Below are 56431 nucleotides of genomic sequence, written 5' to 3' on the forward strand. Positions count from 1 at the left end.
ACGTCGAACCGAACGCACCCGAGGAGCCCCTCATCAGCGCCACCCAGCCCCAGCCCCTCGTCGACGCGGAGCCGGTCGCCGAGCGCAGCCTCGGGAGGGCCCGCGCCATGCTCGCCGCCGGGACGATGGTGTCGCGCGTCCTGGGCTTCGCGAAGACGATCATCCTCGCCTACGCGATCGGCCAGCAGGGATCCGTCGCAGCGGACGCCTTCGCGGTGTCGAACCAGCTGCCGAACAACATCTACGCGCTCATCGCCGGCGGTCTGCTCTCCGCCGTGCTCATCCCGCAGATCGTCCGCTCGATGCAGCAGCACGTCGACGGCGGGACGGCCTACGTCAACAAGATCGTCACCCTCGGTGCCTCGGTCTTCGTCGTGATCACCATCATCGCGACCGCGCTCGCACCGCTGCTCGTCCGGCTGTACAGCATCCAGGCCGGGGACGGATCGAAGGGCTTCACCCCGGCGCAGACCGACCTCGCGGTGGCCTTCGCGTTCTGGTGCCTGCCGCAGATCCTCTTCTACGCGCTGTACTCCCTGCTCGGCGAGGTCCTCAACGCGAAGCAGGTCTTCGGCCCGTTCACCTGGGCGCCGCTGATCAACAACGTCATCGCCGTGGGTGGCCTCATCCTGTTCATGGCGCTGTTCGGGGACCGCTCGGTGAACGCGGGACTCGACGACTGGACGCCCGCCAAGATCGCGGTCCTCGCGGGGAGCGCTTCCTTCGGCGTCGTCGCACAGGCGGCGTTCCTGCCGTTCTTCTGGCGCCGAGCCGGTCTGACCTTCCGGCCCGACTTCCGCTGGCGTGGCGTCGGCCTCAAGGCCACCGGGACCGCAGCCGGGTGGCTCTTCGCGATGATCCTCGTCACGCAGCTCGCCGGACTCGTGCAGTCGCGGGTCTCGTCCCTCGGTACCGGGGCGGCCGGCAACGCGGTCCTGCAGAACGCCTGGCTGCTGTTCATGCTCCCGCACTCGATCATCACGGTCTCGATCGCGACCGCCTACTTCACCCGGATGAGCCACGACGCGGAGCGGGGCGACCTCGCCGCCGTCCGGAGGAACCTGTCGCTCAGCCTCAGGATCGTCGGCCTCTTCACGGTCTTCGCCTCGGTCGCCCTGATGGTCGTCTCGGTGCCGTTCGGACGGATCTTCTCGAACACCTTCGACGGCGCCCTCTCGATCGGCGCCGTCCTCCTCGCGTACATGCCCGGCCTCGTGCTGTTCAGCATGCTGTTCGTGATCCAGCGGGTGTTCTGGGCCCTGCACGACCACCGCACGCCGTTCCTCATGCAGTGCGTGCAGTCGGTGCTGTTCGTGATCGGTGCCCTCGCGGTGTCGACGTTCCCGGGACACGCCGTCGGCTTCTCGATCGCGGCGTGCACGACGCTCGCGGGCTCCGCCCAGACCGTCCTCGCACTCGTGCTCGTGTCCCGCCGCCTGCGGGGCATGGAAGGCGCGAACGTCACGCGGTCCCACGTCCAGTTCATCGTGGCGGCCGTCGTCGCCGGTGCCGTCGGTCTCGTCGTCGTGTGGTTCTTCGGCGCCTTCTCCGCGAGCGGGTTCGCGATGTCGGACGCCACGGGTGCGGTCCTCACGATCCTGCTGACCGGCGTCGTGATGTCCCTCGTGTACTTCGGCGTCCTGGCCCTCGCACGGAACCAGGAGATCCGCGGAGCGGTCGACATCGTCCGTTCCCGGCTCGGACGCTGACGTCGACCGGGCTCCGGCTCCGCGCGCTCCGTCCTCGCCATGCCCGTCGGCCGCTGCCCGCGCTGCACGGGTTCCGCGGAATGCCACGCCGGTAGCATGTGTTCACCCGGTCAGCACTCAACGGAAGGGCAGCGAGGCATGCGCCAGCTCATCATCATCGGTTCCGGTCCGGCCGGGTTCACCGCCGGCATCTACGCCGCGCGCGCGGAGCTCGCACCCCTGATCGTCGCGTCCAGCGTCGAGACGGGCGGCGAACTCACGAAGACGACCGAGGTCGAGAACTTCCCGGGCTTCCCCGAGGGCATCCAGGGCCCGGACCTGATGATCAAGATGCAGGAGCAGGCCGAGAAGTTCGGCGCCGAGGTCCTGTACGACGACGCGGTGTCCGTCGACCTCACCGGCCAGGTGAAGAAGGTCACCGTGGGCTCGGGTGAGACGTACGAGGCCCTCGCGGTCATCTACGCGACCGGCTCGGCCTACCGTCACCTCGGCCTCCCCGACGAGGAGCGGCTCTCCGGTCACGGCGTCTCCTGGTGCGCCACGTGCGACGGCTTCTTCTTCCGCCAGAAGAACATCGCCGTCGTCGGTGGCGGTGACTCCGCGATGGAAGAGGCGACGTTCCTCACCCGCTTCGCCGACAAGGTGACGGTCATCCACCGCAAGGACTCCCTGCGCGCGTCGAAGATCATGCAGGACCGCGCCCACAACGACCCGAAGATCGAGTTCGCGTGGAACAAGGAGGTCATCGGCATCGACGGTGAGTCCTCCGTCACGGGCGTGCAGCTGCGCGACACCGTCACGGGCGAGACCTCGTCGCTCGAGCTCGACGGCCTGTTCATCGCGATCGGCAACGACCCGCGGACGCACCTGATCCACGGGCAGATCGACATCGCCCCGGAGGGCACCATCGCCGTCCAGGGCCGCTCGTCGAAGACCAACCTCCCGGGTGTCTTCGCCGCCGGTGACGTCATCGACCCCACCTACCGGCAGGCGATCACCGCTGCCGGCTCGGGGACGGTCGCCGCACTCGACGCGGAGAAGTACCTCGCCGAGCTCGACGACGCCCTGACCGAGCCCGCCGTGGGCGTGACCCCGGAGTCCCCGGTCACGGTCGACGTCGAGGCCGCTCGGGCCTGATCCCGGGGAATGCCACAGCGGCCACGCCGTTGTACCCACCGACCGAATCCTCGGCTGCGACCGGGATCCACGAAGGAGCACACATGTCCAACGCCAAGGCAGTCACCGACGCCACCTTCTCGGACGAGGTCCTGAAGTCCGACAAGACGATCCTCGTCGACTTCTGGGCCGAGTGGTGCGGTCCGTGTCGCGCGGTCTCGCCGATCCTCGACCAGATCGCCGCGGAGCACGCCGACAAGATCGAGATCGTCAAGCTCAACGTCGACGACAACCCGCAGTCGGCGATGAACTACCAGATCACCTCGATCCCGGCGATGAAGGTGTTCAAGGGCGGCGAGGTCGTCAAGACCGTCATCGGCGCCAAGCCGAAGCCTGCGCTCGAGGCCGACCTCGCCGAGTTCCTCGCGTAGTCGACCCGTTCCGCACGAACGCCCCGTCCCCGCAATCCGGGGGCGGGGCGTTCTGCCGCCCGGAGTCCTACCAGCACACCTGAGCGTGCGGTGGTGCGTTCTCTCACGCTGCAGGCCACGGGAGGCCGATCGGACCCCGGGTTTCCGCAGCACATGTCGTAGTGTGGCGGGAATGCCTCAGTGAACGGAGCACACGATGACGAACGGCACCAGCCTCGACCCCTGGTACGACTCCTACGCCCAGCGCACCGCCGGGTTGAGCGCCTCCGAGGTCCGAGCCCTGTTCGCCGTCGCATCGCGCCCAGAGGTCGTCTCCCTGGCCGGCGGCATGCCGTACGTGTCCGCCCTGCCCCGTGAGCTCGTGACGGGCTCCATCGACCGTGTGATGGCCGAGGACGCCGCGATGGCGCTCCAGTACGGCGGCGGACAGGGCCTGCGTTCCCTCCGCGAGCACATCGTCGACGTCATGAGCCTCGAAGGCATCCGGGCGTCCGCGGACGACGTCGTCGTGACCACGGGCTCGCAGCACGCGCTGGACCTCGTCACGCGGCTCTTCATCGACCCGGGCGACGTCGTCCTCGCCGAGTCACCCTCGTACGTCGGCGCGATCGGTGTCTTCCGCTCGTACCAGGCCGAGACCGTGCACGTGACCACTGACGAGCACGGCCTCGTCCCGGAGGCCCTGCGCGAGGCGATCGCGAACCTCCGGACGCAGGGCAAGCGGATCAAGTTCCTCTACACGATCCCGAACTTCCACAACCCGGCCGGCGTCACGATGAGCCGTGAGCGCCGGATCGAGGTCCTCGACATCTGCCGCTCGAACGGCATCCTCGTGCTGGAGGACAACCCGTACGGGCTCCTGTGGTTCGACGAGCCGGCGCCGCAGGCGATCCGGTCGATCGACGACGAGGGCGTGGTGTACCTCGGCTCGTTCTCGAAGACCCTTGCGCCGGGCTTCCGGGTCGGTTGGGCCCTGGCCCCGCACGCGATCCGCGAGAAGCTCGTCCTCGCCAACGAGTCGGCGGTGCTCGCACCGAACTCCTTCGGGCAGTACGTCGTCAACGCCTACCTCGACGCGGCCGACTGGAAGGGCCAGATCGACACGTTCCGTGGTCTCTACGCCGAGCGCCGCGACGCCATGCTCTCCGCGCTGGGGGAGTTCCTGCCCGACCTCACCTGGACCCGACCGAACGGCGGGTTCTTCGTGTGGCTCACCCTGCCCGAAACCCTCGACTCGAAGGGCATGCTGCCGCGCGCAGTGAAGGAACTCGTGGCCTACACCCCGGGGACCGCGTTCTACGCGGACGGTCGCGGCGGCGGGAACATCCGGCTGTCCTTCTGCTACCCGACCGCCGAGCAGATCCGAGTCGGGGTGAAGCGTCTCGCAACGGTCGTCAACGACGAGCTGGAACTCCTCGAGACCTTCGGCTCCGCCACGCGGCCGAACGCTGTCGTCCGGCAGTCCTCCTCGGTGTCCGCTCCGCCGCCGAACATCTCCTGATCAGCACTTTCGTTCGTACTCAGCACGGAGGACCATCCTCATGGCCGCGCCCGCACACCGTCACGTCGTCGTCGTCGCGGGAGGCATCTCGCACGAGCGTGACGTCTCCCTCCGCTCCGGTCGACGGGTCGCCGACTCCTTGACCGGCTACGGCTGGAACGTGGACCTCCGGGATGCGGACGCCTCGCTGCTGCCGACGCTCGCCGAGTCGCGCCCAGACGTCGTGTGGCCGGCTCTGCACGGCGCTTCCGGAGAAGACGGGGCCCTGCGAGGAATCCTGGAGGCTCTGGACATCCCGTTCGTCGGCTCACGGTCCACCTCGGCCCGGTTGGCATGGGACAAGCCCACCGCATCTGCCCTCGTCGCGCGCGCGGGAGTCCGGACTCCGCGCTCGATCACGCTCTCGCACGACGTCTTCCGTGAGCTCGGGGCAGTCGGTGTGCTCGAGGCGATCGCTGGCGAGCACCCCGTGCCGCTTGCCGTGAAGCCAGCGCGTGGCGGCAGCGCGCAGGGCGTCACCCTCGTGGACGACGTGAACGACCTGCCACGCGCCATGGTCACTGCCTACACGTACTGCGACGACGTGGTGGTGGAGCAACTGATCCGCGGTGTCGAGGTCGCGGTCGGGATCATCGACACCGGTGACGGCCCGGTCGCACTCTCCGCGGTCGAGATCGTCCCCCGCAGCGGAACGTACGGGTTCGAAGCACGGTACAACGCAGGCGAGACGACCTTCTACACGCCCGCTCGACTCTCCGACGAGCAGGCCGCATCGGTCTCGGCAGCAGCGATCGCCGCGCACGAGGCTCTCGCCCTGCGGCACCTGTCCCGTGTCGACCTCATCATCGACGGCGCGGGAACACCCTGGTTCCTGGAAGCGAACGTGCTGCCGGGGCTCACCGAGACCTCCCTCGTCCCGCAGGCACTGTCCGCATCGGGCTTCGACCTGGGATGGACGTACGCCGAGCTGGCTGAGCAGGCCATCCGCGACGACGCCCGCTGACCACGCGATGAAGCTGCCCGTTCCACGTGGAACACCTGCAGCGCTCCTGGTGTGCACCATGGCGATCGCCGCCGTGCTCATCACCGCAGATGGGTTGCATGCTCGAGCCGCCCGTCGCGGGCACGGCGATCGCGAACGCTCGAGCCCGTCGAGTCCGGGGAGCGTCGTCGTACTCGGTTTTGCGAACAAAAGTCCCCGGATCAACATGATCAATCGTTGGCGTGCGCGAATCGCAGTCCGGACCGCGCGAGGTCGCCCGGCTGCTCGGATCATCTGCAGCGGCGGAGCGGTTCACGGGCCGATCCCCGAGGGTGAACTGCTCGCGCAGTACATCCGCGAACACCTCGGATGGTCGGGCGCCATGACCACCGAGACGGCGAGCCGATCCACGTGGGAGAACGTGCGGAACGTCGCACCACTCCTCGCCGACGCGGCTTGGATCGTGTTTGCTTCGAACAGCATCCACGCCGAGAAGGCGCGTGCGTACCTCCGTCGGCAGCATCCAGCGCTCGCGGACCATCTCATCCCGGGCCGAGATCACCGCTGGGGCGAGATGCTCCCGGTGAAGCCGATCTTCGCGGCGGTGGGGCTGTGGAAGCTCGCGCGACCGCGACGTTCCACGTGAAACGCACGGACACTCGTCCATGGTCGCCCAGAGCGATCGCAGGCTCAGAACGAGCACACGTTGTTCCACGTGAAACTCGGTCCCGATCACGTAAGGCGGACCCAAAGCACGCTGTGCTCGTTGTAGTCGAGTCCAAGAGAGGGCGCAGGGCACAGCGCCTCGCTGCGACGCCCCCAACGTGCCTCTGAGGCGCTTTCAGTGGAGGACGGTCCCGAGACCCGGCTACGCCCAGAACACCTCCCAGAGCGGCTCACACGACGCAGACAACAATCAGCGCCCTGCCCCTAAGCCCGAGGGCTTCACTCCAGTGAATGCCCGCCAGGCACCACGCGGTCAGGGCGGCTCGGGGAGGCGAGAGGCGCTCGGGGAAGTCTCCGAGCGTCGTCTACCTGCGGTGACCGGCGTTTCACCATCATCGGAGCTTGGTACCGCCAACGCGGCAGACCGCACACTCGCAATCCGGGCTTCACCGCTCCTGGCAACGGCAGCCGCATCGCTCGGCTCGACCACGCCCGCACCGCTCGGCTCAACCGCACTCACATCGCTCGGCAAACACCCCCACATCGCTGAGTTGATCCGCACTGTGCCGTGAGTCGACGGCAGGACCCGCCCCACACCGCGCCTGGCGTCACGACCAGGACCTCACAGGCCGCGGGCCCGACGGTGCCGCCACCGTCAGAGTGGACAGACACCCAACCGGCAAGCACGGAGACGCCACACCGACCTCAGTCCCCAGCTGCGTGGTTCACTGACGTGCCGCCCACCAGCCCACTACCAAGCAAACGATCGGGTTCAGTCCGACTGCCGGGGTTCGCGCCGCGATGACCGGGTGTCGGTCACCGCCGTGACGCCACGACCAACGGATCACTCGGTGATGTCGCGGATACCGAGCTCGCCCAGGATACGGTTCAGGTCGTCGCCGTTGGCGAAGTCGATCGTCACCGAACTCTTCCGCGCGCCGACCGCGATCTTCACACGGGTGTTCAACCGGTCGCCCAGGCGCTCCGCGAGGTCATCGAAGTGCGCCTGCCGCTTGGTCACCTGCTGCTTCGGCTTGGTCGGCTTCCCGGCAGCGAGTTGCTGAGCGAGCGCCTCGGCCGTGCGGACGGAGAGGTCCTCGTTGACGATCTTCTCGGCAAGGTACTCCATCGCCTCAGCGTCAGGCGCAGCGAGGATGGCACGTGCGTGTCCGGCCGACAGCACGCCTGCTGCAACGCGACGCTGCACGGGGGAGGGGAGACGCAACAGTCGGATCGTGTTGGTGATCTGCGGCCGCGATCGGCCGATCTTCTGGGCGAGCTGCTCCTGGGTGATCCCGAAGTCAGCGAGGAGCTGCTGGTACGCCGAGGCCTCTTCGAGCGGGTTGAGCTGCGCCCGGTGCAGATTCTCGAGCAGAGCATCGCGGAGCATCGCGTCATCGGGGGTTTCCTTGACGATCGCCGGGATCGTGCTGAGGCCCAGCTCCTTCGTCGCGCGCAGACGGCGCTCGCCCATGATGAGCTCGTACTGCGGATCCGTACCCGAAGCACCCGCGATGGGGCGTACGACGATCGGCTGGAGCACGCCGATCTCGCGGATCGAGTGCACGAGCTCCTGGAGCTCCTCTTCGCGGAACTCCTTTCGCGGTTGCTGGGCGTTCGGCACGACGTCCAGCGGGTTCAGGTTCGCCAGGCGCGCGCCGGGGACGGCGACGAGGTCCTCAGCGGTCGGCGCCGATGCCGGCGAGCCACCCGTCGGGAAGAACACGTCGACCGGACGGTTCTGCTGCTCGGTGGCGGTGGGGATGAGTGCGCCGATGCCTCGGCCGAGTCCGGTTCGCTTCGGTGCCATCAGTGCTGCGCTCCTCGTGCTGCGATCTCGGAAGCCGCCTCCAGGTAGGAGAGCGACCCGGGGGAGTTGATGTCGTACGCCACGACGCTCTGCCCGTAGCTGGGTGCCTCACTGACGCGCACCGACCTCGGGATCATCGACTGCAGCACCTGGTCACCGAAGTGCTCCCGGACGTCAGCGGCGACCTGGTTCGCGAGGTTCGTCCGGCCGTCGTACATGGTGAGAAGGATCGTCGAGACACGGAGCTTCGGGTTGAGGTGCCGCTCGATGAGTTCGATGTTCCGCAGGAGCTGGCTGAGGCCCTCCAGCGCGTAGTACTCGCACTGGATCGGGATCAGGACCTCTTCCGCGGCGACGAACGCGTTGATCGTCAGGAGCCCCAGCGACGGAGGGCAGTCGATGAAGACGTAGTGGTACGGCTCGTCCAGTGACTCGAGGTACTGGTCGAGCGCCGTCCGCAGCCGCTGCTCGCGCGCGACGAGCGAGACGAGCTCGATCTCAGCGCCGGCGAGGTGGATGGTCGCCGGGACGCACCAGAGCGATTCTGACTCGGGGGAGCGCTGCACGGTTTCGGCGATCGGTGCCTCGTCGACGATGACGTCGTAGATGCTCGCGACCTCGGCCTGGTGGTCGACACCGAGCGCGGTCGATGCATTGCCTTGCGGGTCGAGATCGATCACAAGTACGCGCGCGCCGCCGTGGGCCAGCGCGGCGGCGAGGTTGACCGTCGTCGTCGTCTTGCCGACGCCACCTTTCTGGTTCGACACCGTCAGGATGCGCGTCTTGTCAGGCAGAGGGAACTGCTGCGTCGCGATCGCACGGCGCCGACGGTTCAGGTCAGCAATCTCACGTGCAAGCGGCGTCGAAGCGTCGTAGTCGGTGGATGAACTCAACGAGTGCCCTCTTCCCCGGTTCGTGTTTCACGTGGAACGCGGAGCGCTGCTGCCGACGTCAATCAACTGTAGCCCGGAACACACGGGTGGTCTCCTCGACCACACCGTCTCCGAGCTCGAGGACCTCGACGTCACTCAGACGCTTCCGGAGGATGACCTTGCGAGCCTTCTCGATCTCATCGTCGACCCGCGCACCCTTCATGAGGATGAGCTGCCCACCCGAGCGCACGAGCGGCACCGTCAGGGGAATGAGCTTCGACAACGCGGAGACCGCGCGCGCGGTCACCTGGTCAACGACGATGTCGTCTGCAACGTCCTCTGCACGGGCCCGGACGACCGTCACGTTGTCGAGACCGAGGCGGTCGACCTCGGCGGTCAGCCAGTCGCACCGCCGCTCCATCGGCTCGATCAGTGTGAACTGGACGTCCGAGCGTGCGATCGCGAGAACCAGCCCGGGCAGCCCCGCGCCGGAACCGACGTCGGCAACGCGGCCCCGCGCCTCCAGGAGGGGTGCCAGCAGAGCGGAATTGAGGATGTGTCGAGTCCACAACCGGGGCAGCTCGAGCGGGCCGATCAGGCCCAACTCCTCGCCGCGCCGCGCCAGTTCGTCGGTGAACGACCGAGCGAGATCCAGACGGTCACCGAAGAGGGTCGCTGCAGCGGCCGGTTCGACCTCGAGTTCCGGACTGGGAGCTTCGGTCATCGGGTGACGACGGTGTGCCGGTCGCGGCCTTCACCCTCGGACTCCGAGCGGAAGCCCTTCTCGGCGACGAGGTCGTGCACCAGCTTGCGCTCGTACGACGACATCGGGGGGAGTGCGGCCGTGGACGACCCGGCCTCGATCCGCTCGATGGCGGTGTCGACGAGGCGCTGCAGCTCAGATGCGCGGGTGTCGCGCGAGCCGGCGACGTCGAGGATCAGACGGCTGAACTCGCCCGTCTCCGCCTGCACCGCGATGCGCGTGAGTTCCTGGAGGGCAGTCACCGTCTCCGGCTTCGACAGCACTCGGAGGGAGTCACCGTCATCCGTGACGGAGAGGTACACCCGACCGCCCCGCTCCTCGATCTCGAGATCGCCGTCGAGGTCGCAGATGTCGAGCAGTTCCTCGATGTAGTCCGCCGCGATGTCCGCTTCGTCGCGGTCGACCTCGGTGGCCTCGGCGGTGGTGGTGTCGTCCGTCACTTACTTCTTCCCGTTCTTCTTCGACCGGTTCTTGCCGACCGGCTGCTGACGCTGCGTCGTGACCCGCACGGGCTCGACCTCGACGGCCGTCGCACCGGCACCCGCCTCGGCGAGCACCGGGGTGCCGCGGCGCTGGGCCTTCTTCGCGAGCCGGGCCTCACGGGCGAGGGCGGCCTCGGAGCCCGGCGTGGGCATGCTCCGGATGACGAAGTACTGCTGCGCCATCGTCCAGACGTTCGAGGCGAGCCAGTAGAACATGACGCCGAGGGGGAACGACAGACCGGAGATGACGAAGACCAGCGGGAGGATGTACAGCATCATCTTCTGCTGGCGGTACATCGGAGACTCCTTGGTCTCCGGGGACATGTTCTTCGCGACGAGCTGCAGCTGCGTGATGAACTGCGAGGCCGTCATCACCACGATCATGAAGCCGGCGATGGCCCGGACTTCCCAGCCCGAGGCGTTCGTGAAGGTCTCGTGCAGCGGGGCGCCGAAGAGCGACGCGTTGCCGAAGCTGGCCGCCAGGTCGTTCGTCAACAGGCCGATGCCGGTCTTGTTGATCTGCGCCTCGTGCAGCACCGAGTAGAGCGAGAAGAAGATCGGCATCTGGATGAGCAGCGGCAGGCAGGAGCTCAACGGGTTCGTCCCGGTCTCCTTGTAGAGCGCCATGGTCTCGCGGCTCATCGCCTCGCGCGAGAACTGGTCCTTCTTGCCCTTGTACTTGTCCTGGATCTTCTTGAGTTGCGGCGCGACCTCGAGCATGCGACGCTGCGACTTGATCTGGCGCACGAAGATCGGGATCAGCGCGGCACGGACCACGAAGGTCAGGAAGATGATCGACAGCACCCACGTGATGCCCGCGCCGGGGTCCATCCCGAGGCTCTCGAACACCCAGTGGAAGCCGACGAGGATGGCGGAGACCACCCACTTGAGCGGCCAGAGGATGGTTCCGATGAATCCGAAGTCCATGGGGGCGGTCACGCCTTTCGCGTTCGCTGGGGAAGCAGCAGCGGGGTGATCGCAGGCTGCTGGGGCTGCGGGCTGGTGGTGGGTCCGTCGGCAGGGCCGGTGACGAAGCCGAAGCGGTTCACGGTGTAGGGACGGCGACGTTCCCTGACGTCGTCGATGCCTCCGGCTGCCCAGGGGTTGCAGCGGGCGATCCGCCACGCTCCCATGGCCGTGCCTCGGACGACCCCGTACTGCTGGATGGCCTCGAGCGCGTACCGGGAGCACGACGGATGGTAGCGGCAGACGTTCCCGTAGAGCGGGGAGATGACCGCTCGGTAGGCGCGGAGCACGACGACGCACGCGTTGCGCGGGAGCAACGCGACGACCCAAGCGACCCGGGTCAGCCGACTGCGGTTCATGCTGCCTTCTCCACTCCGCGCGCGAACGAGCGCGAAACGTCTCCGAGCAGGGTAGGCCATCCGGCCTGCGCGGCGGCTGGCAGTGCGCGGATCACCACGTCGTGCCCCGTCGGCACGTCCGCGAGCAGTTCGTGCGCGATCGCCTTCAGGCGCCGACGGACGAGGTTGCGGGTGACCGCGTTGCCGACCGTCTTCGCGACGATGAACCCGAAGCGCGTCGGTCCGAGCGAGCCGCTCGGGTGACGGACCACGGATACGACGACGTGCGCCGTGGCGCTCTTGCGTCCACGGCGCACGACGGACCGGTAGTCGTCACCACGGACGATGCGGTTGGCGCGGGCCAGCATGCTCGCTACCGCCGACCGATCCGCGAGCGGACCGATCGGCGGCCGATCAGGCGATGCCTGTTCAGGCGCTGAGCTCGGTGCGGCCCTTGGAACGGCGCGCGGCGAGGATGGCGCGGCCGGCACGGGTGCGCATGCGGGCGCGGAAGCCGTGCTTCTTGGCGCGGCGGCGGTTGTTCGGCTGGAAGGTGCGCTTGCTCATGATGATCTCCACGCGGCTGCACCGACCACCACGCGAGAGTGCACCGCGCGAGTGTCCGTGTGAGCCGTCACGTATGTATGTGTGTTGCCGCTCGGAGCACCGAACGACGCGTAACGGGCGCGACCAGCTGGCCGCAGTCAACTGGTTAACGGTACGTGACAGCAGCGGACAGGTCAAACGACGGCCGGATCGCGGCGCGCACGACCATTGTCCACACTGGGGAAAACTTCGGTTCGGTACGACGCGCTGTGGTCCCGTACAGTGGTGTGATCGATCCGCCCTCGGCCCGGTACGACAGGGGAGTACCCCTTCGGAGCTCGGTCGGGCGGTCGTGGACAAGGCTGTGGACAACCCTGTGGACCGTACGGTTCGGCGCAGTGTCCGCCACCGGTGCCGACGAAGCCGCCGACGCCGTCCGCGACCGGGCGGTACGGGGGCCCTGCGGCGTGCAGTCGCCACCGCGACGATGACCCGACACGCACACGAGCACGAACGAACCTGGAGACGAGCGCGACATGACGATGCCGGCCGACCCCGTCGAGGACCTCTGGTCGTCGGTGCTCGGACTCCTCGCCGAGGACGACCGCATCACCCCGCAGCTGCACGGCTTCCTCAACCTGGTCGAGCCGAAGGGCGTGCTCGCCGGCACGCTCTACCTCGAGGTGCCGAACGACCTCACCCGCGGCATGCTCGAGCAGCGCATCCGCATCCCGATCACCGAGGCGATCGCCCGGATCGGCGACGACGCCGTCGCCAACTTCGCGATCACCGTGAACCCGGACATGGCGTCGGAGCCCCGCGTGGACGTCACGACCCCGACGCACGTCCCCGACTACGCCGAGCCGTCCCAGGCGACCGTCGAGCAGAGCGCCGCACCCCGCCAGTACATCGAGGCGCCCTTCGTCCCGAGCCAGATCGACTCCCCGGGCACCGGCGGACGCCCCGAGTCGCGGCTCAACCCGAAGTACAACTTCGACAACTTCGTCATCGGCTCCTCGAACCGCTTCGCGCACGCCGCTGCCGTCGCGGTCGCCGAGGCACCGGCCAAGGCCTACAACCCGCTCTTCATCTACGGCGACTCCGGCCTCGGCAAGACCCACCTCCTGCACGCGATCGGCCACTACGCCGAGAGTCTCTACCCGGGCATCCGGGTCCGGTACGTGTCGAGCGAGGAGTTCACCAACGACTTCATCAACTCGATCGCGAACAACCGCTCGAACCAGTTCCAGCAGCGGTACCGCGACATCGACATCCTGCTGATCGACGACATCCAGTTCCTCCAGGGCAAGGACTCCACGCAGGAGGCCTTCTTCCACACGTTCAACACGCTGCACGACCACAACAAGCAGGTCGTGATCACGTCGGACGTCGCCCCGAAGCACCTCACCGGCTTCGAGGACCGGATGCGCTCGCGCTTCGAGTGGGGCCTCATCACCGACGTGCAGGCTCCCGACCTCGAGACGCGCATCGCGATCCTCCGCAAGAAGGCGCAGTCCGACCACCTGCAGGTGCCAGACGACATCCTCGAGTTCATGGCGTCGAAGGTCTCGAGCAACATCCGGGAGCTCGAAGGGACGCTCATCCGGGTGACCGCGTTCGCGAGCCTCAACCGCACGGCCGTCGACATGGCGCTCGTGCAGACGGTCCTCAAGGACCTCATCACGCTCGACGACGACAACGTGATCGCGCCGACGGACATCATCAACCACACCGCGGAGTACTTCAAGCTCTCCGTCGACGACCTCTACGGGTCCTCGCGCTCCCAGGCGATCGCGACCGCTCGGCAGATCGCCATGTACCTCTGCCGCGAGATGACGAGCCTGTCCCTGCCCAAGATCGGGCAGCTGTTCGGCAACCGCGACCACACGACGGTCATGTACGCGAACAAGAAGATCACGGAGCTCATGAAGGAGCGTCGGTCGATCTACAACCAGGTCACCGAACTGACGAGCCGCATCAAGCAGGACCGCCGCTACCGCTGATCGAGCGAGCCGCGTCGCGACGCGACCGAGGGACGGACGGGAGGCGCGGTGCGGACTGGCACCGCGCCTCCCGTCCGTCTCTTCGTCGCGCCAGCGACATGTCGGATGCACGCGACACGCCCTCCGACCAGTGTGAATGCGTGCATGTCCACCATCTGAGACGGTTCCAGGCGGCGAGATTCCCACAGTGTGGAAAGCCTGTGGATAACTGTGGATGACACGCGGGCCCGTTGTTCACAGATCTACCCCCACCTGTGGAGACTGGGGATGGAAGTGGATAGATGACGTTCCCTCATCCAGACCTCGTCAACACACGACTCACAACTCACACCTGTGTAGTTCCCTGTGGACAAGCGGGATGCACAGAGTTATCCACACTGTGCACAGGCGTTAACACCATTGATCCTGGTTAACGATGAATCTCCGCGGGACAACCTTGTGGACGGCGGGATGACAAGAATCCGGCGCCCGCTCCGCTGTGCCACAATGGGGCGGCCGGACAGTCCAAACGATCGACAGGGGTCCCAGCTGTGAAGTTCGAGGTCAACCGGGACGTCTTCTCCGAAGCCGTCTCCTTCGCGGTGAAACTCCTCCCACAGCGCACGACCCTCCCGATCCTCTCCGGCGTGCTGATCCACGCCGAGGGCGATCGCCTGACGCTCTCCTCGTTCGACTACGAGGTCTCGGCGCAGACGTCGATCACCGCGCAGATCGACGAACCGGGCACGGTCCTCGTCTCAGGCCGTCTGCTCAACGACATCGCGAGCCGACTCCCGAACGCGCCGGTCACGTTCACCACCGAGGACACCAAGATCTCGGTGACCTGCGGTTCGGCGCACTTCACCCTGCTGTCCATGCCGGTCGAGGAGTACCCCACCCTCCCGGAGATCGGACCGCAGACCGGCGTCATCCCGGGCGACGCCTTCTCCGAAGCCGTCTCGCAGGTCGCCGTCGCCGCGAGCCGCGACGACGTCACGCCGGTCATCACGGGCGTGCAGCTCGAGGTGGGCGACAACGACCTGTCGCTCATCGCGACCGACCGGTACCGTGTCGCCGTCCGGACGATCGCGTGGGACTCCGGCCGTGTCGGCTCCGACCCGCTGCACGCGCTCGTCCCGGCGCGCACCCTGCAGGAGGTCGGCCGCACGTTCGGCTCGGCGTCCACCGTGTCGGTGTCGATCAGCGGCACCTCGGACCGCGAGCTCATCGCGTTCCACGCCGACGACAAGACCGTGACCTCGTTGCTCATCAAGGGCAACTACCCGCCGGTCCGCCGGCTCTTCCCCGAGACCGTCGACGACCACGCGGTGATCAACACCGCGGAGCTCGTCGAGGCGGTCCGACGGGTCTCCCTCGTCCTGGAGCGCGAAGCAGCGCTCCGGTTCTCCTTCTCGGTCGACGGGCTCACGCTCGAGGCGATCGGGTCCGAACAAGCGCAGGCGTCAGAGTCGATCAGTGCGTTGCTGACCGGAGAGGAAACGGTGGTCTCGCTGAAGCCCGCCTTCCTCCTGGACGGGTTGAACGCGGTGCACTCCGAGTTCGTCCGCATCTCCTTCACCAAGACGGAGAACCCGAACAAGCCCGGCCCGGTGCTCCTCACCGGCCAGACTTCGCAGGACGCACCTGCCACGGACGGATACCGGTACCTGCTGCAGCCCAATCTCCTGCTGCGGTAAGCGCAACAGCCGAACACTGCGCTGACGCGCCACCCCTGCATCAGCGCGACGACGAACAGAAGAGGAAATCATGCACATCGGTCTTGTCGGCCTCGGTCGCATGGGCAACAACATGCGTGCCCGTCTCCGCAACGCAGGCATCGAGGTCACCGGCTACGACGCGAACCCCGCCGTCTCGGACGTCGCGGACCTCGGCGCCCTCGCCGCCGCGCTCCCCGAGGGCAAGAAGCTCGTGTGGGTCATGGTCCCGCACGGCAAGATCACCGACGACGTGATCACCGACCTCGCCGAGGTCCTGAGCCCGGGTGACCTCGTCATCGACGGCGGCAACTCGAAGTGGCTCGACGACGAGGTGCACGCCAAGCAGCTCGACGCCAAGGGCATCCGCTACATGGACGCCGGCGTCTCCGGCGGCGTCTGGGGCAAGGACAACGGCTACGGCCTGATGGTGGGCGGCGCCCCCGAGGACGTCGAGTTCGCCATGCCCGTCTTCGACGCACTGCGCCCGGAGGGCCCGCGCGAAGAGGGCTTCTCGCACGCCGGCGGCGTCGGCGCTGGCCACTACGCGAAGATGGTCCACAACGGCATCGAGTACGCGATCATGCAGGCGTACGGCGAGGGCTACGAGCTCCTCGAGGCCAAGGACATCATCCACGACGTCCCCGCCGTGTTCGCCGGTTGGCAGCGCGGCACCGTCGTGCGCTCCTGGCTGCTCGACCTGCTCGTGCTCGCGATCAACGAGGACCCGAAGCTCGACGAGCTCGAGGGCTACGTCGACGACTCGGGCGAGGGTCGCTGGACCCTCGAAGAGGCGATCGAGCTGGCGGTGCCGATGCCCGCGCTCTCGGCCGCGATGTTCGCCCGCTTCGTCTCGCGTCAGGGCAGCGAGTCCCCGACGATGAAGGCCGTCGCGGCGCTCCGCAACCAGTTCGGCGGCCACGCCGTCAAGAAGGCGTAGCTCGGGTAACCACCTGAGCTCGTCTCGGCCCGCGTGCACGTCGACCACCTGCAACTCACCGACTTCCGGAACTACCGGGAGGCGGAGGTCGACCTCGCACGCGGGCCGAACCTGTTCGTGGGCCGGAACGGACAGGGCAAGACCAACCTCGTCGAGGCGATCGGGTACCTGTCGACGCTCGGCTCGCACCGGGTCCCGACCGACGCGGCGCTGGTCCGCCAGGGCTGCGACGCGGCGATCGTCCGCGCGCGGCTCGCGCACGAGGACCGCAGCATCCTCGCCGAGGTGCAGATCAACCGCTCGGGGTCGAACCGGGCCCAGGTGAACCGCGCGGCCATCAAGCCCCGTGAGCTGCCGCGCTACTGCACGAGCGTGCTCTTCGCTCCGGAGGACCTCGCGCTCGTCCGCGGGGAACCGGCCGGACGCCGCAGGATGCTCGACGAGCTCCTCGGTCAGATCGCCCCGCGCATGCAGGGTGTCCTCGCCGACTACGACCGGACGCTCCGGCAGCGCAACACCCTGCTCAAGTCGGCGCGTGCCACCGGGTCGAAGGCAGGCGCTCTGTCGACGCTCGACGTCTGGGACGACCGGCTCGTCCAGTTCGGCGCCGAGATCATCGCCGCCCGCGATCACCTCACCCGTCGGCTCGCACCCTTCGTGACCGAGGCCTACGCCACGGTGGCCGGCGAACGCCACGAGGCGACCATCACGGGCGTCCTCAGCGTCCGCGGCGGCGACCCCGAGGACGCGGCAGCCACCGATCCGGTGCTCGGGACGCCGGACGAGCCGGTGAGTGTCCCCGCTGCGGCCGAGGCGTTCCGGAGCGCACTCGAACGCCGTCGTCGCGACGAACTCGACCGTGGGCTGACCCTCGTCGGTCCGCACCGGGACGACGTGCTCTTCCAGCTCAACGGGTTACCGGCGCGCGGGTACGCCAGCCACGGGGAGTCGTGGTCGTTCGCGCTGGCCGTCCAGCTCGCGAGCGCCGCGGTGCTCCGGGCGGAGTCGACCCTCGGCGACCCGATCATCATCCTCGACGACGTGTTCGCCGAACTCGACGAGTCACGGCGTGAACGCCTGGCGAACGCGGTGGCGGACTACGAGCAGGTGCTCATCACGGCGGCCGTGTTCGGGGACGTGCCCGAGCAGCTGGCGGCGCACACGGTGCACATCGAGGCGGGGACGATCGTCGATGCTCCCGACGCCGCCGCCCCCTCCAGCGCGGACGCGGCGTCCTGATGCCGAGGCCGTGGAAGCCGACCGAACCCTCCCGGTTCTACCGGCACCTCAAGGCGGTGTTCGGCGACCCGTCGCTCCGGACCGTCGACGCTCGCCGTCGCCGAGCACGCGAGGTCGACGCCGACTCGGTACCGTACGGCCGCGGCCGTGAGCCGAAGGGTCTCGGCGACGTCGTCGGGTCCCTCGCGGACGAGCTCGGTTGGGTCGAACCGCTCGCGCGCTCCGAACTGTTCGTGGACTGGCCCGGCGTCGTCGGCGAGGAGCTCGCGAAACACTCCCGCCCGGTGACGATCGACGACGGTGCGCTGGTCATCCGGTGCGACTCGACGGCCTGGGCGACACAGCTCCGGCTCATGCGGTCGACCATCACCACGACCATCGCGGAACGGCACCCGCAGGCAGGGGTCGAGTCGATCCGGGTTTCCGGGCCCGACGCCCCCACCTGGAAACGCGGTCCCAGAACGGTCCAGGGGCGCGGTCCTCGCGACACCTACGGTTGAGCCGACAATTTCATCCTGTCGGTCGAAAAAAGGCCCGTCAGCGCCCGGATTCCGCCTCGAACGAACGCCCGACGCGGTAGACTGGGCAGTGCAGTGTGCGGGTGTTCCGCGCGCAGGCAGGAGCTCTCTCGACATGACATCAGGATCTGACGACGCACAGAAGAACGAACCGTCCTACGGTGCAGACCAGATCCAGGTGCTGGAGGGCCTCGAAGCCGTCCGCAAGCGCCCGGGCATGTACATCGGCTCGACGGGTCCGCGCGGTCTCCACCACCTGGTCTACGAGATCGTCGACAACTCCGTCGACGAAGCCCTCGCCGGCTACTGCGACACGATCGGCATCACCATCCGCGAGGACGGGGGCATCCGCGTCGTCGACAACGGCCGCGGCATCCCGGTCAGCACGCACCCGACCGAGGGTGTGTCGACCCTCCAGGTCGTCCTGACCGTCCTCCACGCCGGCGGCAAGTTCGGCGGTGGCGGCTACGCCGTGTCCGGTGGTCTGCACGGCGTCGGTTCGTCCGTCGTGAACGCGCTCAGCACCGAGCTCGACGTCGAGGTCGCCCGCGACGGGCACGTCTACCGCCAGAGCTACACGGACGGCGTCCCCGTCGCTCCCGTGGTCGAGGGCGAGGAGACCGACCGCACCGGCACGACGATCACGTTCTGGCCGAACGACCAGATCTTCGAGACGACCGAGTTCGACTACGAGACGCTGCGCACGCGTTTCCAGCAGACGGCATTCCTCAACAAGGGCCTGCGGATCGAGCTCCGCGACGAGCGCACCCCGGACGAGGGCGAAGAGGCCCGGAAGGACACCTTCCACTACGAGCGCGGGCTCATCGACTACGTCGAGTACCTCAACGCGCAGAAGAAGTCCGACAAGGTCCACGAGGACGTCATCTCGATCGAGGCCGAGGACAAGGAGCGCCAGATCGCGCTCGAGATCGCGATGCAGTGGAACACCTCCTACCAGGAGAGCGTCCACACCTTCGCGAACACGATCAACACGCACGAGGGCGGCACCCACGAAGAGGGCTTCCGTGCCGCGCTGACGTGGCTCGTCAACAAGTACGCGCGCGAGAACAAGATCATCAAGGAGAAGGACGACAACCTCACGGGTGACGACATCCGCGAGGGCCTGACCGCCGTCATCTCCATCAAGCTCGGCGAGCCGCAGTTCGAGGGCCAGACGAAGACCAAGCTCGGCAACACCGAGGCCAAGGGCTTCGTGCAGAAGGTCGTCGGCACCGAGCTCGCCGACTGGTTCGACCGCAACCCGACGCAGGCGCGTGACGTCATCCGCAAGGCGATCCAGGCGTCGCAGGCCCGGCTCGCCGCCCGCAAGGCGCGCGAGACCACCCGCCGCAAGGGGCTCCTCGAGTCCGGCGGGATGCCCGGCAAGCTCAAGGACTGCCAGTCGAAGGACCCGACGATCTCCGAGATCTTCATGGTCGAGGGCGACTCCGCCGGTGGTTCGGCCGTGCAGGGGCGCAACCCGCTCACGCAGGCCATCCTCCCGCTGCGGGGCAAGATCCTGAACGTCGAGAAGGCGCGCCTGGACCGTGCCCTCGCCAACCAGGAGATCCAGTCGATGATCACGGCGTTCGGCGCCGGCATCGGCGAGGACTTCGACCCGGAGAAGGCGCGCTACCACAAGATCGTCCTGATGGCCGACGCCGACGTCGACGGCCAGCACATCACGACGCTGCTCCTGACGTTGCTGTTCCGCTACATGCGGCCGCTCATCGAACGCGGCTACGTCTACCTCGCGCAGCCGCCGCTGTACCGACTGAAGTGGTCGAACTCGGCGCACGAGTACGTGTTCTCGGACCGCGAGCGCGACGCCCTGCTGCAGGCCGGCCTCGCGTCCGGCAAGCGGATCCCGAAGGACAACGGCATCCAGCGCTACAAGGGTCTCGGCGAGATGGACTACAAGGAGCTCTGGGACACCACGATGAACCCGGACACCCGCACGCTCCTGCAGGTCACGCTCGAGGACGCCGCGGCCGTCGACAGCGTCTTCGCGACGCTCATGGGCGAGGACGTCGACGCGCGTCGCCAGTTCATCCAGCAGAACGCCAAGGACGTCCGCTTCCTCGACATCTGAGCCCGTCACCACCCGAGCCGGGAGGCGCGGCGTGAGCAGCGAGCACCAGACCCGACCACCTGTGGTCGCGCCCGGCGCGACCAACGGAACCACAGCCTCCAGGCTGTCCAGAAAGGGAACGAAGCCACATGGCTGACGACAACGAGAACGGCGCCGACGAGCAGCCCGAGATCGTGCACGGCGACAGCGGGGACATCGTCGTCTCCGGCGATCGCATCTCGCAGGTCGACCTGCAGCTCGAGATGCAGCGGTCGTACCTCGACTACGCGATGTCGGTCATCGTCGGTCGCGCTCTCCCGGAGGTCCGTGACGGACTGAAGCCGGTGCACCGCCGCGTGCTCTACGCGATGTACGACGGCGGGTACCGCCCCGACCGCGCGTTCTCGAAGTGCTCCCGTGTCGTCGGCGACGTCATGGGGCAGTTCCACCCCCACGGTGACTCGGCGATCTACGACGCGCTCGTCCGCCTCGTCCAGCCGTGGTCGCTCCGGTACCCGCTCGCGCTCGGGCAGGGCAACTTCGGCTCCGCCGGCAACGACGGCGCCGCGGCCCCGCGGTACACCGAGACCAAGATGGCCCCGCTCGCCCTCGAGATGGTGCGGGACATCGAGGAAGAGACCGTCGACTTCCAGGACAACTACGACGGGCGCACCCAGGAGCCGGCGATCCTGCCGTCGCGCTTCCCGAACCTGCTCGTCAACGGCTCGGTCGGCATCGCGGTCGGCATGGCGACGAACATCCCGCCGCACAACCTCCGCGAGGTCGCGGACGGCGCGAAGTGGGCGCTCGAGAACCCCGAGGCGACGCGCGAAGAACTCCTCGTCGCGCTCATGCAGCGGATCAAGGGCCCGGACTTCCCGACCGGCGCACAGATCCTCGGCACCAAGGGCATCCAGGACGCCTACCGGACCGGCCGCGGCTCGATCACGATGCGTGCGGTCGTGAACGTCGAGGAGATCCAGGGCCGGACCTGCCTCGTCGTGACCGAGCTGCCGTACCAGGTGAACCCGGACAACCTCGCGATCAAGATCGCCGAGGGTGTGAAGGACGGCAAGCTCGCCGGCATCGCGGACATCCGTGACGAGACCTCGGGTCGAACCGGCCAGCGCCTCGTCATCGTGCTCAAGCGCGACGCGGTGGCGAAGGTCGTCCTGAACAACCTCTACAAGCACACGCAGCTGCAGGAGAACTTCGGCGCGAACATGCTCGCGATCGTCGACGGCGTGCCCCGCACGCTGGCGCTCGACGGGTTCATCTCCGCCTGGGTCGACCACCAGATCGACGTCATCGTCCGCCGCACCCAGTACCGGCTCCGCGAGGCCGAGAAGCGCGCCCACATCCTCCGCGGTTACCTCAAGGCGCTCGACGCCCTCGACGAGGTCATCGCACTCATCCGCCGCTCGCCCGACGCCGAAGAGGCCCGCTCCGGCCTGATGGAGCTCCTCGACGTCGACGAGATCCAGGCGCGTGCGATCCTCGAGCTCCAGCTCCGTCGTCTCGCCGCCCTCGAGCGGCAGAAGATCCACGACGAGGCCGAGGAACTCGAGCGGAAGATCGCCGACTTCAACGACATCCTCGCGAAGCCCGAGCGGCAGCGCTCGATCATCATCGAGGAGCTCGACGAGATCGTCGCGCGCTTCGGGGACGACCGTCGCAGCGAGATCATGCTCGGGTTCGACGGCGACATGTCGATGGAAGACCTCATCCCCGAAGAGGAGATGGTCGTCACCATCACCCGCGGCGGGTACGTCAAGCGCACGCGCAGCGACAACTACCGGTCGCAACACCGCGGCGGACGCGGGGTGAAGGGTGCCCAGCTCCGCGCGGACGACGTCGTCGAGCACTTCTTCGTCACCACGACGCACCACTGGCTCCTGTTCCTGACGGACAAGGGTCGTGTGTACCGGGCGAAGACGTACGAGCTGCAGGAGGCCGGACGCGACGCCAAGGGTCAGCACGTCGCGAACCTCCTCGCCATGCAGCCCGACGAGCAGATCCAGCAGGTGCTCGACATCCGTGACTACGAGGCCGCGCAGTACCTCGTGCTCGCCACGCAGCACGGCCTCGTCAAGAAGACCGCGCTCACCGAGTACGACACGAACCGCAGCGGCGGCATCATCGCGATCAACCTCCGCGACGGGGACACCCTCGTGCAGGCGCTGCTCGTCGACGAGACCGACGACCTGCTGCTCGTGTCGAAGCACGGCATGTCGCTTCGGTTCACCGCCTCGAACGACGCGCTCCGCCCGATGGGCCGATCGACCTCCGGCGTGAAGGGCATGTCCTTCCGCGACGACGACTCGCTGCTCGCCGCACGGGTCGTGTCGGACGACGGCTACGTCTGGGTGATGACCGAGGGCGGCTACGCGAAGCGCACCTCCGTCGACCAGTACCGCGTCCAGGGTCGCGGTGGTCTCGGCATCAAGGTGGCCAAGCTGGCCGCCGACCGGGGCGACCTTGTGGGGGCTCTCATCGTGGGTGAGGACGACGAGGTGCTCGTCGTGCTGCAATCGGGCAAGGTGGTAAGGTCTGCCGTGGCCGAGGTGCCCGCCAAGGGCCGCGACACGATGGGCGTCGTCTTCGCGAGGTTCGCGGACAACGACCGCATCATCGCAGTGGCCCGGAACAGTGAGCGGAACCTGGACGACCAGGACGACGCCGAGATCGAGCCCGCGGGCCCGGTGGAGACGGTCAGCCCGACCGAAGCAGCCGACGACCAGCCCGCCGACCGCGAGGCCGGAGAGGACCAGTCAAGCAATGAGTAGTGTCGCCGAGAAGCTCCAGAAGAAGGCGAAGCGGCCCGTCGGCACCCGGCAGGTCCGCCTGCGACTGGTGTACGTCGACTTCTGGTCGATGGTGAAGCTCAGCTTCCTCATCGCCCTCGCCGGATCGATCGTCATCGTCGTCGCCACGGCGCTGGTGTGGGTCATCCTGAACCAGACGGGCGTGTTCACCCAGGTGGACGCCCTGCTGAAGGACGTCACGGGCCAGAACAACTACTCGATCATGGACCAGTTCTCGCTGGGACAGGTGCTCGGGTTCTCGATCGTGGTGGGCATCCTCAACGTCGTCGTCGGCACCGTGCTCGGCGCGATCGTGAGCGTCCTCTACAACCTCAGTGTGCGGATCACCGGCGGCCTGCTCGTCGGGTTCACGAACAACTGACACACCCGGGCCGGGTGGGGCCGACCGCTCGATTTCGTTCTGCGAGATCGGTACGGTAGGCTCTCATCTGGTCTGAGGGGCTATAGCTCAGGCGGTTAGAGCGCTTCGCTGATAACGAAGAGGTCCAAGGTTCAAGTCCTTGTAGCCCCACCATCTCCACCCACACCGGATAGCATGATCGGTGTTCCGGGGCCTTAGCTCAGTTGGTAGAGCGCCTGCTTTGCAAGCAGGATGTCGGGAGTTCGATTCTCCCAGGCTCCACTCGCAGAAGCCCCTGGTCGCGACTTCGTCGCTTCCCAGGGGCTTCGTTCTGTGTTCATGCGCGCCGCACGGCCAGGTCGGTCCCACGCGCGATCGGTCGCGCAAGGTGTCGCTCGGGGTGCCGGGAGGCGACGGGTTCTGCGACCTCCGCGCTGAGCGGACGGCATGTTGAGCGACCGTCTCTCGGGGGCGGACGACGATCGCGACAGCAACCCCGGGACGACGAAGGGCCCCGGCGCGTGCCGGGGCCCTTCGTACGAACCGAGGAGGTCAGGCGGCGGGCTTCTCCGCCGTGTCGGCGTCGTCGGCAACCCAGAGGTCGTCGTCGGCGCGGAGGGTCTGGTACGCGGCGTAGGCAGCACCGGCGACGGCGACGACGCCGACGACGATCAGCGCGACGCCCCCGAAACCGAGGCCCTTCTTCTTCTGGTGCGGCACGTACTTCTCCGCGGTCTTCTTCGCCTTCTTGCCCTTCTTCTGGGCCTCCTTGACGATCTTCTTCACGCGCGGGTCGCTCGCGAGGTCCTTGACGCTCATCACGGAGCCCGCGGTGGCGACGAGACCGGGGACGACCTCGGTCTGGAAGCGGTGCGATGCGGTCTGCGCTGCACTCTTGGTCGCGTGCACGCCCGTGGCGACGGCGGGACGGATCCCGTTGTCGATGGCGTTCTGCACACGGGGTGCGATGTCCTTGCGCGCGGCATCGGCGGCGTTCGAGCGGGCCTCGGCGAGGATCGCGTTGGCGTGCTCGAGGACCTTGCGCTGCTCACCGAGGAGCGAGGCGGTCTTGCCCTTGAGCTTCTTGATCTGCTTCCTGCGCTTGCGCGGGATCTCGATCGTCATCTGGTACCTCCACAGGATCGGCGTGTCCCCATCCTGCCACCGCGGCGGCTGACAGGTCACGGAGGCTTGCCTGTGCGTACCGTCTGTACGTCCGCAGTACATGCGAGAATCGGTACATGTCTCTGCACACCGCTGTCGCAACGATCCACACGAACAAGGGCGACATCCGCGTCAACCTCTTCGGCAACCACGCTCCCAAGACCGTCAAGAACTTCGTCGACCTCGCGACGGGCAAGCAGGAGTGGACCCACCCCGGCACCGGCAAGGTCTCGACCGACAAGCTCTACGACGGCGTCATCTTCCACCGCATCATCAAGGACTTCATGATCCAGGGCGGCGACCCGCTCGGTCAGGGCATCGGCGGCCCCGGTTACCGGTTCGACGACGAGATCCACCCGGAGCTCACGTTCCAGAACCCCTACATCTTCGCGATGGCCAACGCCGGCATCCAGGGCGGCCGTGGCACGAACGGTTCGCAGTTCTTCATCACGACAGTGGCGACGCCGTGGTTGCAGGGCAAGCACACCATCTTCGGTGAGGTCGCGGACGACGAGTCACGTAAGGTGGTCGACGCGATCGAGGGCGTGGCGACCGACGGCCGTGACAAGCCGCTGGAGGACGTCGTCATCGAGAGCATCGACGTCGAGGACGTCTGACCCCGTTGACCGACCCGGCGGCGAACCCGAACACGTGCTACCGGCATCCCGACCGGCAGAGCTTCGTGCTGTGCCAGCGGTGTGGCCGGACGATCTGCCCTGAGTGCCAGACGCCGGCGGCCGTCGGGGTGCACTGCCCGGAGTGCGTCCGCGAACAACGGGCGCAGTTCCAGGCGAACCGCCGCGCGTCGGGCGCTCCGAGCGGGTTGACGGTCGCGCGCCGGCGGTTCGCCATGCTCGATCAGAAGGCGACCCTCGTCATCGTCGTCGTTTCAGCGGCGCTCTGGCTGCTGAACCAGGTCGCTGGCGGGTACGTCAACCTCTACCTGGCCTACGACACCCCGCTCCTCGGCAGCCAGCCGTGGCGGATCGTCACCGGGTTGTTCGTGCACTCCTCCTTCTTCCACATCCTCTTCAACATGTGGGCGGTGTGGATCTTCGGGCGGATGCTCGAGAACATCCTCGGGACCTGGCGCTTCGTGGCGCTGTTCTTCCTCGCCGGACTCGGTGGCGACCTGGCGGTCACGCTGCTCAGCCCCGGGACGCCCGTGGTCGGTGCTTCCGGAGCGATCTTCGGTCTGTTCGCCGCCTTCTTCGTGATCCAGCGGAGCCTCGGGTACAACGCGGTCCAGCTGCTCGTCATCATGGGGCTGAACCTCATCGTGGGGTTCCTCCCGGGGACGAACATCTCGTGGCAGGCGCACGTCGGCGGGATCGTGCTCGGGTTCATCACCGGGTTCGTGTTCTCGAAGACGCGGAACGTCCGGCAACGCGGCCTGCAGATCGCGTTGCTCGTCGGCGAGGCCGTCGTCCTCTTGGCCGGCATCGGCGTCAGCTACGCAGCGCTCTTCGCGTAGGACAGCGCGCGTCAAGCGTCTGAACGCCCCGTCGCTCCGAGCGGCGGGGCGTTCTCGTGTGTTCGGACACTCACATTCCACAGCCCCGCGCGGGAGTTATCCACACTTGTGGACGAATCGGTGAGTTACACCGATGTGATTATCCCCACTGTGGACACACATGTGGATAACTCGGGGAGGGACGTGTGGAGCGCGGTGTGGAAAGTGTGGACAGCTGTGGATCGTGGCTGCACAGCGCGTCTGAGGAGGGCACAACGGCACAACACCTGTGGACAAACGACGACGCCCGCCGCACCAGGAGGCACGGCGGGCGTCGGAAGCGTCGAGTGAGGTCAGCGCCAGCGCGTCGTCATCAGGAAGCCGATGAACATGATCCCGAAGCCGATGAGGATGTTCCACGACTCGAGCGACGGCACGGGCAGCGTGCCCTGCGACACGTAGAACACGATGACCCAGGCCAGCCCGAGCAGCATGAAGCCGAACATGACGGGCTTGAACCAGACGGGGTTCGGGCTGTCCCCCGCGGTGTCGACCGAGTCGGCTCGGGTCTTCCGGGCGGGCTTGGTGCGGTCCTTGTCCTTGGCCATGGCCGGTATCCTACCGTCAACACAGGTGTGCAGAGGCCTCGCTCCGACTGTGCACATCCCTCAGGAGTACGGTGAACCGCTCATGACCAAGATCCTCGTCGTCGACAACTACGACAGCTTCGTCTACACGCTGAACGGGTACGTCCAGCAGCTGGGCGCCGAAACAGACGTCGTCCGCAACGACTCGTTCTCCGAGGACGAGATCGCCGGCCGCATCGCCGACTACGACGGCGTCCTGCTCTCCCCGGGTCCGGGCACTCCCGCAGACGCCGGGGTGTCCGTCCCCACCGTCCGAGCGGCGATCGCCGCCGACAAGCCCCTGCTCGGCGTCTGCCTCGGCCACCAGGCGATCGCCGAGGCGCTCGGCGCCACGGTCACGCACGCCGACGAGCTGATGCACGGCAAGACGTCACAGGTCGACCACGACGACAGCACGCTCTTCGCGGGCGTGCCGCACCCCTTCACGGCGACCCGCTACCACTCGCTCGCGATCGTGGACGGCACCGTGCCCGACGAGCTCACCGTCACGGCGAGGACCGGCGGTGGCGTGATCATGGGCGTCGAACACCGGGACCACCCCGTGTACGGCGTGCAGTTCCACCCCGAGTCGGTGCTCACCGAGGGCGGGTACCTGATGGTGGGCAACTGGCTCCGTGTCACCGGGCTCGAGGGAGCTGCTGAGCGCGCGGCCGGTCTCAACCCGCTCATCGCCGCGCACCGCGACTGACGCGCGCCCTCGCCGGTGCGGCGGCCGCAACGACCCCGTCCCAGGACGGCCTTGTGAGCGGGACGGCACAAGCCAAGTGCGCGGGCGCCACGTCACGCGCCGAGCCCGTGAGCTCCGGGTCGGTCTCAGGCCGAGCTCACGACTTCCGTGTCGCACACTGCGCGCGCGGGCGCCGCGCTCAGGCCGAGCCGTGAGTGCCGTGCGTCATGCCGAGTGCGTCGTGCAGGGTGACGCGCGCAGGGTGGGCGGGCTCGAGCCGCAGCCTCGCCGGCAGGGGCTGCGGACTCGCCCTGACGTGCCCGTTCAGCGCCCCTAGGCAACTGGTCCGGCTGCCGCGTCGCGTTGAGCCGGGTTCCGACGAGCCGGTTACAGGCGCCGGTCGCCACGCGCCGAACCGCCACGAGCCGGTTGCCACGCGCCGGGCCGCCACGAGCCCGGGGTGCCTCGCGCCTGGGACGTGCGGTGACCGATCGCACACGTCGGCCGGTCTCGACAGGCGAACCGGGCCACCCGATCGGACGTCAGCCGTTGCTTCCCTGGCCGTCCGAGCCCTTCTTGTCGTTCTTGCCGGAGTCGCTCGAGCTGCTCGGCGACGGCTGCTGCGTCTGCGTCGAACCCGCGCAGTACGTCAGCGTCACCGTGCTGCCCTGCGCGATGTCGCCCGCTGGCTGGTCCTGCTGCGTCACGAGGCCGCCCGTGCACGAGTACGAGGGGTTCTGCCCGACGGTCAGACCGAGGTTCAGCAGGGTCTGGTTGGCGGTCGTGAACGGCTGGTTCGTGACGTCGGGGAGCTGGACCTTGCCGTTCGACACCGTGAGGTTGACGACCGAGCCCTTGGTGATCGACGACCCGCTCGCCGGATCCGACTTGAGGACCGTCCCCTCGGGAGCCGTCGGCGAGTAGTCGCTGCTGACCGCGCCGACCTGGAGCCCCGCCGCCTGCAGCGCCTGCTGCGCGGCGTCCTGCGACTGGTTCGCCAGATCGGGCACGCTGACCTGGGCGGGCCCGGTCGACACGTAGACGTTCACCTTGTACTTGCGCGGGACCGTGTTGCCGGAGCCGGGGCCCGGTTCCGTCCGGATGACCGACCCCTTGTCGACGTCGTCCGACGACTCCGACTGCTTGACCGGCGTGAGGTCCGCCTTCTCGAGGGTCGACTCGGCCGTGGCCCAGCTCGCGCCGACGACGTTCGGGACCGTCACCGACGATGACACGGGTGCCTTGCCCGGCTGGAGGTTCGCGACGAAGAACACGGTCGCGGCGATGATCGCGACGACCAGCACGATGCCGACCCAGATCCACGCCACCGGCGGACGGTTCTGCGTGCGCTGGGGCCGGTGCTCCGCCGTGTCGTCGTCGAGCTCACGGAACGCGACCGCCGGGTTCGACGTTGTGCGCGGGTTGACCCCGAAGAGCATGGTCGACGCGTCGCTCGCGTGCTGCTGCTGGAGCTTCCGGGTGGAGGACGGCACCTGCCCGGCGGCCGCCTGCTGCAGGTCCGTCCGGAACTCGGCTGCGCTCTGGAACCGGCGCGTGCGGTCCTTGACGAGTGCGTGCAGGGTCACGGCGTCGAGCGCCGGCGAGACTGCGGACGCGATCGTGGACGGCGCGGCGGGCTGCTCGCTCACGTGCTGGTACGCGACCGCCACCGGGCTGTCCCCGATGAACGGCGGACGCCCGGTCAGGAGCTCGAAGAGGACGACGCCGGTCGAGTAGAGGTCCGTGCGGGCGTCGACGGTCTCGCCCCGGGCCTGCTCCGGCGAGAAGTACGACGCCGTGCCGAGGATCGACGTGGTCTGCGCCACGGTGGCGGAGGTGTCGGTGATGGCCCGGGCGATCCCGAAGTCCATGACCTTCACCTGGCCGGTGTGCGTGACCATGATGTTCGCGGGCTTGATGTCGCGGTGGACGACGCCCGCTCGGTGCGAGTACTCGAGCGCGGTGAGGATGCCCTCGGTGATGCGCACGGCTTCGGCCGGGGCCACGGGTCCGTCGGCGATGATGTCCGAGAGCGGACGGCCCTCGACGTGCTCCATGACGATGTACGGGACCTGGACCTCGGCGCCCGAGGGCTCGGCGACGGTCTCCTCGCCCGCGTCGTACACGCGGACGATCGTCGGGTGGGCCATGCGCGCGGCCGACTGGGCCTCTTGCCGGAAGCGGGTGCGGAACGCCGGATCGTTGGCGAGGCTCGGCTTCAGCAGCTTGACGGCCACCTTGCGTCCGAGCCGGGTGTCGTTCCCCAGGTGCACCGTGGCCATGCCGCCCCGACCGATGACGTCACCGATCTCGTAGCGGTCGGCGAGGAGCGTGATCCCCGCGGTCACACCTTCTGGCACGTACTCCTCCGTCTGTCCGTCCGCCCAAGTGTACGGCAGCCGGACCTGGTGAGACGCTGGTGGCGGGGGCTCGGACCGAACCGTTACCGAACGGTGTCGAGCCCCCGATCGGGGGGTGCGGTCAGCGGGGTCAGTTGCCGTCCTGCGGGCCCTGGCTGGGGTTGATGCCGTCGGTCGGGTCGGTGGTCGGCTCCTGCGTCGGCTGCGTCCACGTCGCGGTCTTGGACGACGACGTCGGCGAGGTCAGGTCGCCGCAGCTCACGGTGTACGAGAACGAGACAGTCCCGGGGTCGGTGGCCTGCACGTCGACCGAGGTGTTGGTGGTCGTCCCCGAGTTCTTGCCGTCCGGGTCCGTACCGTTCGAGATCGTGTAGTTGTAGCCGGTCAGCGAGTACCCGGCCGGGCACGAGTCGTACGCCTGCCAGGTGAAGGTCACCTTCCCGGTGTCCGAGACCGTCCCGGCCTGCGGCTCAGCGGGCGGCGACGACACGGTCGGCTGGTCGGTGTAGGCCTTGATCGTCACCGCCGAGCCCACTTCGAGGCTCCCGGTCGGACTGATCGACTGCACGGTCCCGACCTGGTCGCTCGACTTGGCCGGGTCGCCGTCCACGATGTCCGCGGCGAGTCCGAGCGCGGTGAGCCGGGCGCGGGCGTCGGTCGCCTGCATCCCCGCGTAGTCGTCCGCGTTCACGAACACCCGTTCGGGCGTCGGTGTCGGGGTCGGGGTGTTCGCCGGGCGCGTCGCGGTCGTCCTCGACGCACTCGGTTCGGGCGAGCTGGAGGCGCCGCCCAGCGCGATGGCCGCGATCACGCCACCGATCGCGAGGAGGACGACGATGCCGACGACCCACCAGATCCAGGTGCGTTTCTTCTCGGGCTCGTCGTCCGCGGTCGCCGGCGATGCGGGCGTACGGGGGCCGCCGACCGATGCTCCTGCGGAGGTCCCGATGAGGGCGGTCGCGGCGTCGTCACCCTGCTGTCGGGGCGGGTTGAACGCGACGGTCCCGGCCTCGGCGAGCATCGGCACGGCGACGGTCGCCGCAGCAACGTCCCCGCGACGGAGGGCCTGCGCGGCGCGGGCGAGGTTCGCCGCGGTCGCAGGACGATCGGCGGGCTTCTTCGCGATGCAGGACATCACGAGCGCGGCGACCGGCTCGGGGACGTCGGACGGCAGGGCCGGGGGCTGCTCGTTGATGTGGGCCATCGCGATCGCGACCTGCGACTCACCCGTGAACGGCCGGCGGCCCGCCAGGCACTCGTACGCGACGATGCCGAGCGAGTAGATGTCGGTCGAGGGCGACGCCGGGTGACCGCTCGCCTGCTCCGGGGAGAGGTACTGCACCGTGCCCATGACCTGACCGGTCGCGGTGAGCGGGACCTGGTCGGCGATGCGGGCGATGCCGAAGTCGGTGATCTTCACGCGGCCGTCCGGCGTGATGAGCAGGTTGCCGGGCTTGATGTCGCGGTGCACCAGCCCGACCGCGTGGGCGGCCTGCAGGGCGTTGGCGGTCTGGGCGACGATGTCGAGCACCTTGTCGACCGGGAGCGTGTGCTCCCGCTCGATCATCGTGGAGAGTGCCTCGCCGGGGACGAGCTCCATCACGAGGTAGGCGCTGCCGTCCTCCTCGCCGTAGTCGAAGACGTTCGCGATGCCCTCGTGGTTGACGAGCGCCGCGTGGCGGGCCTCGGCGCGGAAGCGCTCGAGGAACCCGGGGTCGCCGAGGTACTCGTCCTTGAGGATCTTGAGCGCGACGGTGCGGCCGATGACCAGGTCGGTCGCCTGCCACACCTCTCCCATGCCGCCGATCGCGACGCGGGATGAGAGCTGGTACCGCCCACCGAAGGTGAGCCCGCTGGTGGGTCTCATTTGTTCAGCACCGCCTCCATGACCTTCTTCGCGACCGGAGCCGCGACCGTGTTGCCGACCCCGGACTGCCCGAGTCCGCCGCCGTTGCCGACGACGACCGCGACGGCGACCTCCGGGTCGTTCGCCGGAGCGAAGCCCGTGAACCAGAGTGTGTAGGGATCGCCCGGTCCGTTCTCGGCGGTGCCGGTCTTGCCGGCGACGTCGACCCCGTCGATCTTCGCATTGGTCCCGGTCCCGGCGCTGACGACGCTCTGCATCGCTTCGGTCAGGTCCGACGACTCGGACGAGGACAGCGGGCTGCTGAACTCCTTCGGCGAGAACGACTCGACCGTCTTGAGGTCACTCGTCGTGATCGAGTCGATCAGGGTCGGTTGCATCACCGTACCGCCGTTCGCGATGCCGGCCGACACCATCGCCATCTGGAGTGGGGTCACGCGGACGCTCGCCTGGCCGAACGCGCTGAGCATGAGCTGGGCCGTGTCGTCGCTGACGTCGGGGTACTGGCTCGCCGTGGCCTTCATCGGGACCTCGATCTGGTCTCCGAAGCCGTACTTGTCCGCCATGCTCTTGATCGCGTCGTAGCCCAGCTTCTGGCCGAGTTCGGCGAACGGGATGTTGCACGAGTACTGGATGGCGGTGCGGAGCTTCACCTTGTCGCCGCCACCGCAGGACCCGCCCTCGGCGTTGTTGATGTACGTGCTCGTGCCCGGCAGCTGCAGTCGCGACGGGTTCGGGAAGGTCGAGTCGAGGTTGTACTTGCCGCCCTCGAGCGCCGCCGACGCGACGATGAGCTTGAACACGGAACCCGGCGTGTAGAGGTCACCGGCGATCGCCCGGTTCTTCAGCGGCTGCCCGGCTGCCTGCTCGAGCTGCTTGTACTTCGCGACGACGTCGGCCGTGTCGTGCGAGGTCAGGACGTTCGGGTCGTACGACTCCTTCGACACCATCGCGAGGATCTTGCCGGTCTTCGGCTGGATCGCCACGACGGCACCGGTGTTCGTGCCCAGCGCGTCGTACGCGGCCTTCTGCACGTCCGGGTCGATCGTCAGGTTGACGTTGTCGCCCTGGACGTCCTGGCCGGTGAGGATCGCGTTGAGGTTCTGGAAGAACGAGGCGTCGGAGTTGCCGGACAGCACGCTGTTCTCCGCGCTCTCGATCCCGGCGTTGCCCTGGCCGATGGTGAAGTAGCCGGTCACGGCGGAGTAGAGGTCGCCGTTCGTGTACTTGCGCTGGTACTGGTACTGGTCGTCCGACGGGGACGACTCCGCGATCGGGCTGCCGTCGACGAGGATGGCGCCACGCTTCGTGGAGTAGCTGGCCAGGATCGTGCGGGAGTTCCGCGGGTCGGCGCGGAGCTGCTCGGCAGAGAAGAACTGGATCGACGTCGTCGACACGAAGAGCGCCACGAACATGAGCACGATGACGGTGGACACGCCACGGAGTTGTCGGTTCACCGGGCACGCTCCTTCCTGGTCGCCCCTCGTCCGCGCGCAGCGGGGATCGACCCCTGCTGCACACGCTGTTCCGCCGGGATCGAATCGGTCAGGCGCAGCAGCATCGCCGCGATGATCCAGTTCGCGATCAGGGAGGACCCGCCGGCGGCCATGAACGGCGTCGTCAGGCCGGTCACCGGGATGACGCGGGTGATGCCGCCGACGACGACGAACACCTGCAGGGCGATCGTGAAGCCGAAGCCGACACCGAGGAGCTTGCCGAAGTCGTCCTGCGCCATGAAGCCGACCCGGATGCCACGCGAGGCGAAGATGATGAAGAGCGCCAGGATCGCGAAGACGCCGATGAGCCCGAGCTCCTCGCCGAGCGAGGCGATGATGTAGTCGGCGTTCGCGACCGGGGTGATGTACGGCCGCCCCTGGCCGAGCCCGGTGCCCGTGATCCCGCCGTTCGCGAACCCGAAGAGGCCCTGCACGAGTTGGTAGCTGGCCTGGGTCTTCGCGTTGTAGATCGCGTTGTCGAACGGGTTCAGCCACTGCTCGAACCGACCGTGCACGTACACGAGGACCGACTGGGCGACGAGGGCGCCGCCGACGAAGAGGACGAGTCCGATGAGGACCCAGCTGAGCCGTGCCGTCGCGACGTAGATCATCACGAGGAAGAGCCCGAAGTAGAGCAGGGCGGTGCCGAGGTCGCGCTGGAACACCAGGACGCTCATCGCCGCGGCCCAGATGATGAGGATCGGCCCCAGGTCGCGGGCACGCGGCAGGGTCATGCCGAGGACCTTGCGCCCGACGATCGACAGGGAGTCCCGAGCGGTCACGAGGTACCCGGCGAAGAACAGCGCCATCGTGATCTTGGCGAGCTCGCCCGGCTGGAACGAGAACGGACCCAGGCGGATCCAGACGCGTGCACCGCCGGGCGCGTAGCCGATCACCGGCAGCATCGGCAGCAGGAGGAGCACGATCGTCAACAGCATGAAGATGTAGCGGTACCGCTGCAGGAACCGGTGGTTCCGGACGACGACCAGCACGATGATCGCGACGGCCATCGCCAGGATCGTCCAGACGATCTGCTTGACGCCGATCGCCGCCCAACCGAAGTGGTTGTCGTGGATGTCGATGCGGTAGATCTCGGCGATGCCGATGCCGTTCAGCGCCAGTGCCACCGGCAGGATGAACGGGTCGGCGTTCTTCGCGACGACGCGCAGCACGACGTGCATGATGAGCGCCAGACCGAGGATCGTCGCGCCGATCCAGAACACCGAGGTGTCGAAGATCCGCCCCTTGGTGCCGAGCTGGACGAGCACCATCGCACCGGCGCAGATGCCGCAGGCGATGACGAGCAGCACGAGCTCGAGGTTCCGGGCCCGCGCGGGTTCGCGCAGCTTGATCGTGATCGCCTGCGTGAACGACTGGGCGGTCGCGTTGCTCATCGCTTCTTCCCGGGTGTGGACGACGGCGTCGGGGAGCTGGTCGCGGACGGCGTCGCGGACGGTGACGAACCGCCGGTGCCGGCCTGGTCCTGCCCCGTCTCCGCTGCCTTGCGGAGGCGGTCCACGATGTCGCGGGCGTCGGACAGCGATTGCGCGTTGATCGTCGACCGGACGTTCTCGCGCGTGTACTCGGGCAGCCCGCTCACGCGGATGTCGCTGTCCTCGTAGACGTCCGAGAGCGCGATCGGCCCGATCGACTGCTGTACGCCCTTGTAGATCGCGACGGTGCCGCGGTCGGAGCCGACGTAGTAGTGGTCCTGCGTGATGCGCCACCCGAGGAACACCGCGCCGACGAGGGCTGCGATCGCGACGACGAGCGCGATGCTCCACGCGACGCGTCGGCGGACGCGCCGACGGCGGTCCTCAGCGATGAGCTCGGCGAAGAACTGGTCCGACTCGGGCTCGAAGTGGGAGTCCTCCGGAGCCGTGGTGACCTTGAGCGGGTGCAGCAGGATGGTGGGGAGGCGGATCGGCTTGCGGCCGGTCGAGGCCTCGAACGTCAGCGGCGCCGCGGCCGAGCCGACCGTGGTCGCGGCGTCGTCCTCGTCGACGACGTCGGCGTCGGTGACGTCCATCACGACGACGGTCACGTTGTCCGGGGCACCGTGGTCCAGCGTCTCCTTGACCAGCCGCTGGGTGGCCTGGTTCGCGTCCATGTTCGACGCGAGCGCGTGCCGGATCCGCTCCTCGGCGAGGTACGAGGACAGGCCGTCGGAGCAGAGCAGCCAGCGGTCACCCGGCTGGATGTCCATCACCGCGGTGTCGACCTCGGGTGCCGCGTCGACGTCGCCGAGGACCCGCATGAGCACCGAACGGCGAGGGTGGACGGCGGCTTCCTCCGGGGTGATGCGGCCGCTGTCGACGAGCCGCTGCACGAAGGTGTGGTCGGACGTGATCTGCTGCAGCTCGCCGTCGCGGTAGCGGTAGATGCGGGAGTCGCCGATGTGCGCGATCGCGATCTGGTCGCCGACCCGGATGAGCGCGGACACGGTGGTGCCCATGCCGGTGAGCTCCTGGTGCTCGAACACCGTCTCGGTGATGAGCTGGTTCGCCGCGATGAGCGCCGACTGCAGGGCGAACTCGGCGTCGTGGGCCGACGGGAACTCGCGGTCGACCTCACGGATGCGACGGATCGCGATCGCCGAGGCGACGTCGCCGCCGGCGTGCCCGCCCATGCCGTCCGCCACCGCGAACAGGTGTGCCCCGGCGTAGCCGGAGTCCTGGTTGTTCGCGCGGATGCGCCCCACGTGGGACACAGCGGCGCTCAGCGTCCGTGCCGTCATCCGCGCCTACCGCCGCAGCTCGAAGGTCGTCGTCCCGATCGTGATGGGCGTCCCCTCGGCGACGAGCACCGGGGAGGTCACCTTCTGACCGTTGACGAAGGTGCCGTTGGTGGACTCGAGGTCGGTGACGACCCAGCCCTCGGCACGCAGATCGAGTCGGGCGTGGTTGGTGGACGTGTAGTCGTCGCGGATGACGACGTTGGACTCGCCGGAACGGCCGATGGTGATCGGACCGCCGCCGAGGGGCATCTCCATGCCCTCCCGCGAGCCCTCGGTGATGACCAGGCGCGTGGCGACCGACGTGTTCGGCGCGCTGCCGCCGCCCTGGTTGATGAGTTCGGTGAACGCACCGCCCGACGCCGGCGCGGTCGCCGCCGCAGTGGGGATCGACGGGGTCGTCGGGCCGGACGGACCGGCCTTCGGGTCGGTGGGGATCGTGCGGACGCGCTGGCCGAACAGGTCGCTCCGCAGGGCGAAGACGATCACGAACACGAACAGCCACAGCACCGCGAGGAACGCGAAGCGCAGGACGAGCAGGGTCAGCCCCGTGGTCATCGAGCACCTCCTTCGTTCTCCGGGATCACCCGGAACACCATACGGGTACGACCGATCTCGATGGTGGAGTCCGGCTCCACGATCGCCTGCTGGAAGCGCTCGCCGTTCAGTTTCGACCCGTTCGTGGACCCGAGGTCGTTGGCCTGGGCGTGCTTGCCGTCCCAGATCACCTCGACGTGCTTGCGGCTCGTGCCGGTGTCGGCGACGGTGATGTCGGCGTCGGATCCGCGTCCGATGACGGTGCGGCCACGCTGCAGCTTGTGGCGCTGCGAGCCGATGTCGAGGACCGCGACCCAGGCGACGTCGCGCTGGACGGTCGAGGAGTCGATCTGCAGGATCCCGGTGGACAGCGTGCCGTCCTGCTTGAGCGAGATGCTGACCGGGCCGGAGAAGGAGTAGTTCTGCGCGACCGCGTGCTGCTGGACCATCTGCCGCAGTTCGTCGATGAGCGGCTGCCCGATGTCCGTCATGCGCGTGCAGTCCGGCGGGGCGAGGCGGACGGTGAACTCGTTCGGGACGAGGATGCGCTCGCGTGAGACGACCGCGGCCTTCGTGTCGAGCTCGCGTCGGAGAGCGCTCGAGATCTCGACGGGCTGTACGCCGGAGCGGAAGGTCTTGGCGAACGCGCCGTTCACGGCGCGCTCCAATCCCCGCTCGAAGCTGTCCAACAGGCCCATGGGTCTCCAGTGTTCTCGGTCAGGGACCCCTGCATGGTAGTGGCTGGCACCTGGGGCCGTCTGTGCATGGTAGTGTTCTGGGGCTGGCGCGAGTGGCGGAATTGGTAGACGCGCACGGTTCAGGTCCGTGTGCTGGAAACGGCGTGGGGGTTCAAGTCCCCCCTCGCGCACCAGACAGGCAACAGGCCCCCGGAGGAATCCGGGGGCCTGTTCGCGTTCCGCCCGCGTCCGCCCAGGCGAGACCCGGCGCCCGGCCTGGAGGCACGGTTCGGCCCCGGCTCGTCGGTCGCGTCGTCCGCGGCGCACCCCGGTGCGTCCGACCGCCGCGCTACCGTGGCGGCGTGGAGACCCCGATGACGAACGCACGCCCCGGCGAGACGGTCCCGGACGACCGGGGTCGCACCGGCCTCGACGCCGTCGGCCGTGACCTCGACCGCAACCCGGACGTGGTCGTCCACGACGTGGAGGTGGTCTCGAACGGCTGGCACGTGCTCCGGCGGACGACGCTCGACGTCCGGCGGCGCGACGGCCGGTGGGACCGCCAACAGCGCGAGACCTACGACCGGGGGAACGGCGCCACGGTGCTGCCGCACGACCCGGAGCGCGACACCGTCCTGCTCACCCGGCAGTTCCGCTGGCCGGCGTACGTCAACGGCCACCCGGACGGCATGCTCGTGGAGGCCGCGGCGGGACTGCTCGACGAGGACGACCCGGAGACGGCGGTCCGGCGTGAGGCAGCGGAGGAGCTCGGCATCCGACTCGGGGCGTTGACGAAGGTGTTCGACGCGTTCATGAGTCCCGGGTCCGTCACCGAGCGGGTGCACGGGTACGTCGGGGCCTACACGCCAGCGGACCGGGTGGAGGACGGCGGCGGCGTCGAGGACGAGGGCGAGGACATCGAGGTGCTCGAGCTCCCGGTGGACGACGCGCTCGCGATGGTCGACGACGGGCGGATCTCCGACGGCAAGACGATCATGCTGCTGCAGTGGCTCGCCCTCCACCGGAGCGCTCGGGGCTGACGCGACCGGACGTCAGGCGCTGGCGCGCCACACCACCTCGGTGGGCAGGATGAGCCCGTGCGGACCCTCGTCGGACCCGGCGATCTGCGCGAGCACCTGGCGCGCCGCGTGCTCGCCGAGGGTCTTGGCCGGCTGCCGGACCGTCGAGAGCGGCGGGTCGCAGCGGAGTGCCCAGGCACTGTCGTCGAAGCCCACCACGCCGACGTCGCCGGGGACGGACCGACCGGCGCGCTGCAGGACGTCCATCGCCCCCGCCGCGACCGCGTCCGACGCCGCGAAGACCCCGTCGATGTCCGGCGCACGGTCGAGGAGTTCGCGCATGCCCTCGACGCCGGCCGTGTAGCTGAAGAGCGGGTTCGGGGCCACGAGCAGCGGGTCGAAGCGGTCGCCGAGCGCGGCCTCGAAGCCCGCGAGGCGGTCCTGCCCGGAGTCGCGGTCGAGTCCCGAGGCGAGCATGCCGATCCGCTGCCGTCCGGTCTCGACGAGTCGACTCGTGATCTCGTACGCCGCGGCGCGGTTGTCGATCGCGATGTACGAGGTGTTCGGCGCGTCCGACGGGTGCCCGACGAAGCACGCGGGCAGTCCGATCTCCTCGATCGCACGCGTGACGGCGTCGCCGTCGCGGGCGGACAGCACGATCGCGCCGTCGACGAACCCGCCGCGGAGGTACTCGACCACGCGCTCGTTGTCCCGCGCGGAGTCGACCATGATCGTCACGAGCTGTTGGTCGGCCTCGGACAGCACGGTGTTCGTGCCGATGAGGATGTTCCCGATGTTCGGGTCGTCGAGCACCTGGACCGAGGGCTCGTGGACGATGAGCGCGATCGCGCCGGACCGCCGGGTGACCAGGCTGCGAGCTGCGGCGCTCCGGACGTAGCCGACGCGACGGACGGCTTCCTGCACGGCCTCGCGGGCCTTCGGGGAGACGTACGGCTCGTCGTTGAGGACCCGGGAGACGGTGCCGCGCGAGAGGCCGGCTTCGTCCGCGACGTCCTGGATCGTGGCGCGGGAACGGGCGGCACGGACGTCGGACATGCGGCAAGCGTATCCGCACGACAGGGCGGGGACCGAGCGGCGCGTGTTGACATCCGCCGCGTGCTGGTGTTCACTCTGGGAGCGCTCCCAGAACACCCGGACCCGATCGTCTGCCGTTGACTGGGAGCGCTCCCAGAATCCTGGGTTGGCCTTCGCCGTCGAAGGGGTCGCACGCGACCGACGGCAGGGCCGCCCCGACCAGCGAGGACTCCCGTGACCACCACCACCCAGCCGACCGTCGCCACCGGTGCGCTCGGGCTCGGCTCGACCGGCCTGGCGTTCGGGTGCGACTACAACCCCGAGCAGTGGGACCCCGAGGTCTGGGTCGAGGACGTCCGGCTCATGCGCGAGGCCGGCGTGAACCTCGTCGCGATCAACGTCTTCGGCTGGTCGCACGTCGAGCCGCGCCAGGGCGAGTACGACTTCAGCGCACTCGACCGCGTCATCGAGCTCCTGCACGACGCCGGCATCGGGGTCGACCTCGGCACCGGCACCGCCTCCACCCCGCCGTGGCTCACGACCGCGCACCCCGAGGTCCTGCCGGTCGTGGCCGACGGCACCACCCGCTGGCCCGGTGGACGCCAGGCGTTCTGCCCGAGCTCCCCGGTCTACCGCGAGCACGCCCTCGCCCTCGTCCGTGCCACCGCCGAGCGCTACGGCGACCACCCCGCAGTGCAGCTGTGGCACGTCTCGAACGAGCTCGGCTGCCACAACGCCCACTGCTACTGCGACGTCTCCGCCGAGGCCTTCCGGAACTGGCTCCGGGCCCGCTACGGCACGGTCGAGGAGCTCAACGCCGCGTGGGGCACCGCGTTCTGGAGCCAGCGCTACTCCGCGTGGGAGCAGGTCCTCCCGCCCCGCGCCACGCTCTCCTCCACCAACCCCGGCCAGACGCTCGACTTCGACCGGTTCTCGTCCGACGAGCTGCTCGCGCACCACCGCGCCGAGGCCGAGGTCCTGCGCAGCCTGAGCGACAAGCCCGTCACCACGAACTTCATGGTCGCCGCGCACATCACCGCGATGGACTACTGGACGTGGACGGACGACATGGACGTCATCGCGAACGACCACTACCTCGACCACCGCCTGCCCCGGCCGCACGTCGAGCTCGCGTTCGCCGCCGACACCACGCGCGGGCTCGCCGGCGGCGCCCCGTGGCTCCTCATGGAGCACTCGACGGGTGCCGTGAACTGGCAGCCGCACAACGTCGCGAAGGCCCCGGGCGAGATGCTCCGGAACACCGCGGCGCACATCGCCCGCGGGGCCGACGGGGTCTGCTTCTTCCAGTGGCGCGCATCCGTGCAGGGCAGCGAGAAGTTCCACTCCGCGCTGCTCCCGCACGCCGGTACCGAGTCCCGGACCTGGCGCGACGTCGTCGAGCTGGGCGCACTGGTCGAACGCCTCGGTGAGCTCCGGGGGTCCCGGGTCACCGCGGACGTCGCGATCGTCTTCAGCTGGGAGAACCAGTGGGCGGCCGACCTCGAGGCCCACCCCACGACCGCGCTCACGTACCTCGAGCAGGTCCACGCGTTCCACGGCGCGCTGTGGGACCTGGGCGTCACGGTCGACGTCGTCGCCCCCGGTGCGCCGCTCGACGGGTACGCGGTCGTCGTCGTCCCCGAGCTGTACCTCGTCCGCGACGAACACGCCGCGGTGATCGCCGACCTCGTCGCCGCCGGCGGCAGCGCGGTCGTCACCTTCTTCAGCGGCATCGTCGACGAGCGCGACCGGGTCCGCACCGGCGGGTACCCGGGGGCCTTCCGCGACCTGCTCGGCGTCCGGGTCGACGAGTTCCTCCCGCTCGCCGCCGACCAGACCCTCGCGCTCTCCGACGGCACCCGCGCACACACCTGGTCCGAACCGGTGGAGCTCCGCGGCGCCGAGGCCGTGACGCACTACGCCGAGGGGCCGCTCGACGGCTGCCCGGCGGTCACCCGCAACGCGCACGGCACCGGCAGCGCCTGGTACGTGTCGACCGTCCTCGAGGACGCCGCTCGGACCGACCTGCTCCGCCGGGTGCTCGACGAGGCCGGGGTCACCCCGGACCCCGCCGCCCAGCCGGGCCTCGAGGTCGTCCGACGCCGCGACGACCAGCACGAGTGGGTGTTCCTCCTCAACCACTCCGACCGGGCGGTCGACCACCACGAGGCGGGCCACGAGCTCGTCGCCGACCGCGCCGTGGCCGGCACCACGACCATCGCCCCCGGTGGCACCCAGATCATCCGCACGGACAGGAAGCCCTCATGACCACCACAGCCCAGCGACCCCGGGTCGCCCGACGTCGACGCGGCGGGGGCTTCCGGTACCGCCGCGCGATCGCGGTGTTCGTCACGCCGTTCGCGGTGCTCTTCACCGCGTTCTACCTCGTCCCGATCCTCTACGCGGTGTGGCAGTCGCTGCTGAAGATCGAGCGCCAGGGCACGTTCGGTGCTCCGACGCAGGTGTTCGGCGGCCTCAGCCAGTACGTGCTCGTGTTCCAGAACAGCGAGTTCTGGGGCTCGGTCCTCCGCGTGCTGCTGTTCGGCGTCGCGCAGGTGCCCGTGATGCTCGCGCTCGCCCTGGTCTTCGCGCTCCTGCTCGACTCCCCGCTCCTGCGCGGCAAGCGGTTCTTCCGCCTGGCGTTCTTCGCGCCGTACGCCGTCCCCGGGGTCATCGCGGCGATCATGTGGGGCTACCTCTACGCGCCGGACCTCTCGCCGTTCTCCGCCGTCACGTCGAAGGTCGACCTGCTCGGCTCCGGCACCGTCCTCTGGGCCGTCGCGAACGTCGTCACGTGGGTCTACGTCGGCTACAACATGCTGATCATCTACTCGTCGCTCCTCGCGATCCCGACCGAGATCTACGAGGCCGCGAAGCTCGACGGCGCCTCGCAGCTCCGCATCGCGCTCTCGATCAAGATCCCGATGGTGATCCCGGCGATCGTCCTCACCGCGGTGTTCTCGATCATCGGTACCCTCCAGCTCCTCACCGAGCCCACCGTGTTCCGGCAGTTCACCTCGACGATCTCGTCGACCTTCACGCCGAACATGCTCGTCTACTCGACCTCCTCGGTGCCGAACTTCAACCTCGCCGCGGCGTTCTCGGTCGTCCTCGCCGTCGCCACGTTCGTCCTGTCGATCGGGTTCCTCCGACTGACCCAGCGGAAGGCCGCCCAGTGACCGTCAACGCACCCTCCCGACGCGACCTCGTGGCGGACGCAGGCCGACCGCTCGAGCCGAACCGTGCCTCCCGGCCGCACCAGCGCGGAGCGCGGGGACCGCGTGAGAGCGTCATCTCGCGCGGCGCGGCGATGCTCGTCATGGGCGTCTTCACCGTCTACTTCCTGCTGCCGATCTTCTGGCTGCTGGTCTCCTCGACCAAGACCACCGCGAACTTCAACACGACGTTCTCGCTGTGGTTCAGCGCCTCGTCGGTGCAGGACTTCCTCGGCAACCTCGGCAAGCTGTTCACGTACCAGGACGGCGTCTACGTGCGGTGGATGCTCAACAGCATCGCCTACGCCGGCGTCGCCGGGCTCATCGGCACGGTGCTCTCCGCGATGTGCGGGTACGCACTCGCGAAGTACCGGTTCCGCGGCCGCGAGGCCCTGTTCAACGTGTTCCTCGGCGGTGTGCTCGTGCCGGCGACGGCGTTGGCGCTCCCGCTGTTCCTCATCTTCAGCCAGGTCGACCTGACCGACTCGTTCTGGTCGGTGTTCCTCCCGAGCATCGTCAGCCCGTTCGGCGTGTACCTGTCGCGGCTGTTCGCGGCGTCGAGCGTGCCGGACGAGATCATCGAGGCCGCCCGTATCGACGGCTCCGGCGAGGTCCGCACGTTCTTCACCGTGGCCGTGCGGCTCATGTCGCCCGCGCTCGTGACGATCTTCCTGTTCCAGTTCGTCGCCATCTGGAACAACTTCTTCCTGCCGCTCGTGATGCTCCGCGACTCGTCGCTGTTCCCCGTCACCCTCGGCCTCTACACGTGGAACTCCAGCGTGAACCAGTACCCGGACCTGCGCACCCTCGTGCTCATCGGGTCGTTCGTCTCGATCATCCCGCTGCTCATCGCGTTCCTCTCCCTCCAGCGGTTCTGGCGGTCCGGCCTCGGCGCCGGCGGCCTGAAGTAGCCGCGTCCCCGACCCCGTCGCAGCTGCGATCCCCCAGCCGCAGCCGCGACGGCCTCCACCAGCACCACCGACCCTCCACCCACATCCGAACGGAAACAGCATGAAGACAACGAAGTTGCTCAGCGTCGCCGCCGTGGCGGTCGCCGCGACCGTGGCCCTCGCCGGCTGCAGCGCCGGCGGCAGCGGCTCCGGAAGCGGTTCCGACACCGCGGCCGCGAGCTGCAAGCCGTCGAGCGGTAAGGTCACGCTCGACTTCACCACCTGGGTCCCCAACATGGACAAGGTCGTGGCGATCTGGAACAAGGAGAACCCGGACATCCAGGTCAAGGTCTCCATCGTCGCGAACGGCAACAGCGGCACCTACCAGAACTTCTTCAACCAGCTGAAGGCCAAGCAGGCGCCGGACATCGGCCAGGTCGAGTACGACACGCTGCCGGCCTTCCGGGTGCAGGGCGGCCTCGAGGACATCGGCGCCTGCGCCGGCATCAGCGACGCGAAGAAGGACTTCTCCTCCGGTCTCTGGAACCAGGTGACCTTCGGCGAGTCGAAGTCGGTCTACGCCGTGCCGCAGGACTCCGGCCCGATGGCGCTCTACTACCGCAAGGACCTGTTCGAGAAGGCCGGCCTGTCCGTCCCCGAGACGTGGGAGGAGTACGCCGAGGACGCCGTGAAGATCAAGGCGATGGGCGGCAACATCACCAACTTCGCCAAGGGCGACGTCAACCAGTTCGCCGGGCTCGTCTCGCAGGCCGGCGGCCAGTGGTTCTCGAACTCCGGCTCGGACTGGAAGGTCGACCTGACGGACAGCGCGTCGAAGAAGGTCGCCGACTACTGGCAGGACCTCATCGACAAGAAGCTCGTCAACACGCTGCCGAGCTTCACCGACCAGTGGAACAACGCGTACGACAAGGGCCAGGACTGGACCTGGGTCTCGGCCGTCTGGGGTGCGAACACCATCTCGAGCGGTGCGCCCTCGACCTCGGGCAAGTGGGCCGTCGCGCCGATGCCGCAGTGGACCTCGGGTGAGACCAAGTCCGCTGCCTGGGGTGGCTCGTCCAACGTCGTCTTCACGGGCAGCAAGCACCCGGCCGAGGCGTCGAAGTTCCTCGTGTGGCTGAACACCTCGAAGGAGGCCCTCGCCGCCCTCAACAAGGAGGCCAACCTCTACCCGGCGTCCACCACCGGTGCCGACCTCCCCGCGCTGACCGAGGGGCTCCCCTTCTACGGCAACCAGAAGATCTACGAGGAGTTCGCGACCGCGGCGAAGGACATCCAGCCCTTCACCTGGGGTCCGACGATGACCCAGACCTACTCGGACGTGTCCGACGGGTTCGGCCAGGCGGCCTCCGGGAACGGCACGCTCCTCGAGGCGCTCCAGTCGGGGCAGTCCAAGACCGTCGCGGCGCTCAAGGCGCAGTCGATCCCGGTCAAGGGCTGACGCCCTGACGGACGGGTGGCGCTGACGCGCATCCGGACGGGAGGCACGGTGCCGGCTGGCACCGTGCCTCCCGTCCGTCGTGTGGTGACGGTGGGACCGTACCGCGGCAGTGGGCGGCGCGCTTCCGTCGCAAGCGTCGCCACTCTGCCGATCCGCGGGCTGGAATGGCGGACACTCATGCGCGCGGCATGCACCAGGAACGGGCAGGGTGGACGGATGGCGACCGACCGACGCGAGCGACGACTGCGCAACGTCCAGACCCTGGCACTGGTGGGTCTCTTGGTGGCCGTGGGGGCGCTGGCCGTCCTGTTGGTCGTCCTCGGGCTGCCCCAGCCGATCGCCATCCCGATCAGCCTGGTCGCGTACCTCGTCGGCTGGCGGCGCATCCTGGCCGCGGTCCGCCGTCGGCGGGAGCGGAACCGGGAGGGGGCCTGACGGTGCGCTAGGGTCGCGGCAGAGGGAAAACGTCCGTGGGCTCCGGCGCACGAGGCCACGCACGCGTCTCACGGGAGTCGCCACTTCTCACCGAAGGAGTGCACCCCGTGCCCAGCGACCTCATGCCCAGCGACCTCGTGCCCAGCGACCTCGTGCCCAGCGACCGACTCGTCCACCCGCCGTTCGACCCCGAGCTCGTCCCGTTCCTCGACGCGCTCGCCGCTCGCGGGCCGTTCACCGTGACGCCCGAGGCCCTGCCCCGGATGCGGCAGCTCGACGTCACCGAGGCCGAGCTCGACGCCCGGCTCGCCAGTCGCGGACTCGAACGACGCAGCATCACCGTGCCGGGACACCGCGGCGACCCGATCGACCTCGCGGTCGTCCAGCGCACCGGCCGCACCGGCACCGCACCGGTCGTGTACGCGATCCACGGCGGCGGTATGGTGTTCGGGCACCACCTCGGCAACCTCGACTCCTACGACCCGTGGCTCCTCGACCACCACGACGTCGTGCTCGTGAGCGTCGACTACCGCCTCGCGCCCGAGCACCCCGATCCGTACCCGGTCGAGGACTGCTACGCCGGACTGGTCTGGGTCGCGGAGCACGCCGACGAGCTCGGGGTCGACCCTGAGCGCATCCTCGTCGCCGGGCAGAGCGCCGGGGGCGGACTCGCGGCCGGGACGGTCCTCCTCGCCCGGGACCGACAGGGGCCGTCCGTGCTGGCGCAGGTGCTCGTCTCACCGATGCTCGACGACCGGGACGCCACGGTCTCGACCCGGCAGATAGACGGCGTCGGGGTCGCGGACCGGTCGCTGACCCGCTTCGGCTGGGACGCGTACCTGGGCGATCGTCGCGGAACCGACGACGTGTGGCAGTACGCCGCACCGGCTCGGGCGACGGACCTCACCGGGCTCCCGCCGACGTACCTCGACTGCGGCAGCGCGGAGGTGTTCCGCGACGAGACCGTGGCCTACGCGAGCGCGCTCTGGGTGGCGGGGGTCGACGCCGAGCTGCACGTCTGGCCCGGCGCGTTCCACGGCTTCACGAGCATGGTCCCGGAGGCGACGGTGTCCCGGCGCGCAGTCGCGGCGCTCGCCGACTGGACCGCGCGCGTCCTGGGCTGACGGAGCCGCGCACCGGACGGGAGGCGCTGGGCGGGCCCGACCCGTGCCTCCCGTCCGGCGTGTGGTCACGCTGCGCTCGCGCGCTTCGTGCGAGGTCGTCGACACGGTGCGGAACGACGACCTGCCACCGTGCGCCCCAGCTCGCACTGAGCGACGTCGGACGCGGCGCGCCCGTGCGACTCAGCCGCGCAGGGCCGCCGCGTCGAGGCCGACCGCGCGGGCGATGGTGCTCCGGACGAGGTCGTCGCGCGTCGAGCGGTCGAGGTAGTCGACGAGGGCGTAGCCGTTCGTGGCGTCGACGAGCGCGAACAGGAGGCGACCGACCGCCGACGGATCCTCGGCGCGCACCACTCCGGCTCGGACGCCGGCGGCGACGACGTCGGTCGCGAGCCGCTGCCACGCGTCCATGACGTCGCGTGCTGCGGCGGCGAGCACGTCGTTCGTGCGGCCGAGGCTCCAGGCATCGGCCCAGAGGACGGCCACGTCGTCGCGGGCGGGATCGGTCACGGCGGCCACGAGGACGGCCAGCTGTGCGACCGGGTCGGCCTCGTGGGCCACGAGTCGGGCGACCTCCGCGACCTCGGCGGACGCGATCGACCGGAACGTGTCACCGACGAGCTCCTCCATCGAAGGGCGGTAGTGCGCGACGAGCGACGGGGCGACGCCGACCGCCGCAGCGACCCCGCGCAGGGTGACCGCGGTCAGGCCGTCGGTGCGGGCGACCACGACGGCCGCCTCGGTGATCTGAGCCTCCCGCTCGGCGGGGCTGAGGCGCCGGCGGGTCGGTGGGGTCGGCACGCGCACAGCCTAGACGGCGGCCGGCCCGCTGCTGCGGGTCGGACCGATCGCGCCGGTGCGGTCGGTCGCGCTGGTGCTGCCGTCGACCACGAACGCGGCCCAGAGGTCCGCGCGGGTGGCGAAGGCGGAGAGGTCGCGGTCGAGCAGTCGCCCGGCGTGCTCCACCCGTGCGCGGGCGGTGTGCCGGTGGACGCCGAGGGCCTGCGCGGTGCGGTCGTACTCGCAGTTCTGTTCGAGCCACGTCCGGACGGTCCGGGTGAGCTCGGTGCCGGAGGCCCGGTCGTGGTCGAGCAGCGGGGCGAGGAACGCGCGCGCGACGGCACCGGCGTCGACGTCGACGTGGGCGAGGTGGGCGAGCACCCCCTCGCGGGCGAGGTCGCCGAACTCGGTGGTGCCGGGGCGTCCTTCGCGGCGGCGGTCGAGCGCCTGCACGGCCTCGGTGCGGGCGCGCCCGAAGTACCGGTAGGAGGCCCCGTCGGAGAGCCCCGCGTGCAGCTCGAACCGGTCGACGAGCTCCTCCACCACGGTCGTGTCCTCCGCGCCGACGCAGAGGAAGAGCGCGTCGTCGACGGCGAAGAACAGCCGGCCGGGACGCTCCTGGACCCAGAGCTCGAGCAGGTCGACGACCGCGTCGAGGTCCTGGTCCGCCACGTCGACGGCCGCAATCCGGACCGGCTCCGCGGGCAGTGGCCCCCAGACCTCACGCGAGGTCGAGTCCACCACGGCCGGGTCACCGACCGACAGCATGGTCAGGAGCCCGGTGCGCAGGAGCCCGCGGGCCCGGGCGAGCTCGCGGTTCTGCTGCAGGGCCAGCCCCGCGAGGGCGATGACGGCGGTGACGACCTCGCGCCCCGCCCGGTCGAGCGCCCCACCGTTCTGGATCGCCAGCACCCCGGCGAGGTGCCCGCCGCTGCCGAGCGTCTGGAGCGTGTACCCGGTGCGGTGCTCGGTGGTGACCGGGAGGCTCGCCCGCTGCCCCGCCCGGAGGAGTCGGAGCGTCTCGGACCGCAGCACGTCGAGGTCGGCATCCGGGACGGCACGGTCGGGGAACCCGCGGTCGAGTCGGCCCGTCAGGTCGAACAGCCCGACCCAGCCGTCGAGCTGCCGGGAGAGCTCGGCGATCGTCGCGCCGAGGCCGTCCGGTCGCATCGCCGCGAGCGAGATCGCCCGCTGTGCTGCGAGGGCCCAGGCGTTCCGGGCGTTCGCCTCGCGGGACACCGCGTCCGCGTTGGCCTGCGCGACGGCGATGAAGGACGTCTCGTACGGCACCTCGAAGAGCGGCAGCCCGAGGGCGTCGCAGGCATCGACGAGGGTCGCGGGGGTCCCGGCGCGGACGACCTCGGTCCCGAAGCCGAGTGCGACCACGCCGCGGTGCCGGAGACGTCCCACGTACGCCTCGGCCACGTCCGCGCTCACCTCGGCGTCCCCGAACTGCGTGCCGGTCGTGAGCAGGCCCTGCCCGTCGGCGAGGAACGGCGTCGGGTCCTCGAGGTCCGAGCTGTGCAGCCAGGACAGTGGCGAGTCCAGTGCCGGGGCGTCGTCGCTCGTGAGCAGCCGGAGCCGGAGGTCGGCGCGGTGCAGGAGGGAGCGCAGGGTGGCGGCCATGGTCGGATGCTATCCGCTGTGGCGAAGGGGAGCGGACCGGGTGTACGCCGTGGACGGTGGGGGTCCCGTCGTCCGGCTCCTACGATCGCCGCATGACCTCCACCGTCGCACCCTCGACCAGCGCCGCCACGGGTGGCCCCTCGCTGCCGCAGGAGCGTCGGCTCGTCACCGAGGTGCCGGGTCCCCGCTCGCGGGAGCTCCTCGACCGCAAGCGCGCAGCCGTCGCAGCCGGTGTCGAGGTCGCGGTACCGATCGCGGTCGTCGCGGCCGGAGGTGGCGTGGTCGTCGACGCGGACGGCAACTCCTTCGTCGACCTCGGTTCCGGCATCGCCGTGACGAGCGTCGGCAACGCCCATCCCCGCGTGGTCGAGGCCGTGCAGCAGCAGGTCGCCTCGTTCACCCACACGTGCTTCACGATCGCCGCGTACGACGGGTACGTGGAGGTCGCCGAGGCGCTGAACCGACTCACCCCCGGCGACCACGAGAAGCGCACGGCCCTGTTCAACTCCGGTGCCGAGGCCGTCGAGAACGCCGTGAAGATCGCCCGCAAGCACACCGGCAAGCAGGCGATCGTGGTGTTCGACCACGCGTACCACGGCCGGACCAACCTCACGATGGCGTTGACCGCGAAGAACCAGCCCTACAAGAACGGGTTCGGACCGTTCGCCCCCGAGGTGTACCGCGTCCCGATGTCCTACCCCTTCCGTGACGGCGGACTGTCCGGAGCCGAGGCCGCGAAGCGTGCGATCACCCAGATCGAGAAGCAGGTCGGCGCCGAGAACACGGCCGCGCTCCTCATCGAGCCCATCCAGGGCGAGGGAGGCTTCGTCGTCCCGGCACCCGGCTTCCTGTCGGCGCTGTCCGAGTGGGCGACCGCCAACGGCGTCGTCTTCATCGCGGACGAGGTCCAGACCGGGTTCGCCCGCACCGGCGCGATGTTCGCGAGCGAGCACGAGGGTGTCGTCCCCGACCTCGTCACGACCGCGAAGGGCATGGCCGGCGGGATGCCGCTCTCGGCCGTGACGGGTCGGGCCGAGATCATGGACTCCGCCCACGTCGGCGGCCTCGGCGGCACGTACGGCGGCAACCCCGTCGCCTGCGCCGCCGCGCTCGCCGCGATCGACGCCTTCGAGCACGACGGGCTCGTGGAGCGCGCTGCAGCCATCGGTGACCTCCTGCTCGAGCGCCTCCGCGCCGCCCAGGCCGAGGACCCCCGCATCGGCGACGTCCGCGGCCGCGGTGCGATGGTCGCGATCGAGCTCGTCGACCCGGCGACCGGCGAACCCGACGCCGCGCTCACCGGCCGTGTGGTCAAGTACGCGTACGAGCACGGCGTGATCGCGCTCACCGCGGGGACGTACGGCAACGTCCTCCGCTTCCTCCCCCCGCTCGCGATCGACGACGCCCTCCTCGGCGAAGGCCTGGACGTCGTCCTGGAAGGACTCGCCGCAGCATGACCGACACCCAGACCGACCACACGACCCGCCCCGGCCGCACCGACGCCGAACGCGAGCTGCTCGCGAAGGTCCCCACGGGCCTCCTGGTCGACGGTACGTGGCAGCAGGCGGCCGACGGCGCGACGTTCCCCGTCGTCGATCCGTCGACCGGCGAGACGCTCCTCGAGATCGCCGATGCAACCCCCGAGGACGGTGTCCGCGCACTGGACGCCGCCGTGGCCGCCCAGCAGGCGTGGGCAGCCACCCCGCCGCGGCAGCGTGCCGAGGTGCTCCGGAAGGCGTTCGACCTGCTCCAGGACCGACGCGCGGACTTCGCACTGCTCATGACCCTCGAGATGGGAAAGCCCCTCGCCGAGGCGAACGGCGAGGTCACCTACGGGGGCGAGTTCCTCCGGTGGTTCTCCGAGGAGGCCGTCCGGATCGGTGGCTCCTACGGCACGAACCCCGAGGGTTCCGGCCGGGCGATCGTCACCCACAAGCCCGTCGGTCCGACGTTCCTCATCACGCCGTGGAACTTCCCGCTCGCGATGGCGACGCGCAAGATCGCCCCCGCGCTCGCCGCCGGGTGCACCGCGGTCGTGAAGCCGGCCGAACTCACCCCGCTCACGACCCTGCTGTTCGCGGACCTGCTGCTCGAGGCGGGGGTACCGGCCGGGGTCGTGAACGTCGTCGCCACGAGCCACGCGGGAGCGCTGTCCGAACCGATCATCAGCGACCCCCGACTCCGGAAGCTGTCGTTCACGGGGTCGACCCCCGTCGGCCGGACGCTCCTCGCGCAGGCCGCGCAGAACGTCCTCCGCACCAGCATGGAGCTCGGCGGCAACGCACCGTTCCTCGTGTTCGAGGACGCCGACCTCGACCTCGCCGTCGAGGGCGCCCTCGCGGCCAAGTTCCGCAACACCGGACAGGCGTGCACCGCCGCGAACCGGTTCGTCGTGCAGGAGTCGGTCGCCGAGGAGTTCGCCCGGCGGCTCACCGAGCGCGTCGAGGCGATGACCGTCGGCCGCGGCACCGAGGACGGCGTCGCGATCGGACCGCTCATCGACCAGCGTGCCGTCGACAAGGCACACCGGCTCGTGACCGACGCACTCGACCGGGGTGCCACCCTCCGCACCGGCGGGCAGCCCGTCGACGGCCCGGGGACGTTCTACGCGCCGACGGTCATCACCGACGTGCAGCCCGGCAGCGACCTGCTCCGCGACGAGATCTTCGGTCCGGTCCTCGCGATCCGTACGTTCTCCACGGAGGACGAGGGGATCGCCGCGGCCAACGACACCGAGTACGGCCTCGTCGGGTACGCGTTCACCGAGGACCCCGCTCGCGGGCAGCGTCTGATGGAGCGGCTGGAGACCGGCATGCTCGGGCTCAACACCGGCATCGTGTCGAACGCCTCGGCACCCTTCGGGGGCGTCAAGCAGTCCGGCCTCGGGCGTGAGGGCGGCGGCGAGGGCCTGCACGAGTACCTCGAGACCATGTACACACTGACGCCCGACCCGTTCGGGCGCACGAAGGGAACGCAGCGATGACCATCGAGAAGGACGTCGTCGTCATCGGCGCCGGGGTGACCGGCCTCGTCGCCGCGAACCGCCTCGTCGCGGAGGGCCGGAGCGTCGCCGTGCTCGAGGCCCGTGACCGCGTGGGCGGCCGGACGTGGACGAACGACATCGAGGGCGTCACGCTCGAGATCGGCGGGCAGTGGGTCTCCCCGGACCAGACCGCCTTGCTCGAGACGCTCGAGGAGCTCGGCCTCGAGACGTACGACCGCTACCGCGAGGGGTCGAGCGTCTACATCGACCAGCACGGCTCCCGCACGGAGTACACCGGCGACATCTTCCCGCTCCCGGAGTCGACGGCGACCGAGATCGAACGGCTCGTGGCCGTCGTGGACGAGTACGTCGCGAAGGTCGACCCGTCGCGTCCCTGGGAGACCCCCGACGCAGAAGCGCTGGACGAAGTGTCCTTCCGTGAGTGGCTCCGGCGCCTCAGTGACGACCGGGTCGCGACCGAGAACGTCGAGCTCTTCATCGCCGGCGCCATGCTGACCAAGCCCGCGCACACGTTCTCCGCGCTGCAGGCCCTGCTCATGGCGGCCTCGGCGGGGAGCTTCTCGAACCTCGTCGACGCCGACTTCATCCTCGACAAGCGCGTCGTCGGCGGGATGCAGCAGGTGTCCGAGCGTCTCGCCGCGGCGCTCGGCGACGACGTGCACCTGAACGCGCCGGTCCGGACGCTCCGCTGGGACGACGAGGGCGTGGTCGCGATCGCCGACGGCGGTGTCGAGGTCCGAGCGCGGCAGGCCCTCGTGGCCGTCCCGCCGCCCCTGTACTCCCGGATCAGCTACGAGCCGCCACTGCCCCGCCGGCAGCACCAGCTCCACCAGCACCTCTCGATGGGCTTCGTCATCAAGGTGCACGCCGTCTACGACCGGCCGTTCTGGCGCGGCGCCGGACTGTCGGGGACCGCGTTCAGCCCCTACGAGCTCGTGCACGAGGCGTACGACAACTCGATGCACGGCTCCGAGCAGGGCACGCTGGTCGGGTTCGTGTCCGACCAGCACGCGGACGACGTCTTCGCCCTCTCGGCCGAGGAACGCAAGGCCCGCGTGCTCGACTCGCTCGCGCACTACTACGGCGACGAGGCGCGTCGCCCGGTCGTCTACTACGAGAGCGACTGGGGGACCGAGGAGTGGACCCGCGGCGCGTACGCCGCGAGCTTCGACCTCGGCGGGCTCGTCCGGTACGGCGCCGACCAGCGGGCCGCCGTCGGACCGCTGCGGTTCGCGTCGAGCGACCTCGCCGGGCACGGGTACCAGCACGTCGACGGGGCGGTCCGGATGGGCCGCGAAGCGGCCGCCGAGATCCTCGCAGCGCTCCCGCAGCCGGTGGCGCGGTAGACGGAACCGGATGACGGCCGGGAGGCGCGATGCGGGCCCGCCCCGCGCCTCCCGGCCGTCGCTCGGTCGCCTGGACGAGCACGGCGCGCGCCGCGCGTAGCGTCCCGGCCATGAGCGACACGAGCAGCAGCCAGCCGTCCGACGCCGAGCGCGAGTACACCGAGGAGCTGCCGGACGGGTCCCCGTCCGGCGACGCGACCGAGGACCCCTCGCAGGACAGCGACCACGACTCGGGCGGTGAGCCCGCGGACCCGCAGTCGGTCTAGTCGGTCACTCGCTGGCGCGGATCGGCTCGCCCGTCTCCGGGTCCCAGCCGACCACGCGCGGCGGCTGCGGCTTCGAGGCGCGGGGTGCACGCGGCGGGAACCAGCCGCGCGCGCCCGGGAGGTACGGGAGCATCGCGGCGATCGCGGAGGCGACCCCCTCGGCGGTGGTCAGACCGTACGGCGGCGCGAAGGAGCCGACCAGGGACAGTGCGCCGAGGACGGCCAGCCAGAAGCGGGCGCGCCTCGACCGGCGGGCGAGGCGCAACGCTCCGAAGGCGAAGAAGCCGAGCACGGCGAACCCGAGGACGACCGGCACCACGGACCAGGGCCCGAACGCGCGGGCCTCGGCGCCGATCCGTCCGACGTGGGCCACCGCCTGTACGGCGAACACCACGAGCCAGAGCAGGACGGCAGCGGTCACGAGCGTGGGGCGGGAGCGAGGAGCGCCGGTGGTCACGAGCCGATCCTACGGTCGCCCGTCCGTCACGCCCAGCACCCTGGCGGCCGCACTCCGTGCCGCCGATGCCCACGGGCGGTCGGGGTCGGCCTGGGCGCTGGCCATCGCGCCGTCGTAGAGCACGCAGAGCTGGAGCGCGGTCGACTCCGGGTCGCTGTCGTCCGCTTCGGTGAGGAGTGATTCGAACAGATCACGCACCCACGCGCGGTGCTCGAGGGTGACCTCGTGCGTCGGGTGTCCGACGCCGTACTCGGCCTCGACGTTGATGAACGGGCACCCGCGGTACCCGGGTTCGTCGAACCACTCCCCGAGCAGGTCGAACACGGCGAGCACGCGCTCGACCGGCGTCGATCCACGGGTGGGGAGCTCGGCCGCGACGTGTTCCTGCCACGACGCGCTGCGACCGCGGAGGTAGCCGAGCACGAGGTCGTCCTTCGTCCGGAAGTGCGTGTAGAGACTCGCCTTCGAGATGTCGGCCTCAGCAGCGACCTGATCGACGCCGACAGCGTGGATGCCCTGCTCGTAGAACAGTCGGTCGGCGGTGGCGACGGCTCGCTCTCGTGCCGGGCGTCGTCGCGTTCGAGGTGCGGTCGTGTCGGCCATGGTTTGACTTTACTGCACTGATCTGTACAGTTACCAGCACTCAGTAACCGAACCGATTTGTTCAGTCAGGACTTGCCATGACCTCCACCACCGCCCTCGTCACCGGATCCACCAGCGGCATCGGCCGCGCGGCCGCCGAACTCCTCGCCGCCCGCGGCGTGCACGTCGTCGTCTCCGGACGCAACGCCGACCGCGGGGCCGCGGTCGTCGACGGCATCCGCGCAGCCGGTGGCACCGCGGACTTCGTCACCGCCGACCTCCGAGACGCCTCGAGCGCTCGGCAGCTCGCGACCGAGGCGCTGCGCATCGGCGGGGGACGGGTCGACGTCCTCGTCAACAGCGCCGGCGTCTTCCCTTTCGGTGCGACGGCTGACACCACCTCGGACGGTTTCGACGAGGTCTTCGACATCAACGTGAAGGCGCCGTACTTCCTCGTGGCCGCCCTCGCGCCGGGGATGGCCGAGCGCGGGACAGGCGCGATCGTGAACGTCACCACGATGGTCGCCGAGTTCGGTGCAGCGGGCATGGGGCTCTACGGCTCGACCAAGGCCGCGCTCGTGCTCCTCACGAAGTCGTGGGCCGCCGAGTTCGGGCCGTCCGGCGTCCGGGTGAACGCGGTCAGCCCCGGCCCGACCCGCACCGAGGGCACCGCCGCGATGGGTGAGGGGCTCGACCAGCTCGCGGCGGCCGCACCCGCCGGCCGGCCCGGCTCCGCACAGGAGGTCGCCGAGGCGATCGTGTTCCTCGCGACCGACGCGGCCTCGTTCGTGCACGGCGCGGTGCTGCCCGTCGACGGCGGACGCATCGCGGTCTGACCCCACCGGACGGAAGACGGGAGGCGTGGGGCGGACGGGCTCCGCGCCTCCCCTCCGGGTCTGTCGTGGCTGCACCGACGCGCCCGGGGTACGACGTCCGACCCAGGACACAGCAGCCGACCGGTACAAGGACGACATGACCACTTCCTCCCGCACCCCGCTCGGCGTGACGCTCGTCGACGGCGGCGCGAACGTCGCCCTCTTCTCGAGCACCGCCGAGCGCGTCGAGTTCTGCCGCTTCGACGAGGACGGCACCGAACACCGCACCGAGCTCCGGAACCGCACCGGCTACACCTTCCACGACGTCGTGCCGGACGTCGCCGTCGGCACCCGCTACGGCTTCCGGGTCCACGGCGCCTGGGACCCGGCGAACGGGCTGCGGCACAACCCGGCGAAGCTCCTGCTCGACCCCTACGCGACCGCGATCGACGGGACGTACGAGTGGGGGCAGGCGCTCTTCGGCCACGACATGGAGCACCCGGAGCAACGGGACGACACCGACTCTGCGAGCGCGATGCCGAAGTCCGTCGTCGCCGACCGCGACTTCGACTGGGACGGCGACACCCGCCCGGGGACCTCCTACGCCGACACCGTCGTGTACGAGGTGCACGTCAAGGGCTTCACGAAGCAGCACCCCGACGTCCCCGAGGAGATCCGCGGCACCTACGCCGGACTCGCGCACCCGGCAGCGATCAAGCACCTCACCGACCTCGGGATCACCGCCGTCGAGCTCCTGCCGACGCACCAGTTCGTGCAGGACTCGACGCTCGCTGACAAGGGCCTCCGCAACTACTGGGGCTACAACTCGATCGGCTTCTTCGCTCCGCACGACGAGTACTCGTCCTCGGGGACCGCGGGCCAGCAGGTGCGCGAGTTCAAGGAGATGGTCAAGGCCCTGCACGCCGCCGGGCTCGAGGTCATCATGGACGTCGTCTACAACCACACCGCC

Annotated in this window: 52 protein-coding genes and 3 tRNA genes (1 of these 55 cut by a window edge); 33 read left to right on the forward strand and 22 right to left on the reverse strand. The window is 69.4% G+C overall.

All coding sequences use genetic code 11. The annotated features are described in order from the left end of the window. From murJ to ACSW7Y_RS00030, 6 genes are all read left to right on the forward strand, one after another. Positions 1-1709, forward strand: a 1709-nt coding sequence (murJ, locus tag ACSW7Y_RS00005) for a murein biosynthesis integral membrane protein MurJ (protein ID WP_438124319.1), incomplete at its 5' end; no start/stop codon positions are given. A 138-nt stretch (positions 1710-1847) separates the two neighbouring features. After that, positions 1848-2846 (forward strand): thioredoxin-disulfide reductase, encoded by a 999-nt coding sequence (trxB, locus tag ACSW7Y_RS00010; protein WP_438124320.1) that lies wholly within the window; start codon positions 1848-1850, stop codon positions 2844-2846. An 83-nt stretch (positions 2847-2929) separates the two neighbouring features. Further along, the gene (gene trxA, locus ACSW7Y_RS00015) at positions 2930-3256 is read left to right on the forward strand and encodes a thioredoxin (protein WP_022832611.1); all 327 of its coding nucleotides are present in this window, start codon (positions 2930-2932) and stop codon (positions 3254-3256) included. 196 nt (positions 3257-3452) lie between these two features. After that, entirely contained in the window at positions 3453-4757 is a 1305-nt protein-coding gene (locus ACSW7Y_RS00020) for a PLP-dependent aminotransferase family protein (RefSeq protein ID WP_438124321.1), read from the forward strand. Positions 4758-4797: 40 nt separating this feature from the next. Further along, a complete protein-coding gene (locus ACSW7Y_RS00025; protein WP_438124322.1) occupies positions 4798-5760 on the forward strand; it encodes a D-alanine--D-alanine ligase family protein in 963 nt (320 codons plus the stop codon). A 58-nt stretch (positions 5761-5818) separates the two neighbouring features. Beyond that, positions 5819-6385, forward strand: a complete 567-nt coding sequence (locus tag ACSW7Y_RS00030) for a YdcF family protein (RefSeq protein WP_438124323.1) — start codon at positions 5819-5821, stop codon at positions 6383-6385. 864 nt (positions 6386-7249) lie between these two features. Here the strand turns inward: ACSW7Y_RS00030 and ACSW7Y_RS00035 are convergent. The 8 genes from ACSW7Y_RS00035 to rpmH form a co-directional block, all read right to left on the reverse strand. Next, a complete protein-coding gene (locus ACSW7Y_RS00035) occupies positions 7250-8215 on the reverse strand; it encodes a ParB/RepB/Spo0J family partition protein (RefSeq protein ID WP_438124324.1) in 966 nt (321 codons plus the stop codon). Continuing rightward, positions 8215-9108, reverse strand: a complete 894-nt coding sequence (locus tag ACSW7Y_RS00040; protein ID WP_438124325.1) for a ParA family protein — start codon at positions 9106-9108, stop codon at positions 8215-8217. The genes ACSW7Y_RS00035 and ACSW7Y_RS00040 overlap by 1 nt, the downstream gene beginning before the upstream one ends. A 58-nt stretch (positions 9109-9166) precedes the next feature. Next, positions 9167-9811 carry a 16S rRNA (guanine(527)-N(7))-methyltransferase RsmG gene (rsmG, locus tag ACSW7Y_RS00045; protein WP_438124326.1) on the reverse strand — a complete coding sequence of 215 codons (645 nt, stop codon included), beginning with the start codon at positions 9809-9811 and terminating at the stop codon, positions 9167-9169. Continuing rightward, positions 9808-10290, reverse strand: a complete 483-nt coding sequence (locus ACSW7Y_RS00050; protein WP_438124327.1) for a protein jag — start codon at positions 10288-10290, stop codon at positions 9808-9810. Before ACSW7Y_RS00050 ends, rsmG begins: the two co-directional genes overlap by 4 nt. After that, complete coding sequence (gene yidC, locus ACSW7Y_RS00055) at positions 10291-11259, reverse strand: membrane protein insertase YidC (RefSeq protein WP_438124399.1); 969 nt, start codon at positions 11257-11259, stop codon at positions 10291-10293. An 8-nt stretch (positions 11260-11267) separates the two neighbouring features. Next, positions 11268-11657: a membrane protein insertion efficiency factor YidD gene (gene yidD, locus ACSW7Y_RS00060; protein WP_438124328.1), complete on the reverse strand. Its 390-nt coding sequence runs from the start codon at positions 11655-11657 to the stop codon at positions 11268-11270. Further along, positions 11654-12004 carry a ribonuclease P protein component gene (rnpA, locus tag ACSW7Y_RS00065; protein WP_438124329.1) on the reverse strand — a complete coding sequence of 117 codons (351 nt, stop codon included), beginning with the start codon at positions 12002-12004 and terminating at the stop codon, positions 11654-11656. The genes yidD and rnpA overlap by 4 nt, the downstream gene beginning before the upstream one ends. A 61-nt stretch (positions 12005-12065) precedes the next feature. Further along, positions 12066-12203, reverse strand: a complete 138-nt coding sequence (gene rpmH, locus ACSW7Y_RS00070) for a 50S ribosomal protein L34 (RefSeq protein WP_019181680.1) — start codon at positions 12201-12203, stop codon at positions 12066-12068. A gap of 515 nt (positions 12204-12718) precedes the next feature. Between rpmH and dnaA the strand changes: the two genes are divergently transcribed. From dnaA to ACSW7Y_RS00120, 10 genes are all read left to right on the forward strand, one after another. Continuing rightward, entirely contained in the window at positions 12719-14185 is a 1467-nt protein-coding gene (gene dnaA, locus ACSW7Y_RS00075; protein WP_438124330.1) for a chromosomal replication initiator protein DnaA, read from the forward strand. A 530-nt stretch (positions 14186-14715) separates the two neighbouring features. Further along, positions 14716-15861: a DNA polymerase III subunit beta gene (gene dnaN / locus ACSW7Y_RS00080; protein ID WP_438124331.1), complete on the forward strand. Its 1146-nt coding sequence runs from the start codon at positions 14716-14718 to the stop codon at positions 15859-15861. A 70-nt stretch (positions 15862-15931) separates the two neighbouring features. Further along, the gene (gene gnd / locus ACSW7Y_RS00085; RefSeq protein WP_305738370.1) at positions 15932-16819 is read left to right on the forward strand and encodes a phosphogluconate dehydrogenase (NAD(+)-dependent, decarboxylating); all 888 of its coding nucleotides are present in this window, start codon (positions 15932-15934) and stop codon (positions 16817-16819) included. Between the two features lie 33 nt (positions 16820-16852). Then, entirely contained in the window at positions 16853-18058 is a 1206-nt protein-coding gene (gene recF / locus ACSW7Y_RS00090; RefSeq protein WP_438124332.1) for a DNA replication/repair protein RecF, read from the forward strand. Beyond that, on the forward strand, positions 18058-18558 hold the full coding sequence (locus tag ACSW7Y_RS00095; RefSeq protein ID WP_438124333.1) for a DUF721 domain-containing protein: 501 nt from the start codon (positions 18058-18060) through the stop codon (positions 18556-18558). Before recF ends, ACSW7Y_RS00095 begins: the two co-directional genes overlap by 1 nt. Positions 18559-18691: 133 nt before the next feature. Continuing rightward, entirely contained in the window at positions 18692-20668 is a 1977-nt protein-coding gene (gene gyrB / locus ACSW7Y_RS00100) for a DNA topoisomerase (ATP-hydrolyzing) subunit B (protein WP_438124334.1), read from the forward strand. 128 nt (positions 20669-20796) lie between these two features. After that, on the forward strand, positions 20797-23433 hold the full coding sequence (gyrA, locus tag ACSW7Y_RS00105) for a DNA gyrase subunit A (protein WP_290133371.1): 2637 nt from the start codon (positions 20797-20799) through the stop codon (positions 23431-23433). Continuing rightward, positions 23426-23833, forward strand: a complete 408-nt coding sequence (locus ACSW7Y_RS00110) for a DUF3566 domain-containing protein (RefSeq protein ID WP_022904049.1) — start codon at positions 23426-23428, stop codon at positions 23831-23833. Before gyrA ends, ACSW7Y_RS00110 begins: the two co-directional genes overlap by 8 nt. A 76-nt stretch (positions 23834-23909) precedes the next feature. Then, positions 23910-23986 (forward strand) — tRNA-Ile (locus ACSW7Y_RS00115). A gap of 35 nt (positions 23987-24021) precedes the next feature. Then, a tRNA-Ala gene (locus ACSW7Y_RS00120) sits at positions 24022-24094 on the forward strand. A 270-nt stretch (positions 24095-24364) separates the two neighbouring features. Here the strand turns inward: ACSW7Y_RS00120 and ACSW7Y_RS00125 are convergent. Next, complete coding sequence (locus ACSW7Y_RS00125; protein ID WP_058724803.1) at positions 24365-24937, reverse strand: hypothetical protein; 573 nt, start codon at positions 24935-24937, stop codon at positions 24365-24367. A gap of 116 nt (positions 24938-25053) precedes the next feature. Between ACSW7Y_RS00125 and ACSW7Y_RS00130 the strand changes: the two genes are divergently transcribed. Both ACSW7Y_RS00130 and ACSW7Y_RS00135 read left to right on the forward strand, forming a co-directional pair. After that, a complete protein-coding gene (locus ACSW7Y_RS00130; protein ID WP_412879192.1) occupies positions 25054-25593 on the forward strand; it encodes a peptidylprolyl isomerase in 540 nt (179 codons plus the stop codon). A gap of 233 nt (positions 25594-25826) precedes the next feature. After that, entirely contained in the window at positions 25827-26450 is a 624-nt protein-coding gene (locus ACSW7Y_RS00135; protein WP_438124335.1) for a rhomboid family intramembrane serine protease, read from the forward strand. Between the two features lie 332 nt (positions 26451-26782). Here ACSW7Y_RS00135 and ACSW7Y_RS00140 read toward each other — a convergent pair whose 3' ends face one another. Then, the gene (locus ACSW7Y_RS00140) at positions 26783-27037 is read right to left on the reverse strand and encodes a cell division protein CrgA (protein ID WP_438124336.1); all 255 of its coding nucleotides are present in this window, start codon (positions 27035-27037) and stop codon (positions 26783-26785) included. An 82-nt stretch (positions 27038-27119) separates the two neighbouring features. Between ACSW7Y_RS00140 and ACSW7Y_RS00145 the strand changes: the two genes are divergently transcribed. Continuing rightward, positions 27120-27764, forward strand: a complete 645-nt coding sequence (locus ACSW7Y_RS00145; RefSeq protein WP_438124337.1) for an anthranilate synthase component II — start codon at positions 27120-27122, stop codon at positions 27762-27764. A gap of 521 nt (positions 27765-28285) precedes the next feature. On the opposite strand, the gene pknB is transcribed toward ACSW7Y_RS00145, so the two are convergent. The 7 genes from pknB to ACSW7Y_RS00180 all read right to left on the reverse strand — a co-directional run bounded on the left by pknB (position 28286) and on the right by ACSW7Y_RS00180 (position 37432). Continuing rightward, positions 28286-30103, reverse strand: coding sequence for a Stk1 family PASTA domain-containing Ser/Thr kinase (pknB, locus tag ACSW7Y_RS00150; RefSeq protein WP_438124338.1), 1818 nt, complete (start codon positions 30101-30103; stop codon positions 28286-28288). 130 nt (positions 30104-30233) lie between these two features. Then, positions 30234-31970 (reverse strand): protein kinase domain-containing protein, encoded by a 1737-nt coding sequence (locus ACSW7Y_RS00155; protein ID WP_438124339.1) that lies wholly within the window; start codon positions 31968-31970, stop codon positions 30234-30236. Then, positions 31967-33424, reverse strand: a complete 1458-nt coding sequence (locus ACSW7Y_RS00160; protein WP_438124340.1) for a peptidoglycan D,D-transpeptidase FtsI family protein — start codon at positions 33422-33424, stop codon at positions 31967-31969. The genes ACSW7Y_RS00155 and ACSW7Y_RS00160 overlap by 4 nt, the downstream gene beginning before the upstream one ends. Beyond that, a complete protein-coding gene (locus ACSW7Y_RS00165) occupies positions 33421-34857 on the reverse strand; it encodes an FtsW/RodA/SpoVE family cell cycle protein (protein ID WP_438124341.1) in 1437 nt (478 codons plus the stop codon). Before ACSW7Y_RS00165 ends, ACSW7Y_RS00160 begins: the two co-directional genes overlap by 4 nt. Next, entirely contained in the window at positions 34854-36200 is a 1347-nt protein-coding gene (locus tag ACSW7Y_RS00170; protein ID WP_438124342.1) for a Stp1/IreP family PP2C-type Ser/Thr phosphatase, read from the reverse strand. Before ACSW7Y_RS00170 ends, ACSW7Y_RS00165 begins: the two co-directional genes overlap by 4 nt. Before the next feature lie 6 nt (positions 36201-36206). Continuing rightward, the gene (locus ACSW7Y_RS00175; RefSeq protein ID WP_438124343.1) at positions 36207-36755 is read right to left on the reverse strand and encodes an FHA domain-containing protein FhaB/FipA; all 549 of its coding nucleotides are present in this window, start codon (positions 36753-36755) and stop codon (positions 36207-36209) included. Further along, positions 36752-37432 carry an FhaA domain-containing protein gene (locus ACSW7Y_RS00180; RefSeq protein WP_438124344.1) on the reverse strand — a complete coding sequence of 227 codons (681 nt, stop codon included), beginning with the start codon at positions 37430-37432 and terminating at the stop codon, positions 36752-36754. The genes ACSW7Y_RS00175 and ACSW7Y_RS00180 overlap by 4 nt, the downstream gene beginning before the upstream one ends. An 86-nt stretch (positions 37433-37518) precedes the next feature. On the opposite strand from ACSW7Y_RS00180, the gene ACSW7Y_RS00185 reads away from it, so the two are divergent. Beyond that, positions 37519-37605: transfer RNA gene (locus ACSW7Y_RS00185), tRNA-Leu, on the forward strand. Between the two features lie 168 nt (positions 37606-37773). After that, positions 37774-38451, forward strand: coding sequence for an NUDIX domain-containing protein (locus tag ACSW7Y_RS00190; protein ID WP_438124345.1), 678 nt, complete (start codon positions 37774-37776; stop codon positions 38449-38451). A gap of 12 nt (positions 38452-38463) precedes the next feature. On the opposite strand, the gene ACSW7Y_RS00195 is transcribed toward ACSW7Y_RS00190, so the two are convergent. After that, positions 38464-39486 (reverse strand): LacI family DNA-binding transcriptional regulator, encoded by a 1023-nt coding sequence (locus ACSW7Y_RS00195; RefSeq protein ID WP_438124346.1) that lies wholly within the window; start codon positions 39484-39486, stop codon positions 38464-38466. Positions 39487-39699: 213 nt separating this feature from the next. Between ACSW7Y_RS00195 and ACSW7Y_RS00200 the strand changes: the two genes are divergently transcribed. The 6 genes from ACSW7Y_RS00200 (at position 39700) to ACSW7Y_RS00225 (ending at position 46588) form a co-directional block, all read left to right on the forward strand. Next, positions 39700-41733 (forward strand): beta-galactosidase, encoded by a 2034-nt coding sequence (locus tag ACSW7Y_RS00200; protein ID WP_438124347.1) that lies wholly within the window; start codon positions 39700-39702, stop codon positions 41731-41733. After that, the gene (locus ACSW7Y_RS00205; RefSeq protein WP_438124348.1) at positions 41730-42644 is read left to right on the forward strand and encodes a carbohydrate ABC transporter permease; all 915 of its coding nucleotides are present in this window, start codon (positions 41730-41732) and stop codon (positions 42642-42644) included. Before ACSW7Y_RS00200 ends, ACSW7Y_RS00205 begins: the two co-directional genes overlap by 4 nt. Further along, positions 42641-43591 carry a carbohydrate ABC transporter permease gene (locus tag ACSW7Y_RS00210; protein WP_438124349.1) on the forward strand — a complete coding sequence of 317 codons (951 nt, stop codon included), beginning with the start codon at positions 42641-42643 and terminating at the stop codon, positions 43589-43591. The genes ACSW7Y_RS00205 and ACSW7Y_RS00210 overlap by 4 nt, the downstream gene beginning before the upstream one ends. 100 nt (positions 43592-43691) lie before the next feature. Further along, on the forward strand, positions 43692-45029 hold the full coding sequence (locus ACSW7Y_RS00215) for an ABC transporter substrate-binding protein (protein WP_438124350.1): 1338 nt from the start codon (positions 43692-43694) through the stop codon (positions 45027-45029). A 216-nt stretch (positions 45030-45245) separates the two neighbouring features. Next, on the forward strand, positions 45246-45464 hold the full coding sequence (locus tag ACSW7Y_RS00220) for a hypothetical protein (RefSeq protein ID WP_438124351.1): 219 nt from the start codon (positions 45246-45248) through the stop codon (positions 45462-45464). Positions 45465-45571: 107 nt separating this feature from the next. Further along, positions 45572-46588, forward strand: coding sequence for an alpha/beta hydrolase (locus tag ACSW7Y_RS00225; protein ID WP_438124352.1), 1017 nt, complete (start codon positions 45572-45574; stop codon positions 46586-46588). Between the two features lie 180 nt (positions 46589-46768). On the opposite strand, the gene ACSW7Y_RS00230 is transcribed toward ACSW7Y_RS00225, so the two are convergent. After that, entirely contained in the window at positions 46769-47386 is a 618-nt protein-coding gene (locus ACSW7Y_RS00230) for a TetR/AcrR family transcriptional regulator (RefSeq protein WP_438124353.1), read from the reverse strand. 9 nt (positions 47387-47395) lie between these two features. Continuing rightward, positions 47396-48991, reverse strand: a complete 1596-nt coding sequence (locus ACSW7Y_RS00235) for a PucR family transcriptional regulator (RefSeq protein WP_438124354.1) — start codon at positions 48989-48991, stop codon at positions 47396-47398. Positions 48992-49083: 92 nt separating this feature from the next. Here ACSW7Y_RS00235 and gabT point away from each other — a divergent pair, with 92 nt between their 5' ends. The 4 genes from gabT to ACSW7Y_RS00255 all read left to right on the forward strand — a co-directional run bounded on the left by gabT (position 49084) and on the right by ACSW7Y_RS00255 (position 53607). After that, positions 49084-50448, forward strand: coding sequence for a 4-aminobutyrate--2-oxoglutarate transaminase (gene gabT / locus ACSW7Y_RS00240; protein ID WP_438124355.1), 1365 nt, complete (start codon positions 49084-49086; stop codon positions 50446-50448). Beyond that, positions 50445-51974 (forward strand): NAD-dependent succinate-semialdehyde dehydrogenase, encoded by a 1530-nt coding sequence (locus ACSW7Y_RS00245; protein WP_438124356.1) that lies wholly within the window; start codon positions 50445-50447, stop codon positions 51972-51974. Before gabT ends, ACSW7Y_RS00245 begins: the two co-directional genes overlap by 4 nt. Further along, positions 51971-53341: a flavin monoamine oxidase family protein gene (locus ACSW7Y_RS00250; protein WP_438124357.1), complete on the forward strand. Its 1371-nt coding sequence runs from the start codon at positions 51971-51973 to the stop codon at positions 53339-53341. Before ACSW7Y_RS00245 ends, ACSW7Y_RS00250 begins: the two co-directional genes overlap by 4 nt. A 110-nt stretch (positions 53342-53451) precedes the next feature. Then, positions 53452-53607 (forward strand): hypothetical protein, encoded by a 156-nt coding sequence (locus tag ACSW7Y_RS00255; RefSeq protein ID WP_438124358.1) that lies wholly within the window; start codon positions 53452-53454, stop codon positions 53605-53607. 4 nt (positions 53608-53611) lie between these two features. Here ACSW7Y_RS00255 and ACSW7Y_RS00260 read toward each other — a convergent pair whose 3' ends face one another. Together ACSW7Y_RS00260 and ACSW7Y_RS00265 are read right to left on the reverse strand one after the other, a co-directional pair. Then, positions 53612-54064 carry a hypothetical protein gene (locus tag ACSW7Y_RS00260; protein ID WP_438124359.1) on the reverse strand — a complete coding sequence of 151 codons (453 nt, stop codon included), beginning with the start codon at positions 54062-54064 and terminating at the stop codon, positions 53612-53614. A 9-nt stretch (positions 54065-54073) separates the two neighbouring features. Then, positions 54074-54667 (reverse strand): TetR/AcrR family transcriptional regulator, encoded by a 594-nt coding sequence (locus tag ACSW7Y_RS00265; RefSeq protein WP_438124360.1) that lies wholly within the window; start codon positions 54665-54667, stop codon positions 54074-54076. A gap of 77 nt (positions 54668-54744) precedes the next feature. On the opposite strand from ACSW7Y_RS00265, the gene ACSW7Y_RS00270 reads away from it, so the two are divergent. Both ACSW7Y_RS00270 and glgX read left to right on the forward strand, forming a co-directional pair. Continuing rightward, positions 54745-55482 (forward strand): SDR family NAD(P)-dependent oxidoreductase, encoded by a 738-nt coding sequence (locus ACSW7Y_RS00270; protein ID WP_438124361.1) that lies wholly within the window; start codon positions 54745-54747, stop codon positions 55480-55482. Positions 55483-55618: 136 nt separating this feature from the next. Next, positions 55619-56431, forward strand: partial view of a glycogen debranching protein GlgX gene (gene glgX / locus ACSW7Y_RS00275; protein ID WP_438124362.1) — the 5' portion only. It continues 1206 nt past the right edge of the window; only the first 813 of its 2019 coding nucleotides appear in the window; the start codon lies at positions 55619-55621; the stop codon falls past the right edge of the window.

This window comes from Curtobacterium flaccumfaciens (genome assembly GCF_051548005.1).
In the GTDB taxonomy this organism is placed as follows: Bacteria; Actinomycetota; Actinomycetes; order Actinomycetales; family Microbacteriaceae; genus Curtobacterium.

Excerpts from the sequence above, each read along its gene's own strand:
- trxB (WP_438124320.1), top strand. The coding sequence starts at position 1,848 with ATGCGCCAGCTCATCATCATCGGTTCCGGTCCGGCCGGGTTCACCGCC.
- trxA (WP_022832611.1), top strand. The coding sequence starts at position 2,930 with ATGTCCAACGCCAAGGCAGTCACCGACGCCACCTTCTCGGACGAGGTC.
- ACSW7Y_RS00020 (WP_438124321.1), top strand. The coding sequence starts at position 3,453 with ATGACGAACGGCACCAGCCTCGACCCCTGGTACGACTCCTACGCCCAG.
- ACSW7Y_RS00025 (WP_438124322.1), top strand. The coding sequence starts at position 4,798 with ATGGCCGCGCCCGCACACCGTCACGTCGTCGTCGTCGCGGGAGGCATC.
- ACSW7Y_RS00030 (WP_438124323.1), top strand. The coding sequence starts at position 5,819 with ATGGCGATCGCCGCCGTGCTCATCACCGCAGATGGGTTGCATGCTCGA.
- ACSW7Y_RS00035 (WP_438124324.1), bottom strand. The coding sequence starts at position 8,215 with ATGGCACCGAAGCGAACCGGACTCGGCCGAGGCATCGGCGCACTCATC.
- rsmG (WP_438124326.1), bottom strand. The coding sequence starts at position 9,811 with ATGACCGAAGCTCCCAGTCCGGAACTCGAGGTCGAACCGGCCGCTGCA.
- yidC (WP_438124399.1), bottom strand. The coding sequence starts at position 11,259 with ATGGACTTCGGATTCATCGGAACCATCCTCTGGCCGCTCAAGTGGGTG.
- yidD (WP_438124328.1), bottom strand. The coding sequence starts at position 11,657 with ATGAACCGCAGTCGGCTGACCCGGGTCGCTTGGGTCGTCGCGTTGCTC.
- rnpA (WP_438124329.1), bottom strand. The coding sequence starts at position 12,004 with ATGCTGGCCCGCGCCAACCGCATCGTCCGTGGTGACGACTACCGGTCC.
- rpmH (WP_019181680.1), bottom strand. The coding sequence starts at position 12,203 with ATGAGCAAGCGCACCTTCCAGCCGAACAACCGCCGCCGCGCCAAGAAG.
- dnaA (WP_438124330.1), top strand. The coding sequence starts at position 12,719 with ATGACGATGCCGGCCGACCCCGTCGAGGACCTCTGGTCGTCGGTGCTC.
- gnd (WP_305738370.1), top strand. The coding sequence starts at position 15,932 with ATGCACATCGGTCTTGTCGGCCTCGGTCGCATGGGCAACAACATGCGT.
- ACSW7Y_RS00095 (WP_438124333.1), top strand. The coding sequence starts at position 18,058 with ATGCCGAGGCCGTGGAAGCCGACCGAACCCTCCCGGTTCTACCGGCAC.
- gyrB (WP_438124334.1), top strand. The coding sequence starts at position 18,692 with ATGACATCAGGATCTGACGACGCACAGAAGAACGAACCGTCCTACGGT.
- gyrA (WP_290133371.1), top strand. The coding sequence starts at position 20,797 with ATGGCTGACGACAACGAGAACGGCGCCGACGAGCAGCCCGAGATCGTG.
- ACSW7Y_RS00110 (WP_022904049.1), top strand. The coding sequence starts at position 23,426 with ATGAGTAGTGTCGCCGAGAAGCTCCAGAAGAAGGCGAAGCGGCCCGTC.
- ACSW7Y_RS00125 (WP_058724803.1), bottom strand. The coding sequence starts at position 24,937 with ATGACGATCGAGATCCCGCGCAAGCGCAGGAAGCAGATCAAGAAGCTC.
- ACSW7Y_RS00130 (WP_412879192.1), top strand. The coding sequence starts at position 25,054 with ATGTCTCTGCACACCGCTGTCGCAACGATCCACACGAACAAGGGCGAC.
- ACSW7Y_RS00135 (WP_438124335.1), top strand. The coding sequence starts at position 25,827 with ATGCTCGATCAGAAGGCGACCCTCGTCATCGTCGTCGTTTCAGCGGCG.
- ACSW7Y_RS00140 (WP_438124336.1), bottom strand. The coding sequence starts at position 27,037 with ATGGCCAAGGACAAGGACCGCACCAAGCCCGCCCGGAAGACCCGAGCC.
- ACSW7Y_RS00145 (WP_438124337.1), top strand. The coding sequence starts at position 27,120 with ATGACCAAGATCCTCGTCGTCGACAACTACGACAGCTTCGTCTACACG.
- ACSW7Y_RS00155 (WP_438124339.1), bottom strand. The coding sequence starts at position 31,970 with ATGAGACCCACCAGCGGGCTCACCTTCGGTGGGCGGTACCAGCTCTCA.
- ACSW7Y_RS00165 (WP_438124341.1), bottom strand. The coding sequence starts at position 34,857 with ATGAGCAACGCGACCGCCCAGTCGTTCACGCAGGCGATCACGATCAAG.
- ACSW7Y_RS00170 (WP_438124342.1), bottom strand. The coding sequence starts at position 36,200 with ATGACGGCACGGACGCTGAGCGCCGCTGTGTCCCACGTGGGGCGCATC.
- ACSW7Y_RS00175 (WP_438124343.1), bottom strand. The coding sequence starts at position 36,755 with ATGACCACGGGGCTGACCCTGCTCGTCCTGCGCTTCGCGTTCCTCGCG.
- ACSW7Y_RS00180 (WP_438124344.1), bottom strand. The coding sequence starts at position 37,432 with ATGGGCCTGTTGGACAGCTTCGAGCGGGGATTGGAGCGCGCCGTGAAC.
- ACSW7Y_RS00195 (WP_438124346.1), bottom strand. The coding sequence starts at position 39,486 with ATGTCCGACGTCCGTGCCGCCCGTTCCCGCGCCACGATCCAGGACGTC.
- ACSW7Y_RS00205 (WP_438124348.1), top strand. The coding sequence starts at position 41,730 with ATGACCACCACAGCCCAGCGACCCCGGGTCGCCCGACGTCGACGCGGC.
- ACSW7Y_RS00215 (WP_438124350.1), top strand. The coding sequence starts at position 43,692 with ATGAAGACAACGAAGTTGCTCAGCGTCGCCGCCGTGGCGGTCGCCGCG.
- ACSW7Y_RS00220 (WP_438124351.1), top strand. The coding sequence starts at position 45,246 with ATGGCGACCGACCGACGCGAGCGACGACTGCGCAACGTCCAGACCCTG.
- ACSW7Y_RS00235 (WP_438124354.1), bottom strand. The coding sequence starts at position 48,991 with ATGGCCGCCACCCTGCGCTCCCTCCTGCACCGCGCCGACCTCCGGCTC.
- gabT (WP_438124355.1), top strand. The coding sequence starts at position 49,084 with ATGACCTCCACCGTCGCACCCTCGACCAGCGCCGCCACGGGTGGCCCC.
- ACSW7Y_RS00245 (WP_438124356.1), top strand. The coding sequence starts at position 50,445 with ATGACCGACACCCAGACCGACCACACGACCCGCCCCGGCCGCACCGAC.
- ACSW7Y_RS00250 (WP_438124357.1), top strand. The coding sequence starts at position 51,971 with ATGACCATCGAGAAGGACGTCGTCGTCATCGGCGCCGGGGTGACCGGC.
- ACSW7Y_RS00255 (WP_438124358.1), top strand. The coding sequence starts at position 53,452 with ATGAGCGACACGAGCAGCAGCCAGCCGTCCGACGCCGAGCGCGAGTAC.
- ACSW7Y_RS00265 (WP_438124360.1), bottom strand. The coding sequence starts at position 54,667 with ATGGCCGACACGACCGCACCTCGAACGCGACGACGCCCGGCACGAGAG.
- ACSW7Y_RS00270 (WP_438124361.1), top strand. The coding sequence starts at position 54,745 with ATGACCTCCACCACCGCCCTCGTCACCGGATCCACCAGCGGCATCGGC.